Here is a 57,671-nt window from a genome sequence, read left to right as displayed (position 1 = left end):
TTTCATTTCAGGGGGCATGGGGCCAAACAGGTGCCCCAGGCGCTGCTGATGTTCAACATCCACATCAAAGTTGCCAACCATGACGATACTGCCATCGGCCCGAATGCTCTCCTTGCCTCGGCTGAACTCTCCCGATTCCATATAGCCTTTCATGATGTTCACGCCGTCTTTCTGGTCAAAAGAGATGCCGGATACCTCGTCAAAGCAGATCACATCATATTGGCAGACCAGCCCTCGCTGGCCATTTGCGTTATTGACAAACATTCGGGCGACCGTGGCCTTACCTCCAGAGATCAGGTGCGCATACGGAGAAACCTGTTGGAAGAGGTGGCTCTTGCCTGTGCCTCTGGGACCAAGCTCCACAAGGTTGTAGTTGCGCTCGACAAAGGGAACCATGCGCAGCATCAAGGCATCGCGTTGCCGCAGGGATAATCTGTCCGGCTCCATCCCTATAGAACGAAGCAGTAGGTCTTTCCATTCGTCGGTTGAGAAGGATTTGCGGGCCTCGGCCAGGATATCAAGCACATCACGCCTGGAGAGCTGGATTTCCCGGAGAGTGGCAATACCAAAAGGCCTTCCCTTGCTTTCCTGAGCGATAGCGGCATCATAATTCAGACTGATTTCTGCGTAAAAGCCTCCTGTCAGCATACGTTCATGTTTTTTCACTAATTCCGGTCTGATACGGACATCTGTCAGACGCAGGCCGGGCAACGTTGCAAGGTAGGAGTCGGTCCTGGCATCCAAGCGAGCAGTGATGAGATCGATGATTTTGACTTCGCCTTGCTCTCTGGCCCGAGCCTTGAAAAGTTCCTCTTCTCCGGCTTTGATCGTGCGTGAAGAAAGCTGACGCTGAACAATTTCGATACCTTCATCTATCTCATCATGCTCGGTACTGGCGCAGTAGCGGCCAAGCAGGAACTCGACCACATAGGTCGGCACAGGGAACTGACGACTGAATGTGCGGACGAGATCCTTTCGAACCAGATACCCCTCAAGCACGGCGGCTGCTTTTTTGTCGATCTGATCCATGTCAATCATCGGTCACCTCCACCAATCACAGTGGGATATTGCGCAAGCAGCATGCCCTGGGAATCAATCAAGACCACGGTTGCCTCCTGCCCTTCCAGCTCCTCATCCTCGACGACAACAGAGGCAGTGCCATTTTCCTTAAGAAGCTTGCTGCTGACGACTACACTGGACAGGGCATTACCGGCCTGGCTGCGAATATCAAGCGACAGACCTGCATGGTTGCCATCTACGGCAACGGTGCAGCGCAGCCCTTTCCATGCGACGTCGGTCAACTCGATAGCTGCGGCAGCGTGAACGGCTTCACTCGGCGTTACCGTCAAATGCAGGGTCAGACACTCTTGCAGACTTAGTCCGCCGTGGGTGTACTCCTCCCCCTTTCTAAAGCAGCTTACCCCGTCAGCAAGGGCAAAATACTGGCTGGAATTCCAGTACCATGGAAATAGTCGCTCTTCGGATATGGCCCCTGTTTTCAAGGCGGCACACCGGCCCCATCTGTTATCTGTCAGAGCTCCAGGGAGATCAGTTTTTGGCAGGCCGCCGGGAACCAGCAACCAGCCATGATCCGTCACAACGCGAACACGCTTCCAGCCTGCTGTCACAAGCTCCCGAATTCGCGCTGCAATCTCGGCAATCAGGGCATCAAGATGTTTTGCAAGTTTCCAGCCTCGATTGTGACCTTCGTGATCGATATCGCCACATTCGCACCAGGCTTTCCCCTGCCCATCGCCAACAGCAGAACGATCCAGAATGGACCACCCCGCGTCGTCCAGTAACTTCTTCAAGGGGTGGCCGCCCTTCAATGATTGTGCGGTATCTGCCACTGACGGTTCAAAATCCAGACTGCCTTCTCTTCCGCATATCCTGTCCCGTACCGGGGTGACTGCCGCCTTACCCGTTGCCGTTACACTGGGCAGGGCAGCCCAGAAGGGTTCCTCGGAGACTGTCAGCCCGACAGCCTCCAAGGCTCTGCGCAACCGTTTCCCGGCATCAAAACGAAGCCCGTCAACAAAGAAAACGCAGTCTCCCGAAGTGAAAGCTACGGCCTTTGCCGTCTCGCAGGTGCCGCCAGGATACGAGGCATTATCCACCAGTTGTTGAAGATATCGGGCCGATTCTTCCGCCCACGGCAGATACATGGCTCGAATCGCTGTCGTAACGGCATCAATATCAGCCGAATTTTCAACTTGCGCCAAGGACCGGAGCACGCTGTCATCCGCCTGCCATCCGTAGCTGCAATAGCCTGCTGTGAGGTCATCCACTGTTCCTGCGGCCAGGTTTTTCTGCGTTGTATCCGCAAGACAGGCCAGGTACTCCACGGCATACGCCAGAGGGGCGCTCCCCAGTTCGGCCCAGACCAGGGTTCGTCTGTTTTCGTGCTGTTTTTCCAGTTCCTTGATCCTGACTCTTGCCTCGTGTGCGGGCATGCAGGCAAGGGCCATCAAATCCTGACGAAGGCTCTTTTCCTGCTCGTCATTCCACTGAGGCCATCCTTCGAAAGAGCCGCCTTCCATATGCCAGAACATCGTATCGCTGGGGGGACGGCATTTTTCAATTTGTGCCGGAATATTGGGATATCGCCGGGGAGCCTCCCTATAACGCTCCCACACAGCACGCCACGGCCCTTCATGGTTGGCAAGGCGAATACTTCCGGCCAGAATCCCTTCATCCTGAGGATTGAAGGCCAGTTGAGACAGGCAAATCTCAACAAAGGCTTTCCACTCGTTCTCACTCCGCCTGTTTCGAAAACAATCCCCCTGATCGAGCCATTGCAGGAGATCGCGAATCGGGTCGCCCCCTGTCAACAGGGTATTGAAGTAATCTCTGTCCAGACGTTTGCCCTTGAGCAGAGAAGCCTCTTCATCAAGAAGTCGGTACAGCGCCAGCTGCATGGCGTGTCTGGTATCGTTATCCTGAGCGACATCCAGACCAAGACCGCCCTGATCAGATTTCAGATACGATCGAATTGTCCAGTCTTTTGCATTGACTTGTGACCAAAAGACACCCCGATATTGCAATTCAGCAAGCGGTTTCAAAAGCTCCGGGCAACTTTCAACAGCACGCAGTTCCTGACGGCTGACGCCCGGCAGGTAGAGAATCGGCGTCCGCTCTGCGGGCAGCGCAACATCTTCTATCTTGCCGGCAATGACGCACCGTAACCAGATGGCAGGCCCCGTATGCTTCTCTGGAACATAGTCGCCAAGGATCAGGAGTTCAGGCAGCGCCCCCTGCAAAGCAGGCATGACAGCTTCCCATTGACGATCGCGATCCGGCCACAAAATACAGGCGGGAGCAACCTGTACTTCCGGGTTAAAAACAGCGGCGCCACGAACCGCTTGCAGAAGATGATCAAGCACTCTCATACGCAAAACTTTATATTTTACTAACGTGCTGTAGGGTAATCAGATTTTATTATTGATGGAATCAACATGCCGAACCCGCTTTCTCATTGTATTGACTCCTGCATTTCTTGCTGCCATGCAAGCACAATTGCTTTATTTCCTTCGGAAGCTTCTTTAATAAGCACTTCCAGAGCTTCTGTTTCTGCTCTATGAGTTCCAATATACCCGGAACGAATTAACCCAATCATACTGTCTTCGCGAAGGTACATTCCATCCAAAGCATTGTAACTTATCCGAATACCGCCTTTCGGCCCTTTGGATTCAGGAGCGACAAGAAGCTGTTTGAGGTGCTCTAAAGAGACAATAAACGCATTATGTGTATTAGATTCAATTTTACGCTTTACAAATTTGAAGTAAAAAGGATTACTATCCAGCCTATAGTCGTGCGCTACGTCACGAAAGTCAGGGAGTTTCATACGGGCTACTTCATCGTACAGCTGCTGGTCTGGGCGAAACAGCCAATCCCGCCTTTCGCCATCCGGCTCGCATTCTTCAAGCATCTTGTATTGCAGCATAACAATGTTTCCTCTGGTTTCGTTGATGTAGATGAGATCAACACCCAGCATCTGCTCCAAAGGTAACTTGTTGGCCGTATAGATTACCAGTCGCTCGTTGCCTTTTTGAAATTCGGCTCTCCCTGTCACATCAGAGGAAATCAGATTAAAGCCGGGAAGCCGCGATGCGTCTGCATGCACCACATTATCCTCATAAAGGTAGGCTCCTCTAAAACTAAGGCCGGATGTTGCGCCACGTCTCAAGGCAACGCGAGTCGGTACGGCATTACCCCGAAGCCCAAAAGCATCCATTGCCGCTTGAATTGCATTTTCTTGACCCCAGTGAATATCTGTTACCTGCCGCAATCCAGGTAAAAGAGAAAACGCCGTTTCCAGTGCAGGTTGATTATCTGGATTTTCCGCTAGTATTTCAATGAGATGTGCGCTCAGCTGAGGAGAGAGGCGAGTAATGCTTCCCTCTTCTGGCAGGCGTTCTTCCAGCAGGCGTAGCATCCGGGCATCAGAAATCAGCGCTTTCATGTCCTGAAGAGAAGTAGGGAACACGATGCGCAGTTTCTCAATGGAAAGACGAGATTCAAATGTACTTACAGCTGTCTTTCGGGTGGCAGTGGCAAGATAACAACACGTCGTTGCATCGTCCTCGTACACTTCCAACAAACAAAGTGTGGGCAGGTTGATTGACTGAAAGACAGAATGACGCTTTGTAAGCGTAAGTCGTTCAAATCCCTGATACGAATTATGCAGTGACTGAGAATAGTCTTCATCAAAACGTATCAGGAGCAAGGGCTTTTTTTTAACCCAGCGTACAAGCTCATCAACCACGCTCATTCGGCATCCTCCCGAGCGGCTTGTTTTTCAGCTAGAGTCAAATGATGGTCGTTGATGCGGTCACCGTTAAAGAGCTGATACCAGGGGGACGCTTCCACGTCCTTGCCCCGATCTTTGTTCCAGCTGATATTGGGTTTGGCGCGCAGAATTCCGGCCCCCTTTGTGCCGACATCAGGTACGCTGAGGAAGGGGCGAATATTGAGGCGCACGCCGTCGTCAAGGTCCGGTTCCCAGCCAAGAGGCTGTTGATCCAGCGGCTTCCAGCGCACAAAAATATCATAAGGAGCTTCGCCTGCGAGAATAAGCTCCAGCCTTTTCTTGAGGACCTCGGCGGCGTCCAGGCGTTCCTGCGCGCCGTCAATACCAGAGTCAAGGTCCTGCTTCTGGCGCAAAATCCAGTCGCCAAGATAGGTGTAAATGAGCGTTTCCAGATTTTTGTGATCCAGTTTGTGATAATTGACCAGCGCGGCGAAACCGTCCCGCAGGCCATCCCAGATGTGCCAGATGAACGGGCGGTTCTGGAACAGTTTGCAATGCTGGGCAAAGAACTTTTCCCGCAGCCAGGTTTCCAGCGTCTTGCCCGCATGACCGGCGTCTGCGAGTAGCGCCGCCAGAATATCGTTGGACCAGGCGTCGCCATAGGCGGCGGCCAGCAGATTCAGCAGACGATCGCTTGCAGCGGCCTCCCCCCGGACAGGAGGCAGACAGACAATGCCGTCCGCATCGGCAAATGACAGCAGCGCATCGCACCGTTTCACCCAGTTCCGCTGCTCGTCGGCAAGCTCCATGCCGGAATCCAGTTCCGCAGGCCAGCGATAGCCCAGCAGCCGCGCCACCGCCACCTGCAAGACGCCGGCATCCTTGCGTATCGGGCCGTCAACCGTCCTCTTTGTGCTTTCATCCCAGATCACGGAACCGCAGGGGTGGCCGTGAAAAATCCATTGGGTAGGATCATCGCTGTACGGCCTGGGCAGCCCGTGGGGATAGTTTTCATCCGCCACCTTTTGCCAGCGTTCCAGATCAAAGGGGACTTTGACCAGAGTGGCATTGGTGACTTTCAAGCTTTGATCGATTTGCCGTACAGCTTCATTGTATTCTGGCGAAGAGCAGAAGCACCAGATAGCGGGTAGGTGCGCGGGGTTATGGCTTGTAATAACAGATGTATTATTATCAAAAGCCATCCCTGTATAGAGAGTTACAGGAAGTTTTTGCATTGCGCTAATAACAACACCTTTTTTATCCCATGCATTTGTTTCAAGATTTGTTGCTCCTTTTAATTCTTTTATTGCTCCAGAACAATTACACCATCTAAGTATTGTTTCTTTCCCACCGAAATGGATATTCTTTGCCACAGTTCCACAGTATTGAATCCAAATTTTTTTTAATCCTATCACCTCCCAGAAAAAAAAGCACATCCTTGGCCTATCCCCACATACAAGACCATGATGACTATGTGATAGGTTTTTTAATAAATTGATTGATAATTTTTCTTCCAATCCCACCCGCGCGTCTGGATTTTCCAATTGCTTTGTCTGCTCGATGCTTTGGAGAGATGCAACGCGCAAGGCGTCTGCCTTGGCCTGTGCTGTCGCGGCAGAGGCAACGTCCAGCCCGTGTAAAATATGCGCGGATTTGCTATTTCCCAATAAACCGCCGGAGGGACGGACCTCTCCACGAGAAATAGCCAATAAAATCGCTTTAACTACTTCTCCCGATATCGTTTCAAACGCGCCAGCCCCCAAGCGTGCCAGCAGATGCCAGGTATCCCGTTTGAGCAGCTTTTCCCGAAATTTCTTGTAGGTTGTCAGAAACAGCCAGTTCTGCGGCAGGACAATGGCGGCCGTGCCCCCCTTGGCGCACAGTTTCAGGCTGCGTTCCAGAAACACCGTGGCAAGGTCGTTTTTTGCTTCCGGGTAGTGGGTTTCGCAGAAGGCACGCAAGGTCTCCACCTGTTTGCTCCGTGCCAGATACGGCACATTGGTCATAACCAGAGTATACCTTTCTGCCAGCAGGGCGACAGCTCTGGCCAGCCCCTGGGCGATGACGGCTATCTCCAGTTGGGTGTCGTGCTGTTCCCCCTTTTCGGCAGCTAGGGCCTGCCGCAGGAGCGGCGTCATATCTCTGTGGGCAATATTGGCCGCCATACCTTCCGCAGGAGCCAGCAGACTCCCCAGCACCGGGGCGTTTTGAAATTCGTCGTACAACAGATCAAGAGCGTTGCGCAGCGCCGTATGCGGCTGGGCCAGCGCTGTCCACTGGGCCTTGTCCGCTGTCACCGGCAGGCCGGAGCAGGCCACATTGAGCTCCGGCAGCGGCGTATGGCCCAGAGGCCCGGCCGCAAAGGGGCCCTGCCCGAAGCCCACACCGCCGGAATTGGCAAATCCAAAGGTCGCTGTGGGATTGTCGGGCATGCGATATGTCCAAGCGGCAAAGGCCAGCGCAAAGGCCGCCAGCTTGATGCAGCGTTGATCCAGCTCCAGGCCGTGCAGGTTTTCCCGCAATACGGCATGAACTGCCTCCTTGGCTGACAGTCCATCGAGTACCATACGCATGGGCGCCAGCATATGCAGCGCGGCCACCAGAAAGTGACCGGATCCGCAACACGGATCCAGCAGTTTGAACCGGGACAACGTTTCGGGCCAGTCCTCAAATGTTCCCGCCGCCGGCGTCCATGCGCCGTCCTCCAGCCGGACAAAGCGCAGATAGGTCAGAGGCACGCCGGGAATGGCGGCCTTTTGCCGCAAGTCTTCCTCGCTTGCGGCATTACAGAGGTCATGCTCGGTGAGCCGTTTTGTCGCCCACCAGGCTCCCAGAGTATTGTCCAGAAGGAAGCTGACCATATACGGCTCGGTAAAGAGCTGGGTAACGGCGGGCAGTTCTCGCGCACCGATCTTACCCCCCGATTTGTTGATGCGTTCCTTGTTGTCCGCCTGCCAATATTGATATACCCAGCCCAGACTGTCCGATGTGTGAAACACCTCTTGCGGCAGACCGCTTACCAGATGCTCCAGCTTTTGCTGATGTTCAGGCGGCAGCACCAGTTGGAACACCGGCGAATCCGGGCGAAAAATCTGCGGCAGCATACGGGCGGCAAAGCGGGCGGCCAGCTCCCAACCGTTGGCCGCGCCCTCATCTGCGGCCAGCTCGTCACATTCTTCCAGTGTTATTGACACGGGCTCATCTGGATCGGGATACATAAGGAGGTTGTTTTCGGCCAGGAAGCGGGCAAAAAGCATCCTGTGCCAGTGCTCATAGGCCACTTCTTCGATCAACAGATCCAGCGCTTGCACCTTGTCGCTATGGAGTGGGTCTCCGAGCTGCCGTCCATGTGCCCGTAATTTACGACGCAAGACCCGTTCACCTTCGCTCAGATACTCGAAAGGCGCGGCTTCACCTACGCCCAGCTGCTCCAGAGCGGCGCGGGCAGCGGTCTCCGCTATACTGCGAGCCTTTTTGATGTCGCGTTCCAGCTGAGAACGAAGCGTTTTATCAAGTGTGGGCATTAGGACGGTCTCCTGTCATGCGAAGCAAGATGATGGTCAAGGGACCAGATATAGACGCGATGCCCTGGGTGCTGCGCACACATCCGTTCCCAGTCATGAACAATGGACAAATCCCCAAGCCCCTGTCCCCGCATCGCAACATCGGGGAATGCTGCAAGCCATTCCCGCATAGCGTCCTGCGTCGGGAAAGCTATGGGCGTAAAGGGCGACTTTCCATCCAGAGCAAGTTGAACCTGTTCCACAAAAACAGCAGCAACCTTTCTGCGCTGTTTTCCATCACCATTCTGGGCAATGTGGTTGCCGGTTTCCAGAATGGTTGCCATAGGAAGAAACAGGGATTCTCCGTCCTGAATCTTTTGCTCCAGCTCATCATAAATGGCTGTATGCTGTACATTCATATGGGGCACGTTCAAAATTTCGACAAACACCGAGGTGTCAAGCAAACAGATGCTCATGCCTCCGTCTCCCTGCTCAGTCGCTCCAGCCAGGAAAGTGCCGCCTGTTTGCGATCTTCCTCTGACGTTGTATCCTTCAGAAATTTTTCCAGCCTGTTGCTGGTCATCAGCTGCCCCAGAGAGCCCTGCGCCATCAACTCAGGAAAACGCTTCATGTCCGCCATGCGTACAATGCGGCTGTCCCCATCTTCTGGATTTCTATAGCAGCACAGCACGTCCCCCAGGGCCGTATCGGGGACAGCATCCAGCAAAGCTGGATTATGGGAGGAGATGAGCACACGCAAGCCACGGCGGGAAGCGATATTCTGAATCTGTTTTACCAGAAAATCGGCACGGCTCGGATGGATGCCGTTGTCCACTTCTTCAATAACGACCAGCGCCTTCTCCGGCGCACTGAGCAGCACAGCCCCCACAGAGAGGACTCGCAACGTTCCATCAGACAGCAAAGGCGCGTCTATTTTTTGCGCCTTACTGCCAAAAGATTCGTGCAAACGCACCATAACGTCGTTGCGTTCTGTTGTAATAAAGGAAATATCGGTAATGTCCTGCTCTGGCAAAGAACGGATAAAATCCAGTAAGGTTTGCTTCATCTGCGGCTGCTGACAGAGCTTTGCGAGAACGCTGGAAAGATTTGAGCCGTCTTCCTTCAGTTCGTTGTCCCCAGCAAAAGAATAGCCCCGCATGGTTGCCGGATTGGGATCGAGAAAAACAATATTGCGCAACTGTTCCCGAAAGCACTGGACTACTGCGGGAATCTCTTTTTGCGCACGCGTGTCCTTCTGGAAAAATCTTCCCGGAGTTTCCAGCTGGTAAAATATGGCCTGCTGATTGGTGCATGAAACATGAGGCTTATATTTACCGCGCTTAAAGTTATTGTACATGACGCTGAGCACATTGGTATGCTCTGATTGCAAACCCTCCACACGATAGAGGGGCAGGACTTCCGAAGAAGCGTTGATGGCTTCACCCGTCAGCACAAGCTGGGCATTCGACATCCCGATTTCCAGCTGCAGCTCATTCCAGCTGAGTTCAGGCTCGTCAAGACGGCAACCGATAGTCAACCCCGCAGTCGCATCCTTGAAAAGATCAGCCGCACGGCCACGGATATGGGCATCACCGTTCTGAATAGTGCGCTCGATATCATCCAGACGCATGCCCCTTGCCAGCCAGCTCAAAAGCCGAAAGGCCTCCAGAGCATTACTCTTGCCCGAAGCATTGGGCCCTATGAGAAATGTCATGGAAGCCAGAGGGATAACGGCTTCAACATAACTCTTGAAATTTTTAATGACCAATGACGAGAGCATGAAACCTTCACCCCGGAAATTTTCGGTTTAAAGCATTTTCTCAATGGCAAGGAACCCTAGAGCAATTTCAGTTTGAAATGCTTCGCATTTCCAACCATAAACCATACGGCCTGTCGTTTCGCGGAAAAAACGCGGTTTTTCCGCTCACTTTGGGCCGGGCGGCGCTGTGCCGCCGCCTCGCGTTTCACCTTTTTCAAAGTTGAAACGCTCTAATGAATCATTACAGGGCCGTTTTCCAGTGCTGTTTTAAGCCGCTGTTCAACCTCCTCAAGCCAGGCAGAAATATCTTCATCTGTTTTCAGCATGCGGCGAGGGATCTGAATAAACTGCGTCTGAGGTTCACACAGTTCAGCGGCTTCGCGGACGACGTTGTCAAAGCGGGCGGGCATGGCCGCCACGCGATCGGCAAACATCGAGAGATTGCAGCGGTCCAGCGTTGTCAGCACATCGCTGGCGGACTGCACCTCGACTTTCGGGCGGGCAGCATCATGCAAAGACTGCTCGGATAAAAGCTGATGACGTTGTTCAGGAGTCAGTTGTTGCCAGTTTGCATCACCCGACAGACGTTTCATCCCTTCTTCATGGCGCGCGGAATAGTCGTTTTGAAGCCGATTCAGTTCTTCGCGTAGCAGCTGTGTCAGACTGGCAAGCAAGGGAGCGACCGGGTCTGGTTCTTCAATCAGTAGACGCTGCTGTTTAATCGTCTCTACCTGTGCCTGTAGAGTTTCTGCGGATGAAAGGTTTGCGGCGTGAGCCATCAGGCATGTTACATCGTGCCAGCCGGGCCAGCGCTCGGCAATGCGCCGGCCAAGTGCGGTCCAGGTATCAATGTTGCTTCCCAGCTCTTCCCGCCGGTTGTAGAGGGCAAGTAGTTGTTCATTACCCGAGGCAAGACGAATATCGTCGAGGGAGGTAGTATCCGGTCGGGCCGGTTTTGGAGCCTCGCCGCCAGCCTTATCGGCAAGGTCCATCATGTGTTGCAGAAAGGGGGGCACACTTCCCAACTCTTCACCCTGCCTGGCTGCAATCTCGACCTTCTGCAACAATTTGCGGATCTGGATACGTTGCGCCGTTGAGACGGTCGCGGACTCCACTTTGAACAGCGTCTTGCCGATAGCTTTACGCTCCAGCTCCCTGGGGATTACGGCTTGTCCGCGCTCATCATGCGCTCTGAGCAGTCCGGCAACCAGCAGCACTTGCAAGCCGCCATCCACAGCGTCACGCGACCACCCATAAGGGGCAGATTCAAACTGCGCGCGGATGTCCCCCCCCTTTTTCCCGCCGGCAATAGAGCCAAGAATTGCTTTGCACACTGGGTTTTTCGCGGCCTCGCCGTCATCGCCCACAGCTTTGAGCGCATCGGGAGCGCCTTTCTGAGACTTTTCATAAACCTTGGACCACCCCGCATGATCAGCCATACGGAACTGAGGATAAAGCCGTTGCAGCGCGTTATTGGCGGCATCAAGCACCATATCCTGAAGATCGTTGCCGGGAATCTCATTGCCGCCTCCCTGAAACACACGGGCCCCGGAGAAGGCGTCTCCAAGCAGATCACGAATTTTGCCTTCCGCGTTCTGCTTAGTGGTTTCCATGGCTGCGCGGGCTTCGCTGCCTTCCGGGGTATTGGGCACGCCACGTTTATCCAGCGTCGCACTGGCGGCCTTGTACTCAATGAGGTAATGGCGAAGGTCATCGGCCGAACGCCGGGGGATGAACACAAAAACTGTTGGCGACTGATTGCCCGCCTGCCGCGCATCGGCCCGCACGGAGTTTTCATCAACACTCCAGCCATCGCGCACCCAGACGCAAATACGCCGCTCGGCGTCGGAGGGAAGCTGCGCGTCAAACACAAGGGAAATGTCGCGAGAGACCTTTGAGTCTCCCTGAATCAGTGAAAGCTTGTGCACCATCTCGCCAAAGCGTTTACGAATGCGGTCATCACGTTCGGCTTCAATACGATGAGCCTCGTTGGACAACGCCGCCTTCTGGCTCGCAAATTCGTCATTCCAGGCAGTACTTTCTTCTGTCTGAATGCGATATTCATCTCCCACCATCATCAGGAGAGAGCATTTGTCCAGCAGAGAGGGGAGCTTGCTCCGTAAATTACCACTGCCATGAGGCAGGTCCTCGATCAGCAGATCCGCCAGGGTATCAACAGTGGCGCGAATACCTATTTCATTGTTCTGGCTTTTGAGCTTATTGATAAGAAAGACCAGACCACAGGCGCGAGCCATAAGCTGCTCCTCTTCAGAGCCGTTATGCCAGCGCATGGTCATTTCGTAGACTTTGCGCGGCACCATTCTGGACTGGAGCAATTTGTCGGCGGAGTCAAAATAGAGATAGTCGGCCGCAACAACATGCCCAAGAGGTTCATTCAAATTTGTCTGAATGACCTTGTGGATCATGCTGAGCTGATTGCGGAGCTGACTGTCCGTGCCTGTCTGATCCAAAACCCGCAGCGTGTTTTCCCAAAAACGACGACGTACCGGCAGAATGGGATAATCCTGGGGAAAGTAGGATATGTCATCCTGTCGGTGTCCAATGGTTGTGCCCGCCAGATGCCGGGAAATTTCGCCCAGGTTGGATTGCATTATCTGTTCAATGGGCATTTTGGCTTCCGGCTTCTTGGCCAGAATAACCTGGCGAATAACAGCATCCACATCTGCATCGGAAAGTTCCACCCGGATAGTGAAACGTCCCTCAAGTTTCTTTAGATTACTGGTTCCGGTTACTGCTGTCTGGCCAGTGCCGATGAAAAGCAATTTGCCGCCAATATTCTTGCAGCAGGCCTCCACAGCCTCCTGAACAGCAATAGAGCGCTGACTATCTTCTCCGATATACTGTTGTACCTCATCGAGCACCACCAAGGTCAGCGGGAACTTCCCATCTTTTGTCAGGGCCTGCTGAATCGCCTTGAGCATATCATCGCTGGAAACATCCTCCACATAAGGATACAGATTATTCAACGTAGTGACACAGGATTCAGCAGAAGAAAATAGCTTGGGCTTGGTCTGAACAAGTGCTCTATGAAGACTCTCCGCCACATAAAAATTGTCCAGTTCTTCATCCCAGTCACAACCATTCTGCTCCACAGAAGAACGAACCTGGTCATAAATGCCCTCGCGTTTGAGCCACATAACAAAGCGGGCAACCGGATATTGCTCTGGCAGTCCCGCAGATTTGAAAATAATACCTAAAAGTGCCAATCGGACGCTGCCGCTTGCGCCGGCTCCCAATGTGCCGGACGCGGCGTGAAGCCCGCCGTGCCGTTTGGCCTGCGTACTCAGCTCTTTAAGACTATCCCGGATGCCTTGTGGCAAGTTGGCAATGCCACGCGCCGTAGCACCGTCCGCAAAAACCGTATCAACCCAAAGGGCACGCAGCATCTTGACAAGATGAGATTTACCGGAACCATAAAATCCGCTTACCCAGACTGCGGGCTGTTGTGCCTGGTCGATATTTTTGAGGTATGTCTCAAGGATATGTGACATACCTTTTTCATATTGCCCATCGCATACAAAGGTTTCCAGTTCATAGCGAAGGACGTTCAATGCCTGATCGCTGGTATCGTCGTTGACGTTCGCCACCCCCTCATTGACCAGTTTACGGGTGGCCGGGTCCTTCTGGTAAATATCGCGATTCGTCATCATAGCGTCCTCGTTCAATAATCCTTATCCGCAGAGATCGGCACGGCGAGATAGTTCCATCCATCATAGCCATCCAGGAGCCGATAGTTGTTATTTTCATAGCTGCCGGGGAAAAAGACCAGCAGTCGCCCTGTGACCAGCGGGGCCAGTTTGTCAACGACTTCTTTCACCTTCAAAAATCCAAAAATCGAACCGACGCCATTCATTGCCACAACGCTATTAGGAGAGCTGTCAGTTTCCTGAAGAAATATTTCGAACTGCTGAGAAAGAAATACAAGGTATTTCGGCAGGAGCGAGCGGAGCAAGTGCGGCTGCTGGAAATAGCTCTTAGCATATCTTTGCGAGGTGAGCCAGGTTGCAAAAGTATCCGTCAAATCAAAAAGAGCCCAGTCGTGCCCCGCTTGTCGTGTAACAAGTTCAAATTCATCGAGCTTGGCTCTCAAACTGCGTTCTTCGTTTTCTTTATAGATACAGAAGATTACACGCTGCGCCGCCGCGACATCATCGCGCCAGGGGACAGAAATATATTTGTTATAGGATTGTAACAACCGTTTAATTCTGCTCACAAAGCCTCTCCATTTCTTCTTGCTTGATAAGATTTGGAAAAAGCACCTCAATAACATCGCCAACACGCTTAACGCTAATCCACCCCTTGCAGGAGGCTTCTTCGGCAAGTTCTACAGCTTTCATGCAGGAACAATCAAGAATTTTGATATACTCTGTTTGAAAAAGCAAATTTCCACGTACCCCGGTAAGGTAACCAAGGAACAACGCATAAGCGACACTTCCGGCGGTTGCACGTGCGCAAGATCGTACCTTTTTCGAACGTCCCTGAAGGTGTCCCGATTTGGTCCATGTTGAATTTATATTTTGCGCTGTTGATTTCAACGTGGCATTGCTAAATCGTCCAGGCTCCTGAGCGTCGATATAGTCTTCAAGAGATTCTCGTTGAATAACTGCACCTTCTGGACATTTCAAAATAAACTGTGCGGAAGATCGAAATATGGTATCACGAGCATATACACAAAGCATTGCTAATAATGGTTGACCATCAACATCGCGATGCCAAAAATAGAGAAGTGTCCGAAAAAGAACATTGTTTTTATCAAGCGAGTAGAGTTCGACAAGATGCCGATATGTGAGCATACGGGTTTTAGCAGAACGCTTACCAAGACAGTTCTCATCCATAATTGCTTGAAGGTAGGAATCCTTTTCAGCATCAGACCGTTCAACATGAGACAGTAAAACTCTTAAGTCCTCAAGCATCATTGTGCGGGACGTATGAGCGCCTCCGCGTTCAAAGCTGAATCCGAATCGAGATAAATATTTATTCTTTTCCGTCAAATCCATCAAAAAACTCTTTTATTGCTCTTTTGAAGGGCTTTTTAGTCTCGCCTTTGATTTATTAACTATATACTTTTGCCGTCAACCCCGCAATCCGTTCCGCCTGTTTGCGGTGCATCCAGAGCGAAAGCGGACGGTGCAAATCGCCTGAACAGGAACTTTTCATAAAAGGCAACAGTCCGTTCTCCTTTGGCGTCCACCAGAAAGATTGCCCAGGTCAGCTCGTTGCAGCAGCTGCGACGCAGGGCAGCCAGGACAAGCAGGCTCCCCATATGCTGACCTTGAAAGGCGGAAGCCACGGCAAGGCGTCCAAGGCGTATGGCCGGAACAGCAGGATAACGCGGCATGCGGCGAGCCTCGGCTTCCGGTATATTCGTCAGAAGCACCGAGGCCGCCGCCAGTGTGTAAAAGCCGATGACCTTGTCGGGAGTCTGCGTGTCGCTGGCAATAACAACAGTCGCAAAGCCCCGCTTTTGATCCTGTCCGGCCTGCATTCGCCAATAGACATCCAGATTCTTGTTTCCGCAGCTAAAGCCGTCGCGCGACAGCCCCACAGGCAGCAGACGAAAAAGCAGATTCAGCGGCTTTCCACCCGCTACGCGTATTCGGATGACAGCTTTTCAAGCAAGGACGACGGGGCTTCCGTTTCTTCCGACAGCAGCGCGGCGGCAAGGGTACGCTGATCTTCAGAGCGCAAGGCGCACAAGCGACTGCTCCGCAATGACCTGCCCCGCCTTTTCCAGCGCCGCCGCAATCAGAAAATCGGTGCGGGTGCGCCCCTGCATGGCGGCGGCACGGTCTATGGTCTCGCGTACAGACAAGGGGATCCAGGCATCAATACGCGACATGGGAATATCTGTAGTCAAAGACATGGCTTTCCTCCTTACTGATTGAATACGGAATTTATCCGTACAAGGCAAGCATCCTTGAGTGGGCTGTATATCCGTGTCCCCCGCTTCTCCGTCCGTCACACCCGCAAAAGTGCCGAAAGCGGGAAGGCGGTCAAGGCTTCCCCTGCGGGCCGCTGCGCGGGCCTTGACCGCCTTCCCTTGCTTCCGGCAATAAATACTCGCGGGCGACGGACGAGGAAGCCTCCGGCGGGGGCTCTGTCAAAGGAATCTGGCGACTGATTGCCACCAGACAGCGAGAATCTGACGCAGTAGGAATTGACGGCAGAAACGCCTGCTCATGGGAAATAGCAGGCTTTTCTGAGCGTCCAGAGATGTGCAAAAAAATATTTTCAGATTTTTTACCGTATTGAGGTATCTGGAGAGGTATTGCAGTTGAAAACTTAATAAAAACTTATAAAAATCAGTGTATTATATTGACAGGGCTTATCCCCTTGGGGACGCCAACAAGAAGGAAATAAGGCACTTGCAGCAATGCAGGTGCCTTTTTCGTTGTGGGGCAAATCTGCCCCACTATCCGCCCCGCAAGAAAAATTTTTTTTACGATATTCCAAAAATTTTGTATTCGATGAAGACGCTTCAACGTCATTCCTTCCCTGTCTGATTTTCTTTTGCATCTTTTGTCAAACAGGTCGATGATGGCGGCACATCTTTTTCTTCCTGATGGCAATATTCGCAATGTTCTTCATGCGATTCCTCGACTCGCAACATGCGATAGCCTACCCCGACATGCGTCTTGATATAGCAGCATTGCCCCGAAGTCTTTTCCAGCTTTTTGCGCAGCGTTGCCATGAACACTCGCAGGGATGGGAGGTTCTGATCCAGCGAACTTCCCCACACGGATTTCAGGATATATTTGTATGTCAGGACTTTGCCGACATTGCGGGCCAAGAGACACAACAGTTTGTATTCCATGGGGGCCAGATGAATTTCCGTTCCTGCCACAGTAACGCTGCCGGCGGCGTAATCCAGGGACAGGACTCCGTTGACAAAGGTGCTTTTGTCTTCTTCCGACCGGCTTCGCGTATAGCGCACCCGGCGCAGGGCCGCACGCACGCGGGCCAGCAGCTCGTCCACGCTGAAGGGCTTGGTCAGGTAGTCGTCGGCACCGGCATCCAGAGCCGCAATCTTGTCATCCTCCTCGCTGCGTGCACTGACCACGATGATGAACATCATGCTCCAGCGGCGTACCGTCCTGATGAGCTCCACCCCGTCCATATCCGGCAGCCCCAGATCCAGTAAAACAACATCTGGACTATTGCGGGTGATTTCCGCGATGGCCGCCCGTCCCGTGGAAACCGTGACATGCTCCAGTTGCTGCTGTTCCAGAGTGGTGGATACCAGCGAGCGAATTGCCTTGTCGTCTTCCACTATCAATATCCGTTCCTGCGGGGTCTCGGCTCCATCTTCATAGGGGGCTGTCATGCCTGCTCCTTCCTGAGAACCTGCGAAGACTCTCCAAGTTCTCGTCGCAAGTTAAAAAAGAAGACCGTACCATGCGGCCTGTTTTCCCGAATGCCGATCTCACCGCCCATGGCCCGGACGATGCTGCGGCAAAGGGCCAGACCGATGCCCATACCTCTTCTGCCGTCCGCCTTGCCGGCACTGGTCGTATAGAACATTTCGAACACATGCTCCCGCTCTGCCGGAGGAATGCCGCAGCCCTCATCGGCCACTTCCAGCACCACATCGTCCCCGCGGGCAAAGCTCCTGACCGTGATGGATGTTTCAGGATCGGAATGCTGGATGGCGTTATTCAGCAGATTGACGAGCACCTGGACGGTCAGACGTACATCCATATGCGCCAGCAGCAGCTCCTCCGGAAATTCCGTCCGCAGCGTCCGTCTGCCTGCGCGTTGGCGTACAGCCTGCAGGGCCTCCTGCACCACATCCTCCACCACCTCCGCTTCCATGCGCAACGCAAACTTGTTCTGCTCCAACCGTGTCAGGGAAAGGATGTTCTCCACCATGGAAACGAGGTAGCGGGCATCCTCACCAATGGCCTCGGCCAGTTCCCGGCGATTTTCCGCAGGCAGATAATCAGCGTTGGCTGCCAGCATTCCCGCATTGCCGCAAATGGAAGTCAGGGGAGTACGCAAATCATGCGAAATCGTCCGCAGAACGTCTGCCCGCAACTTTTCCTGGCGAGCATTGGCCCGGATCTCTTCATTGGCGTGCAACAACCGAGTCTTTTCAATGGCCAGGGCGCATTCGCCGCTCAGCGCGCTTACCAGATTATTGTCGATAATGTCATTGAGCTTTTCCTGCCCCGCAGATACAAAGCCCAGCACGGCAAAAACCCCGCTCTGGCCGCTGATCGGGATATAGCGGCAGCGGGCCCCGGAAAGCGTATCGGTTCCGTTCCCGGCACTCTTGTTGTTTTTGGCCACCCAGCGGGCCACGCTTTTTTCTTCCGAAGCCCCCGTAAGGGTCGCCACGGAACCGCGGACATCCCGACCGCCAGACGGGACGCAATAGATCTCTGCCGGTTGCAGCTCCCCTTTGCGAACCGGATAGCAGATAACATGACAGCCCAGTATGGAGCGCAACTGTCCGGCAAGCTCGGTCAGCATGGCATCTTCGCTGGAAGCCTGCTGCAACTTGCGGCTGCCTGTCAGCAAAAGCTCGTTGTACAGGGCCCTGCGCTGGCTCTGCCTGGCATGGCTGTGAGCCCGGCTCGTCAGGGTGCTGGCCGAAAACACCGCCAGGAACATGAAGGCAAACGTGACCAGATAGCTGATGTCATAGACAGTGAAGCTGTAGAACGGCGGCACGAAGAACCAGTCGAACAGCAGCACGCTGATGGCGGATGCCGCCACGCCATACCAGGGGCCCACAGTCAAGGCCGCCGTCAGCAGTACGCCGAACATGTACACGCTTGTCAGACCGATGTCATGTACGCCGCCAACGCGCAGCAGCCAGCTCAGGAAGGTGCAGCCTGCCAGGATAAGTGCCGTGATCCCCCATTGGCGGCCTGAAGCCGGCGCTGTGCCGAACAGGCTGACCAAGAGGTTTTTATGAATGCTGCGAGCCTGCCGCAGCCGCTTGAGCGTTCGCGCGTCGGGGATGATATAGGTATCTATCTCCGGTGCCAGCTCGGCAAGCCGTTCCACCAGGGTCGGTTTGCTGTGGAACAGGCCCTTGCTCGCGGGCGAGCGGCCTATCACGATCTTGCTGACGCCATTGAGCCGGGCGTATTCGGCGATGAGCCCGGGGATGTCCCGCCCCAAGGATCTGACGACGGTGGCGCCAAGCTGTTCCGCCAGTTTGGCATTGCCCAGCAGCGCGGAATCCGTGCCGGCCCGCGCTTCCTCGGTACGGATGTGGAGCGCGGTAAAATCGGCATGGAAGGCCTCGGCCATGCGGGCCGCCGTTCGGATGACGCGGGCGTTGCTGGGTGCGCCGGAAAGACAGATGAGGATATGTTCTTTGACGACCCGCCGTTTCTGGCCCAATTGAGAGCTTTCTTCACGCGCCAGATGGTTGACCCGGTCGGCCATGCGACGCAAGGCGATCTCGCGCAGGCCGGTCAGGTTGCCGGGGAGAAAAAAGTTCTCCAGCGCCCGGACGGCCTGTTTTTCGCGATAAATTTTCCCTTCCTTGAGGCGCAGGACGAGTTCCTGGGGCTCGATGTCCACCAGTTCCACCTGGTCGGCCCTGTCGAACACGCCATCAGGCAGACGCTCGCGCACGACAACGCCTGTGATGGACGCCACCAGATCATTGAGGCTCTCCAGATGCTGGACATTGACCGTCGTCCAGACCGAGATCCCTGCCTGCAGGACTTCCTCCACATCCTGATACCGCTTCAGGTTGCGGCTGCCGGCGGCATTCGTATGGGCCAGCTCGTCAACCAGCAGGACATCAGGCTTGCGGGCCAGGGCCGCATCCACATCCAGTTCATGAAGCTCCACGCTCCGGTAGGTTATCTTGAGCAGCGGCAACCGCTCCAGGCCTCTCACCAAAGCAGCCGTCTCGGGCCGGGGATGTGGCTCGATATAACCGGCTACGACATCCACGCCCTGCTTTTGGGCCGCATGCGCGGCCTCCAGCATGGCATATGTCTTGCCGACGCCGGCCGCATAGCCGAAAAATATCTTTAATTGTCCCCGGGAAGGCCGGGGATGGATGCTTTCCAGGGACATTGTGCACCTTTCACTTTATGCAGGTAAAAAACAACAGGGCATGGCGCGGCAGCTTGCTGTCCGGCATTCCCTCCTGCATGTTAAAAATAAGGCAAGAGTCGCGTCCCGGCATTGTTACCGGGACGCGACTACCGCCCTCGTGCGGCAGCAGAGGTATGCCGCACGGGATCTTCCTACTGCCTGCCGGCAAGCAAGCCGAGTTCCTTGGCGATATCCAGATTGACCAGCAGGACGTTGACGGTCTCGCCACCGAAAACACCGAGGAATTTGCCCTGTGTGTGCTTTTTGACGATATCTTTCAGATGATTTTCTGACAAGTTCGTCGCTTTGACCAGAGCAGGGATCTGGACAGCAGCGGACGCAGGGCTGATGTACGGCTCAAGACCGGAACCCGGCGCAGTCAGCAGATCTGTAGGAATGTCTTCTTTTTTGACATCAGGGTTGGCTTCCAGGAAAGCCGCCATGTCTTTTTTCACACGTTCGACCAGCGCGGGATTGGTAGCCGCAAGGTTCTGGGAACCGGAAGCCACACCGGCATAGCTGCCGCTGTCTTTATCGGCCTGGGTGTAGGTATTGTAACTGACAGCCGAAGGACGGCATTTCATGAAACGGGGGTCCGTGAAATCCTGGCCTACCAGACGGGAGCCCACAGCCTGTCCGTTGACGGTTACCAGACTGCCGGCAGCCTGATGCGGGAAAAAAGCCTGGCCGAGACCCGTCATGAGTAGCGGATAGGCCAGGCCGCAGATCAGCATCAGTACGAGAGTCAGCATGAGGGGTTTGTATATTGCGCGCAGCAGAGAAAACATTTTGGTCTCCTGTTCCGCACAGGGGCGGAGGAACGTTGAAAGCGTAATCGCCGTTGGCGGCCGCTCCCCCGGGATCGGCCGCAGGTACCATGTTACATGCCGAGACCGGCCAGGAAGGGGCTGATGGCAAGGTCGATGAGCTTGATGCCCGCGAAGGGAACGGCCACGCCGCCAAGGCCGTAAACCAGCATGTTGCGGGTCAGCATCTTTTCAGCCCGCATGGGCTTGTAGGGGACGCCGCGCATGGCCAGAGGGATCAGGCAGGGGATGATGACGGCATTGAAAACGAGGGCCGACAGGATGGCGCTGAGCGGAGTGGCCAGCCCCATGACGTTCAGGACGCTCATCTGCGGGAAGACCACCATGAACATGGCCGGGATGATGGCAAAGTATTTGGCGATGTCGTTGGCGATGCTGAAGGTCGTCAGCGAACCGCGGGTGATGAGGAGCTGCTTGCCGATCTCCACCACATCCAGCATCTTGGTCGGATCGGAATCCAGGTCCACCATATTGGCGGCTTCCTTGGCGGCCTGCGTGCCGCTATTCATGGCGATGCCCACATTGGCCTGAGCCAGGGCGGGAGCGTCATTGGTGCCGTCGCCGGTCATGGCGACGATCTTGCCGGCGGCCTGCTCGGACTTGATGGCGCGGATCTTGTCCTCGGGCTTGCATTCGGCGATGAAGCTATCCACGCCGGCTTCCTGGGCGATGGTGGCGGCTGTCAGGGGGTTGTCGCCGGTGCACATGATGGTCTTGATGCCGATGGCCCGCAGGCGGGCAAAGCGTTCCACCAGACCGGCCTTGATGGTGTCCTTGAGGTAGATGACGCCAAGGATGCGGTTATTGACGGAAACGACCAGAGGCGTGCCGCCCTTTTCAGCCACAAAGTTGACGCTGGTTTCCAGCTCGAAGGGCACCCGACCGCCCTGCCCGCTCACAAAGGCCCGGATGGCGTCGGCGGCCCCCTTGCGGATACGGGTGCCGTCGGGCAGATCCGTACCGCTCATGCGGGTCTGGGCGGTGAAGGGCATGAAGTTCAGCTCGCCGTCCGGGGCTTTGCACTTGCCGATCAGTTTCTCGCCCAGCTCAACGATGGACTTGCCTTCAGGCGTATCGTCTTCCAGCGAACACAATACGGCATAGCGGACAAGTTCGTTCCTGTCCGTCCCGTCCACGGGCAGGAAGTCGGAAGCCATGCGATTGCCGTAGGTGATGGTGCCGGTCTTGTCCAGGATCATGGTGTCCACATCGCCGCAAACTTCCACGGCCTTGCCGGACAGGGCAATGACGTTGAAGCGGGCCACACGGTCCATGCCGGCGATACCGATGGCGGAAAGCAGGCCGCCGATGGTGGTGGGGATCAGGCAGACGGTCAGGGCCACCAGCGTGGAGATGGGCAGGGTCACGCCGCTGTAGCGGGCCATGGGGTACAGACTGACCACCACGATGAGGAAGATGATGGTCAGGCTGACCAACAGGGTGTTCAGGGCAATCTCGTTTGGCGTTTTTTGGCGGGAAGCGCCTTCCACCAGGGAGATCATCTTGTCCAGAAATGATTCGCCGGGGTTGGACGTGATCCGGATTTTTAGCCAGTCGCTGACCACGGTGGTGCCGCCGGTCACGGAGCAGAAATCGCCGCCGCTTTCCTTGAAGACGGGCGCGGATTCACCGGTGATGGCGGATTCGTCCACCGAAGCCACGCCTTCCACCACGTCGCCGTCGTTGGGGATCAATTCGCCGGCGTTGACCAGCACCAGATCGCCCTTTTTCAGTTCGCCGGCGTTGACGAGCTTTTCGGAGCCGTCTTCGCACAGCAGACGGGCCTGCATATCGCGCCGGGTCTTCTTCAGGCTCTGGGCCTGGGCCTTGCCGCGTCCTTCGGCCACGGCTTCGGCGAAGTTGGCGAACAGCAGGGTCACCAGCAGGATGGCCGAAACGATGATGTTGTACGTCCGCAGGTGTTCGCCGCCTTCGCCGCCAAAGAGATGGGGGGAGAAACACAGCAGCAGGGTCACGAAAAAGCCGACTTCCACCACGAACATGACAGGGTTGCGCATCATGTACAGCGGGTTCAGCTTGATAAAGGCGTTCACAAGGGAGGACGTGAGGATATCCGCAGTGATGAAAGCGGTTTTTCTTTTATTGCTCATGGGTTGAATCCTCCTAGCCCCACAGGATCATATGTTCCGCGACAGGGCCCAGGATAAGCGCGGGAAAGAAGGTCAGCGCGGCGATGATCATCACGACCATGAACAGGGAGATCGTGAAGGTGCCGCTGTCGGTGCAGAGCGTACCGGCGGATTCGCTGACCGCCTGCTTGGCCATGAGCGATCCCGCGATGGCCAGCGCCAGGACGATGGACAGGTAGCGGCCAAAGAACATGGCCAGACCGGCGGTGACATTCCAGAAGACCGAGTTGTCGGCCAGGCCTTCAAAACCGGAACCGTTGTTGGCTGCCGAGGAGGCGTACTCGTACAGCACCTGGCTCAAACCATGAGGGCCGGGATTGGTGATGCCGGCCAGACCGTCAGGCACGGACACCGCCAGGGCGGAGAAGCCCAGAATCAGCAGAGGGTGGATGATGATGCACAGGGCCGTCAGTTTCATCTCCCGACCTTCGACCTTCTTGGCCAGATATTCGGGAGTGCGCCCCACCATCAGGCCGCAGATGAAGACCGTCAGGATCACATAGAGCAGCATGTTGACCAGCCCCACGCCTTCGCCGCCGAAGACGAGGTTGAGCATCATGTTGAACAGGGGCACCATGCCGCCAAGGGGGGTCAGGGTGTCGTGCATGTTGTTGACCGTCCCCGTGGTGAATGAGGTCGTCACCGTGGTGAACAGGGACGACTGGGCGATGCCGAAACGCAGTTCCTTGCCTTCCATGCTGCCCATGTCCTGGCTCAGGCCGGCCTGTTCCAGCCGGGGGTTGCCGGCCAATTCGGACAGGTAGCAGACAGAAAGCCCGATAAGGAAGATGGCGAACATGACCGCGAACACGGGACGGGCCTCACTGCCCATACTCCAGCTTCTTGTCTCTCCGCTCTTTTTGCGGCGGTCACGCACCATCAGGCCGAACATCACGACAAAGGCGCCGGGAAGCAGCATCATGGAAAGCATTTCCAGCATGCTGGTAAACACGGTGGGGTTTTCCAGCGGAGTCGTGGAATTGGCCCCCAGGAAACCGCCCCCGTTGGTGCCCAGGTGCTTGATGCTGACCAGGGAGGCTATGGGCCCCATGGCGATATCCTGATATTTGCCTTCGATGGTCTGCACGGTCACATTGGCAGAGAAGTTTTGGGGGCAGCCCTGCCACACCAGCACGAGGGCAACGACGATGGACAGCGGGAGCAGCACACGGGTAATGTTGCGTACCAGATCCCGGTAGAAGTTGCCCAGGCCCACCCCCTGATCGGCCAGGCCGCGCACAAAGGCCATGACCACTGCGCCACCCGTGGCGGCAGAGGTGAACATCATGTAAATGATGACCACCATCTGGCTCAGGTAGGACAGGCCGGACTCACCGGAATAATGCTGGAGGTTGGTGTTTGTCATGAAGCTGATGATGGTGTTGAACGACAAACTGGCTTCCATGCCCCCAATGCCGTTGGGATTGAAGAAGGGGATGAACTGGATGCGCAGGATCAGATAGCCGACAAAGATCATCGCCGCGTTGGTCGCCAGCAGGGCCAGCACATATTGCTTCCAGTTCATGTCACAGTCATCTATACCGCAGATGCGGTAGATGATGCCGTCAAACCTGTCGAACACAGGGTCACAAAACGTCTTTTGATTGGTGGCGATGTGATAAAGATATTTCCCCACCGGAAAAATCACGGCCACAAAGACAGCCAAAAACAGTGCGAACTCAAGCATCGTTCTTGTCCTCTCGGCGTTAAAATTTTTCCGGATTGGCCAGTGCATACGTCAGGTACAGCGCCAGGGCCAGAATCAGGATTCCAAGCAACAACATGATACGCTCCTATTCCTTGTCCCCTTGGGCGTCGCACCAGGCAGCCAGCGCTACGACAAGAAGAAAACAGACGATCAGTGTTCCCGTCATGACAAAATCCATTTCAACCGCTCCTTTGTACATTGCAGCATATCTGCAACCTGTCTGTCCGACGAACGCGTTCATGGCAGACACAGGGAACGGGTAGCAAGACAGAGATAAAAATAGTGTAAAAAAATGGGATCAGATATTAAAAATATATAAAAATGATCCTCAGCCCATCTGAAAAACTCGGGATGCGACTTGCGGGCATCAGGTGATGCCCACTCGCAAATAAAAGATGTCAGACTGCCCCTCCCGGCATGGCAGTAGCTGGAGCTATTCGAGCGTGCTACCTTTGAAAAAGGTAAGGGGCTGTCCTAGCTAAGGGGAATTAGCCAGGACAGCCCCTACTTTTTTGGCCGGCCCATCCGCTGACACCCCGCAGCGGCAGGCAGGCAGTGCCTCCAGACGTGTCGTGACCTCTGCGGAGGACGGACAGGATACCTTGAGCCGCTGAGGCAGATGGCCGCCACCCTTCATGGCGGGCCCTTTTGGCCGCGCATCATGCCTTTGTAAAATCCCCGTCCCGGGTTTACCATCAGAGCGCACCTATCCGGCGGCACAGGGCCTGCTGCCAGCCCCACCCCCGTCACCACAACCGTCATCCCCATGCCGCAGACAGCCGCCCAGCACACCCCCCTCGTCATCTCCGCCAGCCGCGCCACGGATATCCCCGCCTTCCACGGGGACTGGTTCATGGCCCGGCTGCGGGCGGGCTTCTGCCGCCGGCGCAATCCCTTCAACAGCCGGCAGGAAAGCATCATCTCCTTTGCGCGCACCCGCGTCTTCGTCTTCTGGAGCAAGCATCCCGCGCCCTTCGTGCCGCATCTGGCGGAGATCGCGGCCACGGGGCGGCAGTTCTACTTCCAGCATACCCTCAATGATTACGAGGCCGAGGGCCTGGAGCCCGGTCTGCCCTCCCTGCAGCGCCGTCTGGACGGTTTCAAACGACTGGCGGACACGCTCGGCCCGCAGCGCGTCGTCTGGCGTTGCGATCCCCTCATCCTGGGCGGCGGCCTGGGCGTGGAACGCCTGCTGGAGCGCCTGGACCGGCTGGGGCGGGAGCTTGCCCCGTACACGGAAAAGCTCGTCTTCAGTTTCGTGGACATGTACCGCAAGACCGCCACGGCCCTGCGCAGGCTCGATCCCGGCTACCGCGCGCCCACGGCGGACGAGATGCGGGAGCTGGCCCGGGGCATCGCCGCCCTGAACCGGGGCTGGCCGCACCGGCTGGAACTGGCCACCTGCGCCGAAGGCCTGGACCTGAGCGCCTTGGGCATCCGCAAGAACAGATGCATCGACGCTGCCCTTATCCGTCGCCTTTGCCCGCAGGATGAACTGGTGCAGGCCGAACTGGCCCCCCGGCGGCAGCTTTCCCTCCTGCCCGGCTTGGAAGCGGCCCCGTCCGTCCCCCGGGACACGGGCCAGCGGCCGGACTGCGGCTGCATGCCCAGCAAGGACATCGGCGCCTACGATACCTGCCCGCATTTCTGCGTCTACTGCTATGCCAACCGCTCGGAACGGGCGGTGCGTGCCAACCTGCAACGCTGCCGCCGGCATCCCGGAGAGCGGGAGAGCCTGCTGCCCTAGCTCCCGTAGCCTTGCGGACCGGGCTTCTGGCGCACGCCCTGCCCTTCGGCATGCCGGGCCGTGGGCAAGGACGCGGGCCGCTGCCGCCCGCAGCCTGCCGGCGTCCCTGTTTGCGGTTTGCGCCATTTCCGTCCACGCTTTGCCGCCCCCTGCCCGCCCCCTTGCGCAACAGGGCGATTTTCTGCATCCTTGTGGCCTCGTTCCCGGTCGTCATCTCTGTTTTTTCGGCAGGATATTTTTATGGAGACAATCCGCTGGCACATGAGCCCCGCCGCCATCGAGCAGGAGAGCTTCCGCCGCATCGAGGCGGAATGCGATCTGCACCGCACCCTGCCCGCTCCCTACTGGCGTGTGGCACGCCGCCTCATCCACACCACGGCGGACATCAGCATCGCGGACACACTGGTCTTCCGTCACGATCCGGTAACGGCCGGTCTGGCGGCCCTGCGCCGCAAGGCGCCCGTCTTTTGCGATTCACAGATGCTGCGTTCCGGCATTTCCCTGCCCAGGCTGCGCGGCCTCCATCCGGCTTACGGTCCGGAAGACCTGCACTGCCACATCGCGGACCCCGACGTGGTGGAGCGCGCCCGCGCCCTGGGCCAGACCCGTGCCCTGTGCAGCGCGGAAAAGGCCCGCCCCCTGCTGGACGGCGGCATCGTGCTCATCGGCAACGCGCCGCTGGCCCTGGCCCGCATCGCCCGCTACATCCTTGAGGACGGTATCCGCCCGGCGCTGGTGGTGGGCATGCCCGTGGGCTTCGTGAACGTGGTGGAATCCAAGCAGCTGCTGGCCCGCTGCCCTGTGCCCCAGATCGTGCTGGAGGGCCGTCGCGGCGGCAGCGCCCTGGCCGTCACCACCCTGCACGCCATCATGGAGAGCGCCTAGACCGTCATGGCCCGCAAAGATCGCACCTCGCTGCGCTGGGGCTATTCCACCGGCGCCTGCGCCGCCGCGCTGGCCGTGGCCTGCTGGCAGGCCCTGCGCACGGGCCGCGCCCCGGCCCAGGTGGACATCCTGTTCGGCGACGGACGGGAGCGCCTGCTGCCCCTGAGGCCGCCCGCTCCGGGACGCATGGCCGAAATGGTCAAGGACGGCGGCGACGACCCCGACTGCACGCACGGCGCGGTCCTGTTCGCCCGGCTGGCCGCCTGCGCGCCGGACGCGGCCCGGCCCGAGGACATCCGCCTGCCTGTGGGCGCGGCCACGCTCATCCTGCGCGCCGTGGAGGGCATCGGCCTGTGCACGCGGCCGGGACTGGACTGCCTGCCCGGTCGCTGGGCCGTCAGCGGCGGGCCCCGGCGCATGCTGGCGGAAAACCTGCGCCGCGCGGGCATGGCCTCCGGCTGCTGGCTGCTGGAACTGGGGGTGGAGAACGGCGCGGCACTGGCCCGCCACACCCTCAACCCGCGGCTGGGCGTGGAAGGCGGCATCTCCATCCTGGGCAGCACCGGCCTGGTGCGGCCTTACAGCCACGCCGCATATGTGGAGACCGTGCGCCTGTGCGTGCAGGCCCGGCAGCGCGCGGGCGGCCGCGGGATGGTCTTCTGCACCGGCGGCCGTACCCGGGCGGGGGCCCGCCGGCAGCTGCCCCAGTGGCCGGAAAGCGCGTTCGTCTGCATCGGGGATTTCATCGCCCACTGCCTGGGCATCGCCGCCCGCCACCAGATGCAGGAGGTGGCCGTGGCCTGCATGGCGGGCAAGCTCTGCAAGTATGCCGCAGGCTTCGCCAATACCCACGCCCATCAGGTGGAACAGGACATGGACCTGCTGCGCCGCCAGGTGCGGGCCTGCCTGCCCGGCGAAGACGCCCTGCACACGTCCCTGCGCCGGAGCGCCTCGGTGCGCGAGGCCCTGCTGGCCCTGCCCGCGGCAGCGCGTCTGCCCGTTTTGCGCGCCCTGGCCCGGGCGGCGCTGGAGCAGTTCGCCCGCCGGGTCCCCGGCATCCCGGTCCTGCGGCTGCTGGTCTTCGATTTTGACGGCCGCTTCCTGTTCCGGGAAGAACGGCTCGCGGCGCCGGGCGCGGCTGACGATCCGGCGGCAGGCAGCCCGGACGCCACAGGCGCCCAGGATGCCCCGGACGGTACGAATGCCCCGGACGACCCCGACGCCACGGACGCCGAAGCCCTCCCGGACATCGGCCCCCGTTATTTCATCGACAGGCCCTGAACGCTCCGCGTCAGCAGGCCGCACTGCCCTTTTGCGAGTTTGCCCATGAACATGCCCTGTGTGGAAATCGTCGGCGCCGGTCCCGGCGCGGAAGACCTCATCACCCTGCGCGGCCTGCGGGCCCTGCAGGAAGCCGATCTGGTGGTCTATGCCGGTTCGCTGGTCAATCCCGCCCTGCTGCGCCACTGCCGCCCCGGCTGCCGCTGCCGGGACAGCGCCTCCATGACGCTGGCGGAACAGGTGGCCGTCATGAGCGAAGCCGCCCTGGCCGGGCAGCGGGTGGTGCGCCTGCACACTGGCGATCCCGCGCTCTACGGGGCCGTGGACGAACAGATCCGGGAGCTGGCCGGCAAGGGAATCACCGTGCGCATCACGCCCGGCGTGAGCAGCGTGTTCGGCGCGGCCGCCGCCCTGGGCTGCGAACTGACCAGCCCGGGAACGGCCCAGAGCGTGGTCCTGACCCGTACCCCCGGCCGCACGCCCATGCCCGGGGGCGAAAGCGCCGCCGCCTTCGCCCGCACCGGGGCCACCCTGGTCTTCTTCCTCAGCACGGGCAGGCTGGCCGCGCTGCTGAAGGATCTGCAGGAAGCGGGCGGCCTGGCCCCGGAGACGCCCGCCGCCGCCGTCTACCGCGCCACCTGGCCCGACGAGCAGGTGGTGCGCGGTACGCTGGCCGATCTGGCCCGCAAGGTGGAGGAGGCCGGTTTCCGGCGGCAGGCCCTGATCCTGGTGGGGCGCGCACTGGCCGCCCCGGCGGCGGCCTCCCGCCTCTATGACGGGGATTTTTCCCACGGCTACCGCAACAGCCTGCCCGACGAGACCTTCCACGGCTCCTGCGCCCTGTACGCCACGAGCCCCGCGGGACTGGCACAGGCCCGTACCCTGGCCGCCGCGCTGGCGCAGGAAGGGACGCCCCCACCCGTCATCTTCAGCACCTGCCCTGACGCTGCCGCGGGCGATGGTCACACGCCCGCCCCGGTGCGCGTCGCGGACGCGGCCGCTGCTCTGGCCGGCGCCCTGCCCCGCTTCGACGCCCATATCATCCTGGGCACGCCCCGCCAGGCCCTGCCCCTGCTGCCGTCCCCGTCCGGCATCCCGGCCACGGCGGCCGTCATCTGCTGCGCCGGGAGCGGCCGCCATGCCGTCTGCCTGCTGGATGGCCCGCATCAGGCCGGGGACCGCCTGGCCCGGCGCGTGGCCCGCATCACCGGCGGTCTGGCCGTCACCGGCCCGGCAAACGGCGATGAGGACCCTGTCGCGTCCACCGCGCCCGCCCCTGCCACGGCCTCCCCTGCGGCGTCCGCTCCGGGCCCTTCCCCCACGCTTCTCGACGCCGCGCATCCCAACGCCGCGCCGTCCGCGCAATGCGGCGAGCTGCTGGTGCTGGGCCTGGGCTCCGGCGATCCCGGGCAGCTCACGCCCGAAGCGGACGCCGCCCTGCGCCGCTGTGACGTGGTGGCCGGTTACAGCAAATATCTGGACCTCATCCGGCCGCGCCTCCGCGGCAAAGACTGTATCGAGACCGGCATGAAGGGCGAGGTGGAGCGCTGCCGCCGGGCCCTGGCCGCCGCCGCTGCCGGGGCCACGGTCTGCATGGTCTGCTCCGGCGATCCGGGCATCCTGGCCATGGCCGGGCTGCTGTTCGAGCTGCGCGCCCGCGAAACGGCCTTCCGCGCCCTGCCCATCCGCGTGCTGCCCGGCATCACGGCCGCCAGCACGGCCGCCGCCGCTCTGGGCGCGCCCCTGCAGAACGGTTTTTGCCTGGTCAGCCTCTCCGACCTGCTGGTGCCCGCCGACGAAGTGCGCCAGAACCTGCACGCCGTGGCCGGCTCGGCCCTGCCCGTGACCCTTTACAATCCTGCGGGCCGCAAACGGCGGCAGCTGCTGGGAGAGGCGCTGGCGATCTTCCGTGAGGCGCGCGGCGACGACATCCTCTGCGCCTGCGTGCGCCATGCCGGCCGTGCGCAGGAAGAACGCTGGACCGGCCGTCTGGCCGACCTGCCCGCCGATGACGTGGACATGTCCACTCTGGTGCTCATCGGCAGCCGCCGCACGGTCATGGATCAGGGCGCGCTCTTCGAGGCGCGCGGCTATGCGGAAAAATATCTGGACAGGGACGCGCCCGCGTCCCCGGCGGACGGTCGCTGATGTCCGCCTTCCACGCCTTTTGTCTGGCCGCGGCCCGCTCCGGCGAGGGCAAGACCGCCGTGGCCGTGGCCCTGATGCGGGCCCTCACGCGCCGGGGCCTTGCGGTGCAGGGCTGCAAATGCGGGCCGGACTATATCGACCCCACCTTCCATGCCCTGGCCACGGGCCGCCCGGCCTGCAATCTGGATACCTGGATGATGGGGGAAGACGGCGTGCGCGCCCAATGGCGGGCCTGTGCGGCGGATGCGGACGCCGCCGTCTGCGAGGGCGTCATGGGCCTGCTGGACGGCCGCGCCCCGGACGACCTTTCCGGCAGCACCCTGGACTGCGCCCGCGTGCTGGGCCTGCCCGTGCTGCTGGTGGTCGATACGCGGGGCATGGCGGCCTCGCTGGCGGCCCTGGTGGACGGCTTCCGGCGGCAGGCGGCGCGCCACGGCGTACGGCTGGCGGGCGTCATCGCCAACCGTACCGGCAGCGCCCGTCACACGGCCCTGCTGCGTGCGGCCCTGGACCGGGACGGCCTGCCCCCCCTGCTCGGCGCTCTGCCCCGACACGAGGCCTGCCGCATCCCCAAGCGCCAGCTGGGCCTGCTGCCCGCCGCCGAGACCGCCTGCGACGCCGCCTGGACGGACCGTCTGGCCGCGCTGGCCGAAGATCATCTGGATATGGAACGCCTGCTGGCCCTGACGCGGCAGCCCCGCCCGCTGCCGCCGCCCAGGCCCGCCGCGGCCGGTTGTCGCCGCCGTCTGGCCGTGGCCCGGGACGAGGCATTCTGTTTCTATTACCACGCCAATGAGGAGGCCCTGCGCGCCCGCGGCTGGGAGCTGGTCCCCTTCTCGCCCCTGCGTGATACGGCCCTGCCGGAAGGGGCGGCGGCCCTCTATCTGGGCGGCGGCTACCCGGAAGCCTTTGCCGCCCGGCTGGCGGCCAACACGGCCATGCGTGCCGCCATCCGGGACTTTGCCGCCAGCGGCGGCGAGATCTATGCCGAATGCGGCGGCTACATGTACCTTTGCACGGAGCTGGAGGCCGCCACCGACGGCCACGGTCTGGAGGGCGAACGGCGGCGCTGGCCCATGTGCGGCGTGCTGGAGGCCACAGCCCGCATGGAAGGCAGTCTGCGCTCCCTGGGCTATCGCGAGGCCCGCTTCACGGACAGCGCTCCCCTGGGCCTGCCCCTGCGCTCCTGTCGGGGCCATGAGTTCCACTGGTCGCACATCGAGCTGCACCGCGCCTACGCCCCCCTGTACACGGTCACGGAGCGTACAGGGCCACGACCGGAAGGCGTGCGCGACGGCAATGTGCGGGCAGGCTATGTGCATCTCTACTGGGGCGGGCTGGCCGACAGCAGCGGCACGGCCTGCGGCGCATCCGTATCCGCCCCCCCGTCCTGCCCGGTATCCGGGGGGCGGGTCATCCTGCTCAACGGCCCGTCCAGCGCGGGCAAAAGCACGCTGGCCCGGGCCCTGCAAGAGCGGCTGCTGGCCCGGCAGGGCCGCCACAGCATCATCCTGTCCATGGACGACCTGCTGCGCGCCTGTCCCGGCCGCCCCGGCTCCCTGCTGCGGGGCATGGCCGCCACGGGCCTGCCTCTGACGGCCATCCTGCATGCCGCCGCGGCCGAGGCCGCGCGCTCCGGCGCTCTGGTCATCCTGGACCATGTGCTGGGCGAGCGCCCGGACTGGGTGGCCGACCTCTGGCGACGCCTGGACGGCATCCCCATCCTGCCCGTGCAGGTACGCTGCGCGCTGGACGAACTGGAACGGCGCGAAAAAAGCCGTACCGACCGCACACCGGACTGGCCCCATGCCGCCCGGCAGGCGCGGGACATCCACGCTCCCCTGCCCGGGGAGCTGACGGTGGATACCGGCCGCGCCAGCCCCGGGGCCTGCGCGGCCCGCATCCTCGATGTCCTATCCTTTGCCGGCGCGGACAGCCTTGCGCCCACACGGGAGGAGAGCCATGAAGCCTGATACCCACGGCGGCGACCTGCTGCGCATGGCCGCCCTGGCCGGACGCACGCCCGACAGCCTGCTGGATTTCAGCGTCAATATCCGCCCCGAGGGGCCGCCGGAATTCCTGCGCCTGGCCCTGTGCCGTGCTCTGGACCAGGTCACGGCCTACCCTTCTCCCCATGCCGAAGAAGCCATGGAGGCCGCCGCCCTGGCCCACGGCCTGCCCGCGGACCATTTCGTCTTCGGCAACGGCAGCAATGAGCTCATCCATCTGCTGGCCCGCGTGCTGCGCGCGGAGGGCCGTCCCTGCGCGGCCGTGATCGAACCGGCCTTCAGCGAATACGCCCTGGCCTGCGACCGGGCCGGGCTTGAGGTGCGCCACCTGGCCTGCGGCGTGCGCCATGAGGGGGACAGCGACGAGGCCGTGACCGCCCGGCTGCTGGCCCTGCTGGCGGACGTGCCCCCGCAGGCGGCGGTCTGGCTGGCCAATCCGGGCAACCCTTCGGGCTCCTTTTTGCCGCCCGACGCCTGCCGGCGCCTGCTGGCGGCCCGGCCCGACCTGCTCTGGATCATCGACGAGGCTTTCATCGCCTATGTCGGCCCGGACGGCACAGCCTCCCTCATCCCGCGGCTGCCGGACAATGCCGTGATCCTGCGTTCCCTGACCAAGTTCCACGCCCTGCCCGGCGTGCGCCTGGGCTATCTGGTGACCGGGGCCCCACGGGCGCGACGATTGCGGCAGGGCCTGCCCGCCTGGAGCGTCAATGCCTTTGCCCTGGCCGCCGCGCGGGCCGTGTTCGCGGACCGTTCGGATTTTGCCGACCGCACCCGGGCCGAGAACAGCCGCCGCCGCGAACAGCTTTGCGCCTGCCTGCGCGACGTGCCCGGCATCACGGTCTTCCCTTCCCTGGCCAATTATGTGCTCTTCCGTTGCACCCAGGCCCCGGCAGATCTCTATGCCCGCCTGCTGCGCGTCTACGGCATCGCCGTGCGCGACTGTTCCAATTACGCCGGCATGGAAGGCGGCGGCTGGTTCCGCGCCGCCGTGCGTCTAGAGGAGGAGCACCGGCGGTTGGCGGAGGCCCTGCACGGCCTCCTGCATCCGGCGGCTCCCGCCGCAGGAGCGCGTCCGCGATCCCGCCGCCCGGCCCTCATGCTGCAGGGCACATCCTCCGATGCGGGCAAAAGCATCCTGGCCGCGGCCTTCTGCCGCATCCTGCGGCAGGACGGTTACGACGTGGCCCCCTTCAAGGCCCAGAACATGTCCCTCAATTCCGGGGTGACGGCCCTCGGCGAAGAGATGGGCCGCGCCCAGATCGTGCAGGCCCGGGCGGCCCGAGTGGATCCCGAGGCCCTCATGAACCCCGTGCTGCTCAAGCCGCATTCTGAGACCGGTTCGCAGGTCATCGTGCTGGGCAGGCCCGTGGGCCACATGCAGGCCCGCGAATATTTCCGGCACAAGGCCCGGCTCTGGCAGACCGTGACCGGGGCCTATGACCGGCTGGCCGCCCGCCACGAAGTCATGGTGCTGGAAGGTGCGGGCAGCCCCGGCGAGGTGAACCTCAAAGGACACGATATCGTCAACATGCGCATGGCCGCCCACGCGGAGGCCTCGGTGCTGCTGGTGGGCGACATCGACCGCGGCGGCGTCTATGCCTCCCTGCTGGGCACCTGGATGACCCTCGACAGGCAGGAACGCGCCCTGCTGACGGGCTATGTGGTCAACAAGTTCCGGGGCGACGCCTCCTTTCTGGAACCGGCGCACGCCTACCTGCACCAGGCCACCGGCGTTCCCGTGCTGGGCGTGATCCCCTGGCTGCGCGAACTCAACATCCCGGACGAGGACATGGCCGGTTTTTCCTGGTCGCAGACGGCCGATACCACGCCGCCCCCGCCCGGCATCCTCGACATCGCCGTGGTCATGCCCCGGCATGTGTCCAATTTCACGGACATGAGCCCCCTGGCCGCCGAGCCGGACGTGCGCCTGCGCGCCGTGCGCCGCCCCGGGGACTGGGGGCGGCCCCATGTGGTCATCCTGCCCGGGACAAAGAGCGTGGCCGCCGATCTGACGGCCCTGCGCGCGGACGGCCTTGCCGGGCTCATCTGCCGCCATGCCGCGCAGGACGGCTGGCTGCTGGGCATCTGCGGCGGCCTGCAGATGCTGGGCCGCACCATCCTCGATCCGCTGGGGCTGGAATCCGCCGCGCCCTCCGTGGCCGGGCTCGGGCTCATGGATCTGGAATCCTCCTTCGCCGCGGACAAGACCCTCATCAACGTGCTCCGCGCCGCCACGCCGCTGCCGGTCATGAGCGGCGGTTACGAGATCCACCACGGCCGGACCAGCCACGGGCCTTCGGCCCTGCCCCTTTTCGTGCGCGAAGGGGACGGCCCCCTGGAAGAACGGGTCTGCGGCTATGTGAGCGGCCGCCGCTGGGCCACCTATCTGCACGGCCTGTTCGACGATGACGCCTTCCGCCGCGCCTGGCTGGACCATGTGCGCCAGGACGTGGGCCTTGCGCCGCAGGGGCGGCAGCTGGTACGGCACGATCTGGAAAAGGCCCTGGACCGCCTGGCCGACACGGTGCGGCAACATGTGGACATGCGGGCCGTCTACCGCAGCCTGGGCCTGTAGCACAGGCCGTCGTGCGCGATGGAGCCAGCCGACTGGCATATGGCGCTGCGCCAAGGTCCATCGGCCCCGCAGCACGGACGCCGGCCTGCGCCGGTCCCCGGCGGGAACGACTGCCACCACGACCGCCGCACGCGCCCCGGCCGTTCCTCTCCCGGCCCGTACTGACGGGGAGGCCCCACCGCATCCCGTTCAGCTTGCAGGCGGACGCCCCAAGCCCGCACCGGCGGGATGTCCCCGGCCGTGCCCGCAGGCCCGTCACAGACCGCCATAACAAGCCATCATGACAGGACGTCACGGCGACAAAAAAGCCGCCCTCGCGGGCGGCTTTCCTTCACATCCTAAGCGGGCAGGATGCTGGCGAATTGCTCCATGGGCATGGGCGGACTGAACAGGTAGCCTTGGGCAAGAGGACAATCCAGCCTGCGCAGGATATCCAGCTGACCTTCCGTCTCCACGCCCTCGGCGATGGCCCTGATGCCCATATCGGCCGCCGCCTCGATGGCAAGGCGCAGGAGGCGCTGGATCTTGTCGCTGTCGCAAAGATCATCCATCAGGCTTTTGTCCAGTTTGAGCTCGTCGAACTCCACATGGGCCAGGGTCAGAAGATTGGCATAGGCCACGCCGAAGTCGTCGATGGCCACCTGGAAGCCCTTGTTCCGGATACTGCCCACGGCTTCCTGAAAAGCATCGGCATCCTCGGCGCTGGCCGTTTCCGTGACTTCCACGCGCAACAACTCGGCCGGAACGGCAAACTTTTGCCGGATCTCCTCCAGCCTGTCGGCCACTTCGGGGAAGATCAGCGTGGTGCGGGAAAAGTTCACGGCCATGGGCACTACCAACTGTCCCGCATCCAGCCAGCGGCGCAGGCAGGCGCAGACCTCGCCGAAGACGTGCAGGTCCACCTGCGGCATGGCGTAGATGGATTCCAGCACGGGGATGAACTGGGACGGCGGGATGACCTTGTCGTCGGCGACCAGCCGCAGCAGGACCTCGCCGCCGGCGATGGTCCCGTCCGTCACCCGGAACTGGGGCTGGCAGTACAGGATGAAACTGCCTGATGCCAGCAGTTCGTCCAGACGGCCGGGCCGGGTCAGATCCAGGACGTCATCCAGCCTGCTCCGGTAGCGTCCGCTCTGGGGCAGGCTCCTGTAAAAATCCCGTTTCGCGGCGAACATGCGCGCGTCGGCGGCGATCAGGCCCTTGTCCAGATCGTCTTCCCGGCGGACCCAGGCGCAGCCCACGGAGGCACTGAAGCCCAGCGACCCGGAAAACATGATCCGCAGGCGCTCCACATCCTGCCGGAACTTGTGTTCGTCGGTTCCCTGCCACAGGAGGACGAATTCGTCGTCCCCCATGCGGTAGAGCGGGACATCGGGCAGGATCTCCCCCACGGAACGGCTCACGGAGGTGAGGACGGCGTCGCCCACGCTGTAGCCTTCGCCGTCGTTGATGTCCTTCAGCCCGTTGATATCTAGAAATATGATGCCCATGTCGGCATCCCGCTGCTGCACGTCCCGCTGGAAGGCGTTGCGGTTGAAAACGCCCGTCAGCTGGTCATGATAGCTGAGGAAGTGCAGCTCGTTCAGCGAATCGCGCCGCCACAGGGCGGAGCTGAGAAAAAATTTCATGGAAGACAACAACACCCGGGTCGAGTCCATCCGCGCGGGCTCCAGATTGTCCACCCCCACGAACCCGGCCAGGGTCTTGCCGTTCCAGAGCGGGAAGACCAGCAGGGAATGGATGTCCTGCTGTTTGAGCACGGCGTATTCCTCGGGGCTGGTCGTGCGCAGGCTTTCCAGATCCGTGATCAGGATGGGCTGATGGGCATAAAAATTGGGCATCCAGCGGGAAATGGTCCTGACAGGGACCCGTGTCAGGCAGCGTTTTTGCGGTACGACGCCCTTGCGGCACCATTCGAAGGTATTGCGGACCACGTCGTCACAGAACTCAAAGATATACGCCCGGTCCGCCTGCAGATAGTCGCCGATGGCAGCCAGCACGTCATCGATCAGGAAGGAGATGTCGGCGTCCTGGCGGTACAATTTGCGGGCACAGTGGTTGATGAAGTTCTGCAGGGAAAGGTTCCTGTCCAGCTGATCCTGCAGGTGCATGTATTCCGTGATGTCCGTGGCGATCTCCGTCCTGACGCGCCTGTTGTCGCACTCGCAGACGCTGTCGCTCAGGATGAAATGGCGCCCGATATGCTGGTTGTGGAATTTCCAGACATAGCAGCCATCTTCGGAGATACGGTCATTGGTACAGAAGGGACAGGGCGCCTGGCGGCCCTGCAGGATCTCATAGCATGTGCCCCGCAACCTCTGGGGGATGTGGAAGGCATCCGCCAGGGCCTTGTTGTAATAGAGCAGCTCATAGGTCTCCATATCGGCGATGTAGACCAGCTCCTGCAGGTTATCCAATATTTTTTCATACATATTCATGGCTGTTCCCGGAAAGGGCTGCATGCCTGTAAACAGTATCGGCCCCAATTTTATACCATGGCCTAGATTTTATACCAACAGCCAAAATTTTATACCACTGTGTTCTTCTAGCACGGGAAGCCGGAAGGGTAAAGGAAGAAAAGCGCGATCAGGACGTTTTCCAAAAACTTTCACCTGGATGTCCGTTATACGGCATGCTTGAGCAATGCCCGCAAGTCGGCTACAACCCTTCCGTTAGCGCCGGCCATGACGACAGGCCGGCCGTTCGCCCTTTTTGCCCCTTGCTTGCCCCGTATGCCGAAAGTCATCATCATCACCACCGGCGGCACCATCGCCATGCAGCATGACCGCGTGACCGGCGCGGCCGTGCCCGCTGTCAGCGGTGCGGACCTCGTGCGGGCCATCCCCGGCCTGGGCAGCGTCTGCGATCTGGAAGTCCACGAGTTCGACAACCTGCCCAGCCCCGCCATCACGCCCGGGCACATGTTCCGTCTGGCCGCCATGACGCGCCGCCAGCTGGCCAGGGACGACGTCCTCGGCGTCGTCATCACCCACGGGACGGACAGCCTGGAAGAGAGCGCCTATTTCCTCGACCTGTCGCTGGACAGCCGCAAGCCCGTCTGCTTCACGGCGGCCATGCGTTCCGGCGACGAACTCAGCCCCGACGGCCCGCGCAATATCCTGGCGGCCGTGCGCGTGGCGGCCTCGCTTCCGGCGCGGGCCATGGGCAGCCTTGTGGTCATGAACGAGCAGATCCATGCCGCGCGCGAAGTCACCAAGACCCACGCCGCCAACGTGGCCACCTTCCAGTCCCCCTGGTGGGGCCCCCTGGGCGTGGTGGACGGCGACAGGGTCATCTTCCGCCGGGCCCAGCTGGGCCGTCAGACCTTCCTGCCCGCGAGCCTGTGCAAGAAGGTGGACCTCATCAAACTGGTCACCGGCTCCGATGCCGCCTATCTGGATTTTGCCGTGTCGCGCGGCGTGGACGGCATCGTTGTGGAAAGTTTCGGCCGCGGCAACGTGCCGCCCGGCGTCATCCCCGGCATCGCGCGCGCTCTGGAAAAGGGCGTCATCGTGGTCAACGCCACCCGTACAGGCGGCCGCGTCCTGGATGAATACGGCTATGACGGCGGCATGCTCCAGCAGCACCGGATGGGCGTCATCATGGCCGGGGAGCTGAGCGCCGCCAAGGCGCGCCTCAAGCTGATGCTCATCCTCAGCCAGTACGGCCCCCAGGGCCGTCCCGATCCGGCCGCCGTGGCCCGCGCTTTCGAACACAGCATGTGACGCCGCAGGCGGTCCGTACACCGCAGCATGGCGGCAAGCCCGAAATCCCCTTGCATCCGCGCGGCGCGGGCGCCATACTGCCGTCTGCCCGACGCCCGCGTATTGTCGCCCCGCCTCACGGCACGTCCCGCCGTCCTGCGGGGGAGCATCGCCCCACCGCCATCTTTTCTGGAGGAATCCATGCACGACCTGCTGACTGCGACCCTGTGCGCCGCCCTGCTCACCTGCGGCGGACAGGCCGCTTTCGCGGCTCAGGCCGCCGGCGCTCCTGCCGACAGGAGCCGGCCCGCCACGGAGCATACCCGCGCCGCCAACGCGGCCATGAGCAAAGAACTCGATTTCGCCGACCTGCAGGATTTCCAGGACGCCCAGCGCGGCTTCCTGGCCCCCCTGCCGGACCGGGGCCGTATCCTGGATGCCCGGGGACGCGAGACCTGGAACCTGGCCCCCTACGATTTCCTGGCCCCGGCCATGAGCCGGGACTTCCCGCCCTCGGTCATCATGCCCACGCCCGCGCCGGATACGGTCAACCCCTCCCTGTGGCGGCAGAGCCAGCTGGTGCTGCGCGACGGCCTCTACAAGGTCGTTGAGCGCATCTATCAGGTGCGCAATGCCGACATTTCCAATATGACTATCATCGAGGGCGATAGCGGCATCATCGTGGTCGATCCGCTCGTCTCCGAGGAGAACGCGGCCGCCGCCCTCCGCCTCTACTACGCCCACCGGCCGCACAAGCCGGTGGTGGCCGTCATCTATTCGCACAGCCATGTGGACCATTACGGCGGCGTGCGCGGCGTGGTGGACGAAAAGGACGTGGCCGCCGGCACGGTGCAAATCATCGCGCCCGAAGGCTTCATGGAAGCGGCCGTGGCCGAGAACGTGCTGGCCGGCAATGCCATGGGCCGCCGCGCCCAGTACATGTACGGTTCCCTGCTGCCGCCCTCGCCGCGCGGCCATGTGGGGGCCGGTCTGGGTCTGACCACCTCCTGTGGTACCTCGGGCCTGCTGGAGCCCACCCGCCTGATCCGCAAGGACGGCGAGCAGCTGTGGCTGGACGGCCTGACCTTCATCTTCCAGCTGGCGCCCAATACGGAAGCTCCGGCGGAGATGCACTGGTACATCCCCGAGCTCAAGGCCCTGACCGCCGCCGAGAACTGCACCCACACCATGCACAACCTCTACACCCTGCGCGGCGCCAAGGCCCGCGACCCCCTGTGCTGGAGCCGGGCCCTGGACGAGAGCCTGCAACGCTGGGGCGGCGAGGCGGAAGTCCTGTACAGCATGCACCACTGGCCGGTCTGGGGCGTGGAGCGCGTGCGTGCCGAGCTGGGCCTGATGCGCGACCTGTACCGCTACCTCAACGACCAGACCCTGCACCTGGCCAACAAGGGCCAGACCATGCTGGAGATCGCCGAGAACCTGCGCCTGCCTCCCGGGCTGCGGCGGGCCTTCAGTCTGCGCGGCTATTACGGCAGCCTCAACCACAATGCCAAGGCCGTGTACAATTATTACCTGGGCTGGTTCGACGGCAATCCGGCCCATCTGCACATGCTGACGCCGGTGGAATCGGCCAGGAAATATGTGGAATACATGGGCGGCGCCGAGGCCGTGCTGCAACGCGCGCGCAAGGACTACGCGGCGGGCCAGTACCGCTGGGTGGCCCAGGTGCTGGACCATGTGATCTTCGCCGATCCGGGCAATACGGCCGCCCGCGAGCTGGCCGCCGATGCGCTGGAACAGCTGGGCTATCAGGCCGAGAGCGGCCCCTGGCGCAATTTCTACCTGAGCGGGGCCCGCGACCTGCGCGGCCTGCCGCCCGCCGTATCCGCCCGGGCCGCCACGCACAGCAGCACGCAGGCCCTGTCCATGCCGGCGGCCCTGTATTTCGATTATCTGGGCGTGCGCCTGGACGGCATGCGGGCACAGGGCAAGGAGCTGGACCTGCGCATCAGCCTGACGGACACGCAGGAAGTCTGGCATTTGCAGCTGGGCAACAGCGTGCTCACGGCCCACAGGGCCGACCGGGACCGCCGCGCCCCCCTGCTGACCTGCACCCGCCTGCAGATGATGGCCCTGTTCGAGGGCCGCATGACGCCGGAACAGGCCGTGCAGCAGGGCCTGCTCAAGGATGCCGCGCCTTTCAGGGAACTCCTGCCCCTGCTGGACAGCTTCAGGCCGGACTTCCCGCTGGTGCTGCCCTGATCCCGCCCGTGTGCCTGCCCCGGGCCCGCGCACAGGATACGAGACATTCGGGACGCCCCGCGAGGGGCGTCCTTTTTTTGCGGCGTCCCTTGTTGCGCTGACAGCATCAGCATCCACCAAAGAAGGCTGCCGCTGCGCGATGGGCACTGCCGCGCGCCCGCTGCCATGAGGGACAGTTCCCAGGCGGAAAGATGTGGTTGAGGGCGCGGCTGATACACAGGAGAAGGCGCTGCATGTACCTGCGTCCATACGCTTGCCGGCATATGCCTGCTGCCGGGCAGCCGGTCCCGGATTCCGCCCTGACCGGCCGGACCGGGCCTGATGGCGGCCCGGACACGCGCTGTCCCTGTCTCCTGCCCCAGACCCCTTATATGGCTAGGCGTTGCACGGCAAGGTGTTGTCGTGCCCGTCTCCTGCCCCAGCCCATTCCAGGAGTTACGGGAGGAAGGCGCGCGGCAGCGTTACGGGTTTCCCGCCGCGCCACATGGCCGGGCAGCGTCAGGTCCGCGCACAGGTCCCGCCCTGGCGGCAGTGCCGGTTGCGCTGCAGCCGCCAGGGCGAAAGGCGGGCCGTGGCCGCAGCCCCGCGGGCGGGCCCCGCACAGGACAGCATCCTGCGCAAGCAAGCCAGCAGCAACGGCAGTACCGCTCAGGCCCCGCAAGGCGCCCTGCTTCAGACCCGTCCCAGAAAGAGAAAAAGCGTATGCAGGACGCTCAGGGACAGGATCAGCCCCTGTTCCGCCCAGGGCCCCGTCCACCCGCAGCAGCTCACCTCCAGCGCCCCGTGGCGGCAGACGGGAAGACAGTCCCGGCAGAGCACGCAGCGCCAGTCCGGTCCCGTGACGCCCGTCCCGTCCTCCAGACGCAGCGCACCGTAGCGGCAGATCCGCGCGCAGGCCCCGCACTGGCGGCAGTGCCGGTTACGCCGCAGCCGCCAGGGTGAAAGGCGCGCCAACACATTCCCGGCCATCCCCAGCGGGCAGATAGCGCAGCAGTAGACCGGCAGCCCCAGGCGCCGGCTCAGCCAGAGGGCGCAGGGCAGCACAGCCAGTCCCAGAGCCAGGGCCAGGACCAGCGCCCAGGGCCAGGGCAGCCCGGCAAGGCGCAGGCCCAGGGGCAGCAGCAGGCTCAGGATCAGCAGGATCAGGCGCGTCGTGCGCCAGACGCGGGGCAGCCCCCTGCCCGTACGCGGCCCGGCATCCGCCGCCAGGGCATCCCAGACACCCAGATAGCAAAGATGGCTGCACCAGGCGCTGCCTGCCAGCACCAGCGAGACGGCGAACAGCAGCGGCATGAAGAACGGGCCTTCCCCCCTGTACAGCGGCCCGGACAGGACCAGCCCGGGAACGGGCAGATGCGGCACTCCCTGCAGGAGGAAAAGGCTGTGCAGGAAAAGACCCGCCAGCAGCTGGGCAAAAAAGACGCAGGAAAACAGCAGCCAGATGCGCCGCCGCCACACAGGGGCCCGCTTCCTGTCCGCCAGCCAGCCATAGACGAGCCCGGCCCAAAGACCGGCCAGCAGGGCCTCCAGCGCTCCCCAGCCCGGCCACAGGCGATGCAGCAGCAGAAGGTCGGGCTGCCGCCCGTCCAGCAGCAGGAGCAGCACCGTGACCAGCACACAGGCCGCGGCCTGGGCCCGAGGCCCCTCCTGTTCGCGACCGCGGCAGGCCCGGCAGCGCAGGGCCAGGGCCGCCAGCACGGTCAGCAGGAGCACAGCGCCCAGGATGCAGGCCAGACGCAGCCAGTCCTGCCCCAGATGCCGGCGCAGACGGATGAGGAACAGCGTCACGCCGCCCCATTCCACGGCCAGGGCCAGCAGCAGGCAGGCCGCACTGCGCCGCAGCCAGGCCGCAGGACGCCAGAGCAGGCCCGCCCAGACCAGACAGCACAGGGAAAGCGCCTGCTGCCCGCTGCGGAAGAAATGGGCCGCTCCCAACAGGAAGGCCAGCGAGGCCCCCACCGGCGCCATACGTCCGCACCAGCACCCGGAGCGGCTTTCGGGCCGGGAGACCGGGGGGGAGAGCGGTGCCTCCCGCGTGAGCTGATCCATAGCATCCTCCTGTGCGCTTGTTGCCGTCCGGCAGGGACGGCTGCCCCATGCTGTCACGATCCGCCTCGCAGGGCTGTGTCCGCCGCCACAAAATATGGCACGATATGGCACGGCGGGAACGATGTCCCGCTTTCGCACCGCCGGACCATAAAACATCGTACGACTGCGGCAAGGGCGCCCCCTGGGAGCAGACCGTGGCCGGGACGTACGGATCTGCCTGCCCCAGCCTGACGGCAAAACTGCCTGTCCGGCCGGGGAGGATAGCCGGACAGTTGCCTGTCCGCCACCGCCGGGCAGCGCCGGCCGGGACCGACCTGTTCGGGACGGGCCGTCAGCGGCCATCCGCAGCGATGCTGCCCGGCCCGTATGCCGGTACGGCTTTACACGTCCCGCAAAGCCCGCCATAGTGGGCGGATGTGGCGGCCGATATCGCACAAGGAGGACTTATGGCTGGAACCATGCATGCCCTGGTCTATCACGGTACCAACGATCTGCGCCTGGAGGAACGTCCCCTGCCGCAACTGCGGGACCCGCGCGACGCCATCGTCAAAGTGGAGCTTTCCAGCATCTGCGCCAGCGACCTGCACATCCGCAACGGTGCGGTGCCGCGCGCCCTGCCCGGTACGGTACTGGGCCATGAGTTCGTGGGCGAAGTGGTGGAGACCGGCAGCGAGGTGCGCAAGGTGCGCCCGGGCCAGCGCGTGGCCGCCAATGTGGAGACCTTCTGCGGCAGCTGCTGGTTCTGCCGTCAGGGCCATGTCAACAACTGCCGCCACGGCGGCTGGGAGCTGGGCTGCCGCATCGACGGCTGCCAGACGGAATATGTGCGCGTGCCCTTTGCGGACAACGGCCTCGACCCCATCCCCGACAGTCTGTCCTATCAGGATGTTTTGCTGGTGGGCGACGTGCTGGCCAGCGGCTATTTCGGTGCGGAGCTGGCCGCCATCCGGCCCGGCGATACCGTGGCCGTGCTGGGGGCCGGGCCCGTGGGCCTGTGCGCCATGCAGTGCGCGCGCCTGTTCGGTCCGGCGCGCATCATCGCCGTGGACATCCTGGAAAGTCGCCTGCGTCTGGCGCGGGAACGCGGCTATGCCGATCTGGCTATCGATGCCGCCCGGGAGGACACGGTGGGGCGCGTCGCGGAGCTCACCGGCGGTCTGGGGGCCGATGCCGTCATCGAGTGCGCGGGCGGCCGCGATACCTTCCAGACGGCCTGGAAGATCGCCCGGCCCAATGCCAGCGTGGCCCTGGTGGCCATGTACGAGGAGGCCCAGAGCCTGCCCCTGCATCTGATGTACGGCAAGAACCTGACCTTCCGCACCGGCGGCGTGGACGCCGTGCACAGCGCGGAGCTGATCCGCCTCATCGAGAACGGCCGCATCGACACCAATCCGCTCATCACGCACAGCCTGCCCCTGAACAAGATCATGGAAGGCTACCGCATCTTCGAGCAGCGCCAGGACGATTGCATCAAGTGCGCCATCACGCCCTGGAAGCGCTGAACGCACGGTGACGCCCCGGCGCACGGCCGGGACACGAGGCGGAGGATGCGGGACCTTTTGCCGGCCGGCGATGACCGATGCCCGACATCATACGGCGGCAACGGCCCTCTCCGGCCCCGCGCCGCCGGCATGCGTCCGTCCTGCCTCCCCGGGAAGGCACGCCCCGGGCCCGGCGCGCCTTCCCGAACGTGCCGGGGCACCAGCCCCTGCCCTGCGGCCTGTCCCCGTCTTCGCGGGCACGGGCATCTGTTCGCCCGGCTCCTGCGCCCGTTGGCGCGGGCGGCTGCGGCGCGCGTAACGGCCCTGCCTACGGGGAAGCGACACGCGCTCCGCTCGCCTCCTGTGATCCCTGACCACCGGCCTGCACTGCCCGGCGCGGACTGTGTGGCACTGGCGGGCGGCTGCCCCCTGTGGGCCTGCCTGTCCGCACAGTCCATACGGCCCGCCGGGCCTGTGCCCCGTACCGTGGCGGCCGCCACGAACTTCCAAGCCAGAAAGCCTGCGAAAAGCGCTTGCCTAGGGACGGCAATTCTGTCTAGTCTGCCGCCAGACAGGAGGACGCGCCTGCATGCGCCCTCACAGACTGTAATCGGAGTTGTTCTATGGAGCTGTTTTCCGTTCTGGGACTGGCGGACGCCGCGGTACTGCTGGCCGTGCTTTCCCTGCTGGGCGCGCTGGTGCTTTCCCTGTTCAACCTGATCCGTCAGGGGAGGGGGCATTAGATGCTGGTCGACATCCTCATCTGGGGCGGCTACATCGCCCTGTTCATCTGGCTGTCCCGCAAGGGCAGCGGACACGACGTCATGGTTTCCGGGCGCGTGGGCTTCGGCATCCAGGCCTTTGCCTATGTGGCCACCTATATCTCCGCCGTGGCCCTGGTGGGCTTTGGCGGGCTGGCCTACACCTACGGCATGCAGATGCTGCTGGTGGCCGCTGGCAACGTCTGGCTGGGGACCTGGATCGTTTACCGTTATCTGGCCTGGCCCACCCGCCTCTGCCAGCGCAACCTGCAGGCCCGCACCCCGGTGCAGCTGCTGTCCAACGGGCACCGCAGCCCCCTGCTGGGGCGCTGCCTGGCCCTGATCTTCGCCGTGTTCCTGGGCGTCTATGCCTCGGCCGTCATCAAGGGGGCGGCCCTGCTGCTGGCCCAGATCATGCCCGTGCCCGTCTGGCTGCTGGTCTGGATCGTGGCCCTGCTGGTGGCGGCGGCCATCTATATGGGCGGCCTGCGCGGCGTGCTCTATACCGAAGCCATGCAGGGTTTCGTGATGCTGATGGGCATCTGCATGCTGACCGTGGCCGTGTTCGACAAGGTGGGCGGCCCGGTGCAGGGCATGGCCCGGCTGGCGGAGCTGGCCCCCACCGCAGCCGCCAATACCGGCTTCGTCTCGCTGGCCGACGGCGGGCAGGGCTGGTTCATCATCTCGCTGGTCATCGTGACCTCCGTGGCGGTCTGGGCCCAGCCCCAGATGATCCAGCGCCACTTCGCCCTCAATTCCGCCCGGCAGGTCAACCGCATCACGCCCCTGGCCATGCTGGTGCTGACCGTGCTGGTGGGCGGCGCTTACTATGTGGCCTGTCTGGCCCGCCTGTTCATGCCCGAAGTGGCCTCGCCCGACGACGTCATGCCCGCTCTGGTCAAAATGCTGCTGCCCGACATCGGCCTGCAGCTCTTCGTGCTGGCCATCGTCTCCGCCTCGCTGTCCACGGCCACGGCCATCTTCCATATCGCCGTGGCGGCCATCGCCGAGGACCTGCCCGGCCGCAAGACATCACGCGGCATGTGGATCGCGGGCATCGCCTTCTGCGTGCTGCTCAGCGGCGGCTGCGCCCAGATCAAGGGCCAGATCATCGCCATGCTCTGCACCACCAGCTGGAGCATCGTGGGCTCCACGGTGCTGGTGGCCTATGTGGCCCTGGTGCGCTTCGGCAAGCGCAGCAGCCTGGCCGCCTGGTGCAGCTGCGGCGCGGGCTTTGTCAGCTGTATGCTCTGGTATCTCATGACCCACCCGCAGTTCGCCATCCTGCCCATGCCGTGGCCCGAACTGGCCGCGGTGCCGCCCTTCTTCGTGGGCTTCGGCTTTTCTCTGGCCGGCTGGCTGGCGGGCTGGAGCCTGGACAGTGAAGGCCGCAAGAATTCCTCCTTCTGGCCTGCGGGCATGAAGCCCGGCATGTAACGAATACCGAACGCGGACCGGCGGCCCTGCATCGCGCAAGGCCGCCGTTTTTTGTCCGTCCGCCCGGTCGGGAACGCGTCACGCTCCATCCCGTCGGGGCCCGCAATTCCCGCCGCCGCAGCGGGCCCCGGTATCCACGATCCGCGAAGGACCGTCCCGCTCCCGGCCGCGTCAGCCCCTGCCGGAAACAGCTTCCGGCTGCCTGCTCCTGTGCCGGAGCTGGCCTCATACCACAAAAGAGACCTCCCGGCAGGAGTGTGCTTTCTGCCGGGAGGGCTTCTGTTTTGTGTGATCCGGCACCGCGCCCGGGGCAGGCGCAGGCCAGGTGATGCGTTTTTCGTCGCGCCGCACGGAACAGACGGCGTGAGGCCGATGGCCGTGCCCCGGCTCTCCTGCCGCCCTGCCGCGCGGGAAAGCGCCCAGGGCAGGAGCGGGACAGCCCCCGGGGCAGCGGCCTTCCCGGTCTAGAACAGGCCGGTCACCTGACCGGCTTCCAGATCCACGTCCACGTTGCGGAAGGCCGGACGGGAACCGGTGCCGGGCATGAGGCTGATGTCCCCGGCCACCGGCACCACCAGGCCCGCGCCGCCGTAGAATAGGCAGTCGCGCACATGCAGGCGCCAGCCCGTGGGCGCGCCCTTGAGGGCCGGATCGTCGGACAGGGAGTACTGGGTCTTGACCATGCAGATGCCCAGTTCCCCGGCGTCGGGACGGGCCTGCAGTTCCTTGATGCGCTGTTTGGCCAGCGGGGCGAAATCCACGCCGTCGGCGCCGTAGACTTCCCTGGCGATGGTCTCGATACGCTGCTCGAAGGGCATGGACCAGTCGTAGAGCGGCGCGAACTTGTTGGTCTCGTTGCAGGCATCCATGACGGCATCGGCCAGTTCCAGCGCGCCGTCGCCGCCCTTGAGCCAGTGTTCGGACAGGGCCACGCGCGCGCCGGCATCCTCGCAGATGCGGCGGATGGCGGCGATCTCGTTCTTGCTGTCCGTGGCGAAGGCATTGATGCAGACCACCGGGGCCACGCCGGAACGGCGCACGATGCCGATATGGCGCAGCAGGTTGACGCAACCGGCTTCCACCAGGCCCACGTCTTCGCGGGTGTAGGGTTCGGGCAGCGGACGACCGGGCATGGGCGGCTGCGCGCCGCCGTGGTTCTTGAGGGCGCGCACCGTGGCCACGATGACGGCGGCGTCAGGCTTGAGGCCGCTCATGTGGCACTTGACGTTCCAGAACTTTTCGTAGCCGATCTCGGAACCGAAGCCGGATTCCGTCACATGGATGTCGCTCAGCTTGAGAGCCACGCGGTCGGCGATGATGGAGCTCTGTCCCAGGGCGATGTTGCCGAAGGGGCCGGCGTGCACCAGCACGGGCTGGCCTTCGATGGTCTGGATCAGGTTGGGTTTGCTGGCTTCCAGCAGCCAGGCCATCATGGCGCCGTCCACTTCCAGATCGGCGGTGGTCACGGGATTGCCGGCACGGTCAAAGGCCAGCACCACGCGCGACAGGCGCTTGCGCAGATCGGGCAGGTCGCGGGCCAGGGAGATGATGGACATGATCTCCGAAGCGGCCGTGATGTCGAAACGCGAACGCATCATGAAGCCGTCGTTGCGGCGGCCGTCGCCTTCGATGCCGATGATGACGTTGCGCAGGGCCTGGCAGCAGAAGTCCATGGCCCAGCCCATGCCTACGCGGGTGGGGTCGATGTTGAGGCGGCGCATGCCGGACAGGCGTTCCAGCTTTTCGTCATCGTAGTTGCGTTCGTGCTGCATGCGCGAGGTCAGGGCCACCATAGCCAGGTTGTGGGCCGAGGTGATGGCGTGGATATCGCCAGTGAAATTCAGGGAATACGGGGTCAGCGGGATGCACTGGGCCAGACCGCCGCCCGCGGCGGAGCCCTTCATGCCCATGGTGGGACCGCCGGAAGGCTGGCGGATGGCGGCGGTGGTCTTCACGCCGCGCTTGGAGAGGCCCTGCACCAGACCGATGGTGGTGGTGGACTTGCCTTCGCCCAGGGGGGTCGGCGTTATGGCGGTCACGTCCACATACTTGCCGTCAGGCCGGTCAGCCAGACGACGCAGCACGGCCTGCTGCTCGATCTTGCCCATATAGTGTCCGTAGGGGGACAGCTCATCTTTCTCGAGCCCCAGCTCCGCAGCCAGGGTTTCCACAGTTTTCATAGATTTTTCAGCATCCTGGGCAATCTGCCAGTCAGGATGCCGGGTAGGATCAAGAGCCATGTCTTCTCCTTGGATTTTGTTTGCCTGTTACTTACTTGCTCCGGGGCAGTGGGTCAAGCGTACGGCGGCCCGCGGCTTGCCTTTGCGCGCCATCTGCCGCATGCTTCGGAGATGGACAAGAATCCGAGCTTTCGTCTGCGCTGCGTACGCGGCAGGCTGTTCCTGGAGCTGCGTCTGCTGCCGGCCGGGGATGACTGGCAGCTGCTGCTGACCGGCGGCGCTGCCCATATCGGCGCCGTGGTCCTGGCCGAGCCCGCCCGGGAAGGAAGCGGGACAGCCCCCCGCCCTCCGGCCGGAGTGCGCCTGCATGTGCTGCGCCGCACGGGCCATCGCGACGACGAGGCCGCGCTGCCGCTGGCCCGGGACTACTGCCGGGCCCTGGGGGCGACGGTCTGCGTCAGCGCGGGCATCCATTTTGACGATATCAGCCGTGAGGAGATCGACACGATCCTGGACATGGCCCGCACGCTGGGGGCCCGCGGTCTGCGCCGCCTTCGGCGGCAAGAGGAGAGCATGCATGCTGACAGTGAAGGATCTTGAGGAATTCGAAACCTATATGCGCTCCGGCGAACTGGAGGCCGATTTCAGGGACGGTTGCGAACACGATCGCTACTATCTGCTGGAACTGCTGGAAAAATTCATGGACGTGGCGGAACTGGCCGATGCGACGGCCACCAAGGTCATCTTCCGGGGCCAGATCGGCCTGCTGGCGGGCGCGAAGCCGCAGCAGGACGGGAAGGAGCCGGAGGGGCACGGAGGGAAGCTGGAGAGGTAACATCCCCGTCGCATCTCCCCGGAAAACCCGCCCTTTGGCCAGTGCCTCACGGTTTTCCTCCCGGGCCCTCCTGCCCCTCCTGCAACTGCCCTCCCCGCAAGCAGGGCCCGCGCTGCACCGTTGCGTATCAAAGCGCACCGGGAGGGAGGAAGGGCAAAGGACGGAGGGAGCCCAGCCGCTCCGGCGCGGAAGGCGACAGGCTTTTCGGGCATGGCCGCGGGCCTGCCTGTCCGCACGGGGACGTCGCGGGCAGGAACAACGCCCAGGAGAGCCTTGCCCCACCACCTGTTCCCGTCTCTTTTTACGCCAGCATGCCGGGCAGGGTCAGGACGTCGCGCATGGCCGCGCACAGGCGCTCCACGTCCTCGCGCGGGCTGACATAGGGCGGCATGACATAGACGAGGCGGTTGAAGGGGCGTATCCACACGCCCCGCTCCACGAAGAAGTCCTGCATGGCGGCCATGACCACCGGCCGGGTGGTCTCCACCACGCCGATACCGCCCAGCACGCGCACGTCGGCCACCTGCGGCAGTTCCCGGCAGGGGGCAAGGCCCGCTGCCAGGCTTGCTTCCAGCATGGCCACCTGTCCCTGCCAATGGCCTTCCGACAGGATGTCCAGACTGGCGCAGGCCACGGCACAGGCCAGGGCATTGCCCATGAAGGTGGGCCCGTGCATGAAGACCATGCCATCACGGCAAATGCCCTGCGCCACCTCCTCGGTGCAGGCCGTGGCGGCCAGCGTCATGACGCCGCCGGTCAGGGCCTTGCCGCAGCAGAGGATGTCCGGGCAGAGGCCGGCCCGTTCCGCGGCGAACAGGGTCCCGGTGCGGCCGAAGCCCGTGGCGATCTCGTCGAAGACCAGCAGGGCCCCGTGTTCCCGGCACAGGCGCGCCATGCCGCGCAGATAGTCGGGGTGGTAGAACCACATGCCGCCCGCGCCCTGCACCAGCGGTTCGAGGATGACGGCGGCGATGCGCTCGCCCTGCTCCGCGAAGATGCGCCGGGCATCGTCCAGACTGGCCGGATCGAAGGGGCGGTCGAAACGGCAGGAGGGCCGCTCCATGAAGATCTGGCGCGGCAGCATGTCCGTGAACAGGCAGTGCATGCCGGTCACGGGATCGCAGACCGACATGGCGCCGGTGGTGTCCCCGTGATAGCCGCCCCGGGGCGTCAGGAAGCAGGTGCGCTGCTTCTGCCCCACGCCCTGCTGGTATTGCAGGGCCATCTTGAGGGCCACTTCCACCGAGACGGAACCGGAATCCGCCAGAAAGACGCGCGCGAGCCCCCGGGGCAGCATGGCCAGCAGGCGCTCGCCCAGCTCCACGGCCGGGGCGTGGGTCAGACCGCCGAACATCACATGCGGCATCCGCCCGGCCTGCCGCTGGGCCGCCGCCACCAGGCGCGGATGGTTGTAGCCGTGGACGGCCGTCCACCACGAGGACATGCCGTCCACCAGTTCCCGGCCGTCGGCCAGGACGATGCGATTGTGGTGGCTGCGCGCCGCCGCGAAGACCGGCAGGGGATCCACGGCCGAGGTGTAGGGATGCCAGAGGATGCGCCTGTCGCGTTCGGGCAGGGGCTCCCGCGTTCGCGCCTGCGGCGCTTCGCCCCCGACGGCCGGAACATGCCGGGCCAGCGCGGGCAGCAGCCCGGCACAGGCGTCGGCCAGTTCCTGCCAGCCCGCCGCATCCAGACGGGGCACGCGCGGCAGCACCAACACCGGGGCATCCTCGCCCCAGGCGGCCAGACGACGGCGCAAAAATTGGGGATTGTCCTCCAGCACGCGCTCCCGTTCACGCCGGGCTTCCCCATCCAGACCTTCAGGCTCTTCCGGCGACATCAGGACCACCGCCGCCGGACGCAGGCCTTTCTGGCGCAGGGCCTGCAGGGAGAGCAGCACATGGTTGAGCGCGCCCAGACAGTTGCTGCCCACCAGCAGCACCGGCAGGTCCAGGGCAGCCATGAAGTCCAGCGTGTCTTCCTCCTCGTTGACGGGCACCGCCATGCCGCCAGCGCCTTCCACCAGCAGCAGGGAGGCCGCCGTACGCTGCCAGTGGGCCCGCACATCGGCCGCCAGCCCGTCGGCCGTCAGCCGCCGCCCTTCCTCCCCGGCCGCCAGATGCGGCGAGGCGGGCAGGCAGAAACAGTGCAGGGTGGCCGCCGCCTCCAGCGGCGAGGCGGGCAGGCAGAAACAGTGCAGGGTGGCCGCCGCCTCCAGCGGCGAGGCGGGCAGGCCGGCCACGGCACGGCCATAGATCACGCCGTCGGCCAGGGCCGAGGTCGCCAGCAGCTCCGGCCGCACGCCGGTCTGTACGGGCTTGACGGCCTGGGTCGCCACTCCGCTGCCGCGCAGGGCGCGCAGCAGGGCCGCCGTGAAGACGGTCTTGCCCACATCCGTGCCGGTACCGGTCACAAAAAAGCCCTGCAGGGCCCCCCGCCCTTCCCTTTCCGTGCCATGCATCACCTGTGCGCTCATGGCCGTGCCACCTCCAGTCCCGCGGCTTCGATCATGCGGATATCGTCTTCCACGCCCATGCCCTGCGTGGTCAGGTAATCGCCCGTCATCAGGGCATCGGCCCCGGCCCGGAAGATGTCGCCCTGACGCTCGCGCAGGGTCTCGGGCCGGCCACCGCAGATGCGCAGGCTGGCGTCGGGCAGGATGTGACGGAACAGGGCGATGATGCGCAGGGCCGCCTCCGGCTCCAGCAGGGGCTGGCCGGCCAGCGGCGTCTGCGGATGCGGGTGCAGGAAATTCAGGGGCACATGGCGCACGCCCAGGTCGCGCAGGCTGAAGGCGAAGGCTATCCGGTCCTCCCAGCTCTCGCCCAGGCCAAAGAGCCCCCCGGCGCAGAGCGAAAGGCCCGCCCCCTGCGCCCGGATGACGGTATCCCGCCGCTGGTCCCAGAGCTGGGTGGTGCAGATGCGGGGATAAAAGTCGCGCGATGTCTCCAGATTATGGTGATAGCGGCGGACACCGGCCGCGGCCAGCTCGCGCAGATGGGCCTCCGGCAGCCGCCCCAGCGAAGTACAGACCCGGCGGCGCACGTCCTCCGGCAGATCGCGCACCACCTGCAGCAGGCAGTGCAGCTCATGCTCTTCAAGGGCGCCGCCGCTGGTCACGATACCGATACGGCGTACGGGCCAGGCCGCCAGACGCAGGATGCGCTCCCGCAGGGCCCCGGCCTCCAGAAAAGGGAAGTGGGCGATGGGCGTCCGGTTGTGCCGGCTCTGGGAACAGAAACGGCAGTCCATGCCGCAGTTGCCGCTGCGGGCATTGATGATGGCGCACAGGCTGACGCTGCGGCCATGACGGCGCTCGCGCAGGGCATCGGCGCTGTCCAGCAGCCTTTCCAGCGGCGCGTCCAGCAGCGGGGCCGCCCCGGCAGGCGTGGCAGGTACGGGACAAAGAGGATGGCTCATAGGGATTCGGTCCTTGTGGGATGGTTGGCGGCGCGAGCGGGCCGGGAGCCTGCTCCGCCCCGTGGCCGGGGACGCCCGGCGCCTGTCTGACGGCATTTTTTCCCGCAGCAGGCGTCCGGCGCACGGCGGAAAAGAAAAACCCGCCGGGCGGCGGGTGTTTGTGCTATTGGGCCTTGCGACGCTTTTCCCACAGCTTCATGTCTTTCATCTTGCGACGGCGTTCGCGCTGCAGTGCCTTGCACACCAGGGGCGTGTCCTTCTTGAAGCCCCACTTTTCGCGGTAGGCAGCGGCATCCATACCATGCATGGCCAGGTGGCGCTTGGTCAGGATCTTGAAGGTCTTGCCGCATTCAAGACACGTGACGGACTTTTCCTTGATGGACTTGCGCGCATCCTGCTGCATGTCGGCGGAATCCAGTTCCACAGGCAGTTCGCCCTCGGCGACGGTACGGATACCGGCAGCCACTTTCTGGATAAACGACGTGATCTCTTCTTCCGACATGACGCGCACGCTGGCCTGCGCCCTGGCGATCTCCAGTGCTTCCTTCAGATAATCATCCATAGTGTACCTCATGCGTGATTCTTGCAGCAGCGATATTCCATCGCTCTGTGCTGCACTCTTTTCAAGAACTTTTTTACTGGGTACAATAGTCAACAGGCTTCGTCAATAATGAAGGAACGTGAAACCGCATATTTTTCGCAAGGATGGATCAACGCCAGTCCATACGGTCATAGGGAGAGACCGTTCCCCAGAAGATCTCGTCCAGATAACGCCACTGCAACGCGCCGAGACTGTTCGCCCGCGTCATGCCGGAAGCCGGTATGCTGACGGGTCCCGCAGCAAACGCTTCCCGCGCCCGCTGCTCAAAAGCGGCAATATAATCCGCACGGCCTAGAGGCAGTGCCGTTATGGACGTAATATCATCCGGCAGGGGTTCGCGGTATTCCAGCACGATCTTGTCATTGTCGAAATTGAAGCGGTTGGCGAACATGCGCGCCAGCCAGCGGCGGGGCGGGGTCCCGTCCTGGGCGAGGATGCGCGCGCCTTCGGGGTCTTCCAGGGGCAGGAAGGCGTCACGCTTGGCACTGACCACATAGGTGCAGGCCTGGAAACCAAGATCGCCGATGGTCTCCACGCCTTCGTCGATGCTGAAGGGCTGGCGCATGATGCCGTCCCAGTACCAGCCGTTGGGCACTTCGCCATGGGCCACGATGGCCAGCGGCGATGCGCCGTCGCCCTTGCCGTAAACAGTGATCCAGCTGTCGATGGGCAGCCCGCCCAGGGCACCGGAACTGGTCAGGCGCGACGTGCCGGCCACACTGCCCATCAGGGGCAGGTCGCGGGCCTTGAGGGCCACGGCGGGCTGGGAGGACGAGACATAGGTATCGCCCACCAGACCGCGCTGCTGTCCGGCCGTGCACGCGGCCAGCATGACGAGCAGACAAAGGATACTTGCCATACGCATGTTCATAAAGGACCTCCTCCTGTCCGCGAGGACAGGCAAACCTGCGGGTGCCCCGCAGTCCGAAAAGCCGCCGGCCGTGCCGGCTACAGGCCTTTTTTCTTCAGTTTTTCGATAAGGGTCGTACGCTTGATGCCCAGCAGCTCGGCCGCCTGGTTCTTGACGCCGTCCGTCCGTCGCAGGGCCTCCCCGATGAGGCGCATCTCCACGGCATCCAGAAATTCTTTCAGGCCCATGCGCTGCGCCTCCAGGGTCTGGAGATCGGGCCAGGCGAAGGCGGCGGGCATGGCGGCAGCACCTGTCCCGGCCTGGGCTCCGCCGGCCGGAGCGGCCTGCGACATGGGGGCATAGTCTTCCACTTCCGGCAAAGAAGCAATATCCCCCACACTCTGGAGCAGGCGCGCGGGCAGATCGTCCAGTGCGACCAGATGCCCGTCCACGAGCACGCTCAGGCGCTCCATGATGTTTTCCAGTTCGCGCACGTTGCCCGGCCAGGCATAGGCCAGCAGCACCCGCTGCACGGCGGGAGCGAGCTCCAGCGGCGGGCGTTCCTTCTTGCGGCAGAAGCGGTCCAGAAAATGCCGGGCCAGCAGGAGCACGTCCTGCCCCCGCTCGCGCAGGGGCGGCAGATGGATGGGGATGACGTTGAGACGGTAGAACAGATCCTCGCGGAAGGTCCCGGCGGCCACGGCCGCTTCCAGATCACGGTTGGTGGCGGCCACGATGCGCACGTCCACCTTGCGGCAGCCCGTGCCGCCCACGCGCTCTATCTCCTTTTCCTGCAGCACGCGCAGGATCTTGACCTGCAGGCCGGGCTCCATCTCGCCGATCTCGTCCAGGAAGATGGTACCGCCGTCGGCCAGTTCGAAACGGCCGGGACGCGAACGCAGGGCATGCGTGAAGGCCCCCTTCTCGTGGCCGAAGAGCTCGCTTTCCAGCAGGTCGTGCGGGATGGCGCCGCAGTTGACGGGCACGAAGGGCTTGTCGGCCCTGGGGCTGGCGGCGTGCAGGGCGCGCACCAGCAGCTCCTTGCCTGTTCCCGATTCCCCGGTTACAAGCACGGTGCTGTCCGTGGGCGCGACCTTGCCCAGGATCTTGAACACACCGGCAAGGCTGGCGCTTTGCCCGATGATTCCGTTGCTATTGAGCTCCATGGACACTCTCCACGTTCAGGCCTTTAGACTGTCAATACACTGACACGTCACCAATTTCCAGCAAAAAAACAGGGATGCAACCGCCTCCCCCAGTACGCCCCATGAAAACGTCCCCTGCCGCCGCCCTGCCCCGTCCCTGTCCCGATCTCCCCCCCGTGCCGGTGGATGCCGTGCGCATCGCGCTGGACAAGGCCCTGGAAATAAAGGGCAGCGCCGTCCTGAGCGCCCCTCCCGGGGCCGGCAAGAGCAGCCGCGTGCCCCTGTGGCTGCTGGCAGCGCCGTGGCTGGCGGGCAAAAAGATCCTGCTGCTGGAGCCGCGCCGCGTGGCCGCCCGTGCCCTGGCCCGCTATGCCGCCCGCCTGCTGGGCGAGGATGTGGGACAGACCGTGGGCTACCGCATGCGGCAGGAAAGCGCGATCTCGGCCCGGACCCGGCTGGAGATCATCACCGAAGGCGTCCTGACCCGCCGACTGCTGGCCGATCCCGAGCTGCCGGACGTGGGCTGCGTCATCTTCGACGAATTCCACGAGCGTTCCCTGCAGGCCGACATGGGACTGGCCCTGTGTCTGGAGAGCCGGGCCGTGCTGCGGCCCGACCTGCGCCTGCTGGTCATGTCCGCCACCCTGGACGGCCGGCAGGTGGCCGGACTTTTGGGAGACGCACCCGTCATCGCCTGCGAGGGACGGCAGTTCCCCGTGGAGGAATGCTACCTGCCCCTGCCTGCCGCCGCCGCGCACAGCGGTCCCCAGGCCCTGTGGCCGCATATGGCCGACGTCATCGCCGCCCTCATGCGTCAGGAATCCGGCAGTCTGCTGGCCTTCCTGCCCGGCGCGGGCGAGATCCGCCGTGTGGCCGGGCTGCTGGAGGGCCGTCTGCCCGCGGACACCAGCCTGCACTCCCTGTACGGCATGCTCTCCCCGCAGGAACAGGACGCGGCCATCGCGCCGGCGGCACCGGGCAGGCGCAAGGTGGTGCTGGCCACGGCCATCGCCGAGACATCCCTGACCATCGAAGGCATCCGTCTGGTGGTGGATGCCGGCCTGTCCCGCGAGAGCCGTTTCGACCCGGCCAGCGGCCTGTCCCGTCTGGAGACCGTGCGCGTCTCGCTGGCCGGTGCCCGGCAGAGGGCCGGGCGCGCCGGACGACTGGAGCCGGGCATCTGCTGCCGCCTGTGGCAGCAGGCCGAAGAACACGGTTTCCGGCCCCGGCAGCGGCCGGAGATCCTGGACGCCGATCTGGCGTCCTTCTGTCTGCAGCTGGCCGTCTGGGGCGCACGCAGGCCCGGGGAGCTGTCCTGGCTGGACCTGCCGCCCCAGGCCCATCTGGCCGTGGCCCGGGAACAGCTGGCCGGACTGGGAGCCATCGAGGCGGGAACGGACGAACTGCGCCCCACGGCGCTGGGGCGACGGCTGGCGGCGCTGCCCCTGGCCCCGCGCCTGGCCTGCCTGCTGCTGCGCGCTGGCGAACGGGGCTACGGCCCGCTGGCCGCCTGTCTGGCCGCCCTGCTGGACGATCGCGATCCCCTGCCTCTGG

The 57,671-nt window shown here is 62.7% G+C and carries 39 protein-coding genes (2 of these 39 cut by a window edge); 14 read left to right on the top strand and 25 right to left on the bottom strand.

What is annotated here, in order from left to right; translation table 11 throughout:
• The 10 genes from brxL to Q1X76_RS10085 all read right to left on the bottom strand — a co-directional run.
• Positions 1 to 1,029: the 5' portion of a protease Lon-related BREX system protein BrxL gene (gene brxL / locus Q1X76_RS02245; protein ID WP_300717802.1), read on the bottom strand. 1,008 nt of this gene lie to the left of the window's left edge; only the first 1,029 of its 2,037 coding nucleotides appear in the window; it begins with the start codon at positions 1,027 to 1,029; its stop codon lies beyond the left edge, outside the window.
• Between the two features lie 5 nt (positions 1,030 to 1,034).
• Positions 1,035 to 3,389 (bottom strand): BREX-1 system phosphatase PglZ type B, encoded by a 2,355-nt coding sequence (gene pglZ, locus Q1X76_RS02240; RefSeq protein ID WP_300717801.1) that lies wholly within the window; start codon positions 3,387 to 3,389, stop codon positions 1,035 to 1,037.
• An 83-nt stretch (positions 3,390 to 3,472) separates the two neighbouring features.
• Complete coding sequence (locus Q1X76_RS02235; RefSeq protein ID WP_300717799.1) at positions 3,473 to 4,771, bottom strand: hypothetical protein; 1,299 nt, start codon at positions 4,769 to 4,771, stop codon at positions 3,473 to 3,475.
• The gene (locus tag Q1X76_RS02230) at positions 4,768 to 8,274 is read right to left on the bottom strand and encodes an N-6 DNA methylase (RefSeq protein ID WP_300717798.1); all 3,507 of its coding nucleotides are present in this window, start codon (positions 8,272 to 8,274) and stop codon (positions 4,768 to 4,770) included. Before Q1X76_RS02230 ends, Q1X76_RS02235 begins: the two co-directional genes overlap by 4 nt.
• Positions 8,274 to 8,729: a PIN domain-containing protein gene (locus tag Q1X76_RS02225; RefSeq protein ID WP_300717796.1), complete on the bottom strand. Its 456-nt coding sequence runs from the start codon at positions 8,727 to 8,729 to the stop codon at positions 8,274 to 8,276. Before Q1X76_RS02225 ends, Q1X76_RS02230 begins: the two co-directional genes overlap by 1 nt.
• Positions 8,726 to 10,033, bottom strand: a complete 1,308-nt coding sequence (locus tag Q1X76_RS02220; RefSeq protein WP_300717794.1) for an ATP-binding protein — start codon at positions 10,031 to 10,033, stop codon at positions 8,726 to 8,728. The genes Q1X76_RS02225 and Q1X76_RS02220 overlap by 4 nt, the downstream gene beginning before the upstream one ends.
• 209 nt (positions 10,034 to 10,242) lie before the next feature.
• The gene (gene brxC / locus Q1X76_RS02215) at positions 10,243 to 13,683 is read right to left on the bottom strand and encodes a BREX system P-loop protein BrxC (RefSeq protein ID WP_300717793.1); all 3,441 of its coding nucleotides are present in this window, start codon (positions 13,681 to 13,683) and stop codon (positions 10,243 to 10,245) included.
• A gap of 11 nt (positions 13,684 to 13,694) precedes the next feature.
• Entirely contained in the window at positions 13,695 to 14,246 is a 552-nt protein-coding gene (locus Q1X76_RS02210; RefSeq protein ID WP_300717791.1) for a BREX protein BrxB domain-containing protein, read from the bottom strand.
• Positions 14,233 to 15,030 (bottom strand): hypothetical protein, encoded by a 798-nt coding sequence (locus Q1X76_RS02205; protein ID WP_300717790.1) that lies wholly within the window; start codon positions 15,028 to 15,030, stop codon positions 14,233 to 14,235. Before Q1X76_RS02205 ends, Q1X76_RS02210 begins: the two co-directional genes overlap by 14 nt.
• 59 nt (positions 15,031 to 15,089) lie before the next feature.
• The gene (locus Q1X76_RS10085; RefSeq protein ID WP_366140961.1) at positions 15,090 to 15,410 is read right to left on the bottom strand and encodes a GNAT family N-acetyltransferase; all 321 of its coding nucleotides are present in this window, start codon (positions 15,408 to 15,410) and stop codon (positions 15,090 to 15,092) included.
• Between Q1X76_RS10085 and Q1X76_RS02200 the strand changes: the two genes are divergently transcribed.
• Positions 15,297 to 15,707, top strand: a complete 411-nt coding sequence (locus Q1X76_RS02200) for a hypothetical protein (RefSeq protein WP_300717788.1) — start codon at positions 15,297 to 15,299, stop codon at positions 15,705 to 15,707. The genes Q1X76_RS10085 and Q1X76_RS02200 overlap by 114 nt on opposite strands.
• A gap of 3 nt (positions 15,708 to 15,710) precedes the next feature.
• On the opposite strand, the gene Q1X76_RS02195 is transcribed toward Q1X76_RS02200, so the two are convergent.
• The 7 genes from Q1X76_RS02195 to kdpF form a co-directional block, all read right to left on the bottom strand.
• On the bottom strand, positions 15,711 to 15,896 hold the full coding sequence (locus tag Q1X76_RS02195) for a DUF1778 domain-containing protein (RefSeq protein WP_300717787.1): 186 nt from the start codon (positions 15,894 to 15,896) through the stop codon (positions 15,711 to 15,713).
• 621 nt (positions 15,897 to 16,517) lie between these two features.
• Positions 16,518 to 17,357, bottom strand: coding sequence for a response regulator transcription factor (locus Q1X76_RS02190; RefSeq protein WP_300717785.1), 840 nt, complete (start codon positions 17,355 to 17,357; stop codon positions 16,518 to 16,520).
• Positions 17,354 to 20,077 carry a sensor histidine kinase KdpD gene (locus Q1X76_RS02185; RefSeq protein WP_300717784.1) on the bottom strand — a complete coding sequence of 908 codons (2,724 nt, stop codon included), beginning with the start codon at positions 20,075 to 20,077 and terminating at the stop codon, positions 17,354 to 17,356. The genes Q1X76_RS02190 and Q1X76_RS02185 overlap by 4 nt, the downstream gene beginning before the upstream one ends.
• A gap of 173 nt (positions 20,078 to 20,250) precedes the next feature.
• On the bottom strand, positions 20,251 to 20,886 hold the full coding sequence (locus tag Q1X76_RS02180; RefSeq protein WP_300717782.1) for a K(+)-transporting ATPase subunit C: 636 nt from the start codon (positions 20,884 to 20,886) through the stop codon (positions 20,251 to 20,253).
• Between the two features lie 92 nt (positions 20,887 to 20,978).
• On the bottom strand, positions 20,979 to 23,036 hold the full coding sequence (gene kdpB / locus Q1X76_RS02175) for a potassium-transporting ATPase subunit KdpB (RefSeq protein WP_300717780.1): 2,058 nt from the start codon (positions 23,034 to 23,036) through the stop codon (positions 20,979 to 20,981).
• Between the two features lie 13 nt (positions 23,037 to 23,049).
• The gene (kdpA, locus tag Q1X76_RS02170; RefSeq protein ID WP_300717778.1) at positions 23,050 to 24,762 is read right to left on the bottom strand and encodes a potassium-transporting ATPase subunit KdpA; all 1,713 of its coding nucleotides are present in this window, start codon (positions 24,760 to 24,762) and stop codon (positions 23,050 to 23,052) included.
• Between the two features lie 19 nt (positions 24,763 to 24,781).
• Positions 24,782 to 24,859 (bottom strand): K(+)-transporting ATPase subunit F, encoded by a 78-nt coding sequence (gene kdpF, locus Q1X76_RS10080; RefSeq protein ID WP_366140960.1) that lies wholly within the window; start codon positions 24,857 to 24,859, stop codon positions 24,782 to 24,784.
• A gap of 690 nt (positions 24,860 to 25,549) precedes the next feature.
• On the opposite strand from kdpF, the gene Q1X76_RS02165 reads away from it, so the two are divergent.
• From Q1X76_RS02165 to Q1X76_RS02140, 6 genes are all read left to right on the top strand, one after another.
• On the top strand, positions 25,550 to 26,530 hold the full coding sequence (locus tag Q1X76_RS02165; protein WP_300717776.1) for a DUF1848 domain-containing protein: 981 nt from the start codon (positions 25,550 to 25,552) through the stop codon (positions 26,528 to 26,530).
• 240 nt (positions 26,531 to 26,770) lie between these two features.
• A complete protein-coding gene (locus tag Q1X76_RS02160; protein ID WP_300717774.1) occupies positions 26,771 to 27,415 on the top strand; it encodes a precorrin-8X methylmutase in 645 nt (214 codons plus the stop codon).
• A gap of 6 nt (positions 27,416 to 27,421) precedes the next feature.
• Positions 27,422 to 28,696 (top strand): cobalt-precorrin-5B (C(1))-methyltransferase CbiD, encoded by a 1,275-nt coding sequence (gene cbiD / locus Q1X76_RS02155; RefSeq protein WP_300717773.1) that lies wholly within the window; start codon positions 27,422 to 27,424, stop codon positions 28,694 to 28,696.
• A 45-nt stretch (positions 28,697 to 28,741) separates the two neighbouring features.
• The gene (gene cobM / locus Q1X76_RS02150) at positions 28,742 to 30,844 is read left to right on the top strand and encodes a precorrin-4 C(11)-methyltransferase (RefSeq protein ID WP_300717772.1); all 2,103 of its coding nucleotides are present in this window, start codon (positions 28,742 to 28,744) and stop codon (positions 30,842 to 30,844) included.
• Positions 30,844 to 32,817, top strand: coding sequence for a cobyrinate a,c-diamide synthase (locus tag Q1X76_RS02145; protein WP_300717770.1), 1,974 nt, complete (start codon positions 30,844 to 30,846; stop codon positions 32,815 to 32,817). The genes cobM and Q1X76_RS02145 overlap by 1 nt, the downstream gene beginning before the upstream one ends.
• The gene (locus tag Q1X76_RS02140; RefSeq protein ID WP_300717768.1) at positions 32,807 to 35,431 is read left to right on the top strand and encodes a cobyric acid synthase; all 2,625 of its coding nucleotides are present in this window, start codon (positions 32,807 to 32,809) and stop codon (positions 35,429 to 35,431) included. Before Q1X76_RS02145 ends, Q1X76_RS02140 begins: the two co-directional genes overlap by 11 nt.
• Positions 35,432 to 35,769: 338 nt before the next feature.
• On the opposite strand, the gene Q1X76_RS02135 is transcribed toward Q1X76_RS02140, so the two are convergent.
• Positions 35,770 to 37,869 carry a sensor domain-containing phosphodiesterase gene (locus Q1X76_RS02135; protein WP_300717766.1) on the bottom strand — a complete coding sequence of 700 codons (2,100 nt, stop codon included), beginning with the start codon at positions 37,867 to 37,869 and terminating at the stop codon, positions 35,770 to 35,772.
• 294 nt (positions 37,870 to 38,163) lie between these two features.
• Between Q1X76_RS02135 and Q1X76_RS02130 the strand changes: the two genes are divergently transcribed.
• Both Q1X76_RS02130 and Q1X76_RS02125 read left to right on the top strand, forming a co-directional pair.
• Entirely contained in the window at positions 38,164 to 39,156 is a 993-nt protein-coding gene (locus tag Q1X76_RS02130; protein ID WP_300717764.1) for an asparaginase, read from the top strand.
• Positions 39,157 to 39,336: 180 nt separating this feature from the next.
• Positions 39,337 to 41,358, top strand: coding sequence for an alkyl sulfatase dimerization domain-containing protein (locus Q1X76_RS02125; RefSeq protein WP_300717762.1), 2,022 nt, complete (start codon positions 39,337 to 39,339; stop codon positions 41,356 to 41,358).
• 672 nt (positions 41,359 to 42,030) lie between these two features.
• Here the strand turns inward: Q1X76_RS02125 and Q1X76_RS02120 are convergent.
• Positions 42,031 to 43,407 (bottom strand): 4Fe-4S dicluster domain-containing protein, encoded by a 1,377-nt coding sequence (locus Q1X76_RS02120; RefSeq protein WP_300717761.1) that lies wholly within the window; start codon positions 43,405 to 43,407, stop codon positions 42,031 to 42,033.
• A gap of 446 nt (positions 43,408 to 43,853) precedes the next feature.
• On the opposite strand from Q1X76_RS02120, the gene Q1X76_RS02115 reads away from it, so the two are divergent.
• Both Q1X76_RS02115 and Q1X76_RS02110 read left to right on the top strand, forming a co-directional pair.
• Positions 43,854 to 44,909: an alcohol dehydrogenase gene (locus Q1X76_RS02115; protein WP_300717759.1), complete on the top strand. Its 1,056-nt coding sequence runs from the start codon at positions 43,854 to 43,856 to the stop codon at positions 44,907 to 44,909.
• A gap of 722 nt (positions 44,910 to 45,631) precedes the next feature.
• Positions 45,632 to 47,086 carry a sodium:solute symporter family protein gene (locus Q1X76_RS02110; protein ID WP_300717758.1) on the top strand — a complete coding sequence of 485 codons (1,455 nt, stop codon included), beginning with the start codon at positions 45,632 to 45,634 and terminating at the stop codon, positions 47,084 to 47,086.
• 464 nt (positions 47,087 to 47,550) lie between these two features.
• On the opposite strand, the gene Q1X76_RS02105 is transcribed toward Q1X76_RS02110, so the two are convergent.
• Positions 47,551 to 49,326 carry a formate--tetrahydrofolate ligase gene (locus tag Q1X76_RS02105; protein ID WP_300717757.1) on the bottom strand — a complete coding sequence of 592 codons (1,776 nt, stop codon included), beginning with the start codon at positions 49,324 to 49,326 and terminating at the stop codon, positions 47,551 to 47,553.
• Between the two features lie 111 nt (positions 49,327 to 49,437).
• On the opposite strand from Q1X76_RS02105, the gene Q1X76_RS02100 reads away from it, so the two are divergent.
• Together Q1X76_RS02100 and Q1X76_RS02095 are read left to right on the top strand one after the other, a co-directional pair.
• Positions 49,438 to 49,866 carry a hypothetical protein gene (locus Q1X76_RS02100; RefSeq protein WP_300717755.1) on the top strand — a complete coding sequence of 143 codons (429 nt, stop codon included), beginning with the start codon at positions 49,438 to 49,440 and terminating at the stop codon, positions 49,864 to 49,866.
• Entirely contained in the window at positions 49,844 to 50,101 is a 258-nt protein-coding gene (locus Q1X76_RS02095) for a hypothetical protein (RefSeq protein WP_300717753.1), read from the top strand. Before Q1X76_RS02100 ends, Q1X76_RS02095 begins: the two co-directional genes overlap by 23 nt.
• Positions 50,102 to 50,402: 301 nt before the next feature.
• On the opposite strand, the gene bioA is transcribed toward Q1X76_RS02095, so the two are convergent.
• The 5 genes from bioA to Q1X76_RS02070 form a co-directional block, all read right to left on the bottom strand.
• Positions 50,403 to 52,577: an adenosylmethionine--8-amino-7-oxononanoate transaminase gene (gene bioA, locus Q1X76_RS02090; RefSeq protein ID WP_300717752.1), complete on the bottom strand. Its 2,175-nt coding sequence runs from the start codon at positions 52,575 to 52,577 to the stop codon at positions 50,403 to 50,405.
• The gene (bioB, locus tag Q1X76_RS02085; protein WP_300717750.1) at positions 52,574 to 53,521 is read right to left on the bottom strand and encodes a biotin synthase BioB; all 948 of its coding nucleotides are present in this window, start codon (positions 53,519 to 53,521) and stop codon (positions 52,574 to 52,576) included. The genes bioA and bioB overlap by 4 nt, the downstream gene beginning before the upstream one ends.
• 163 nt (positions 53,522 to 53,684) lie before the next feature.
• Positions 53,685 to 54,083: a MucR family transcriptional regulator gene (locus tag Q1X76_RS02080; RefSeq protein WP_300717749.1), complete on the bottom strand. Its 399-nt coding sequence runs from the start codon at positions 54,081 to 54,083 to the stop codon at positions 53,685 to 53,687.
• Positions 54,084 to 54,231: 148 nt separating this feature from the next.
• Entirely contained in the window at positions 54,232 to 54,993 is a 762-nt protein-coding gene (locus Q1X76_RS02075) for a DUF4851 domain-containing protein (RefSeq protein ID WP_300717746.1), read from the bottom strand.
• Between the two features lie 77 nt (positions 54,994 to 55,070).
• Positions 55,071 to 56,138, bottom strand: coding sequence for a sigma 54-interacting transcriptional regulator (locus Q1X76_RS02070; RefSeq protein WP_300717744.1), 1,068 nt, complete (start codon positions 56,136 to 56,138; stop codon positions 55,071 to 55,073).
• Between the two features lie 101 nt (positions 56,139 to 56,239).
• Between Q1X76_RS02070 and hrpB the strand changes: the two genes are divergently transcribed.
• On the top strand, positions 56,240 to 57,671 hold the 5' portion of the coding sequence (gene hrpB / locus Q1X76_RS02065) for an ATP-dependent helicase HrpB (RefSeq protein WP_300717742.1). 1,166 nt of this gene lie beyond the right edge of the window; 1,432 of the gene's 2,598 nt are visible here — the first part of the coding sequence; it begins with the start codon at positions 56,240 to 56,242; its stop codon lies beyond the right edge, outside the window.

It is taken from the genome of uncultured Desulfovibrio sp. (assembly GCF_949282365.1).
Taxonomy (GTDB): domain Bacteria; phylum Desulfobacterota; class Desulfovibrionia; order Desulfovibrionales; family Desulfovibrionaceae; genus Desulfovibrio.
This window is presented reverse-complemented; position numbering and strand designations above follow the sequence as displayed.

Coding starts and splice junctions, on each gene's coding strand:
- pglZ (WP_300717801.1), bottom strand. CDS start 3,389: ATGAGAGTGCTTGATCATCTTCTGCAAGCGGTTCGTGGCGCCGCTGTT.
- Q1X76_RS02235 (WP_300717799.1), bottom strand. CDS start 4,771: ATGAGCGTGGTTGATGAGCTTGTACGCTGGGTTAAAAAAAAGCCCTTG.
- Q1X76_RS02230 (WP_300717798.1), bottom strand. CDS start 8,274: ATGCCCACACTTGATAAAACGCTTCGTTCTCAGCTGGAACGCGACATC.
- Q1X76_RS02225 (WP_300717796.1), bottom strand. CDS start 8,729: ATGAGCATCTGTTTGCTTGACACCTCGGTGTTTGTCGAAATTTTGAAC.
- Q1X76_RS02220 (WP_300717794.1), bottom strand. CDS start 10,033: ATGCTCTCGTCATTGGTCATTAAAAATTTCAAGAGTTATGTTGAAGCC.
- brxC (WP_300717793.1), bottom strand. CDS start 13,683: ATGATGACGAATCGCGATATTTACCAGAAGGACCCGGCCACCCGTAAA.
- Q1X76_RS02205 (WP_300717790.1), bottom strand. CDS start 15,030: ATGGATTTGACGGAAAAGAATAAATATTTATCTCGATTCGGATTCAGC.
- Q1X76_RS02200 (WP_300717788.1), top strand. CDS start 15,297: ATGCTGACCTTGAAAGGCGGAAGCCACGGCAAGGCGTCCAAGGCGTAT.
- Q1X76_RS02195 (WP_300717787.1), bottom strand. CDS start 15,896: ATGTCTTTGACTACAGATATTCCCATGTCGCGTATTGATGCCTGGATC.
- Q1X76_RS02190 (WP_300717785.1), bottom strand. CDS start 17,357: ATGACAGCCCCCTATGAAGATGGAGCCGAGACCCCGCAGGAACGGATA.
- Q1X76_RS02185 (WP_300717784.1), bottom strand. CDS start 20,077: ATGTCCCTGGAAAGCATCCATCCCCGGCCTTCCCGGGGACAATTAAAG.
- Q1X76_RS02180 (WP_300717782.1), bottom strand. CDS start 20,886: ATGTTTTCTCTGCTGCGCGCAATATACAAACCCCTCATGCTGACTCTC.
- kdpB (WP_300717780.1), bottom strand. CDS start 23,036: ATGAGCAATAAAAGAAAAACCGCTTTCATCACTGCGGATATCCTCACG.
- kdpA (WP_300717778.1), bottom strand. CDS start 24,762: ATGCTTGAGTTCGCACTGTTTTTGGCTGTCTTTGTGGCCGTGATTTTT.
- kdpF (WP_366140960.1), bottom strand. CDS start 24,859: ATGTTGTTGCTTGGAATCCTGATTCTGGCCCTGGCGCTGTACCTGACG.
- Q1X76_RS02165 (WP_300717776.1), top strand. CDS start 25,550: ATGCCGCAGACAGCCGCCCAGCACACCCCCCTCGTCATCTCCGCCAGC.
- Q1X76_RS02160 (WP_300717774.1), top strand. CDS start 26,771: ATGGAGACAATCCGCTGGCACATGAGCCCCGCCGCCATCGAGCAGGAG.
- cbiD (WP_300717773.1), top strand. CDS start 27,422: ATGGCCCGCAAAGATCGCACCTCGCTGCGCTGGGGCTATTCCACCGGC.
- cobM (WP_300717772.1), top strand. CDS start 28,742: ATGAACATGCCCTGTGTGGAAATCGTCGGCGCCGGTCCCGGCGCGGAA.
- Q1X76_RS02145 (WP_300717770.1), top strand. CDS start 30,844: ATGTCCGCCTTCCACGCCTTTTGTCTGGCCGCGGCCCGCTCCGGCGAG.
- Q1X76_RS02140 (WP_300717768.1), top strand. CDS start 32,807: ATGAAGCCTGATACCCACGGCGGCGACCTGCTGCGCATGGCCGCCCTG.
- Q1X76_RS02135 (WP_300717766.1), bottom strand. CDS start 37,869: ATGAATATGTATGAAAAAATATTGGATAACCTGCAGGAGCTGGTCTAC.
- Q1X76_RS02130 (WP_300717764.1), top strand. CDS start 38,164: ATGCCGAAAGTCATCATCATCACCACCGGCGGCACCATCGCCATGCAG.
- Q1X76_RS02125 (WP_300717762.1), top strand. CDS start 39,337: ATGCACGACCTGCTGACTGCGACCCTGTGCGCCGCCCTGCTCACCTGC.
- Q1X76_RS02120 (WP_300717761.1), bottom strand. CDS start 43,407: ATGGATCAGCTCACGCGGGAGGCACCGCTCTCCCCCCCGGTCTCCCGG.
- Q1X76_RS02115 (WP_300717759.1), top strand. CDS start 43,854: ATGGCTGGAACCATGCATGCCCTGGTCTATCACGGTACCAACGATCTG.
- Q1X76_RS02110 (WP_300717758.1), top strand. CDS start 45,632: ATGCTGGTCGACATCCTCATCTGGGGCGGCTACATCGCCCTGTTCATC.
- Q1X76_RS02105 (WP_300717757.1), bottom strand. CDS start 49,326: ATGGCTCTTGATCCTACCCGGCATCCTGACTGGCAGATTGCCCAGGAT.
- Q1X76_RS02100 (WP_300717755.1), top strand. CDS start 49,438: ATGGACAAGAATCCGAGCTTTCGTCTGCGCTGCGTACGCGGCAGGCTG.
- Q1X76_RS02095 (WP_300717753.1), top strand. CDS start 49,844: ATGCTGACAGTGAAGGATCTTGAGGAATTCGAAACCTATATGCGCTCC.
- bioA (WP_300717752.1), bottom strand. CDS start 52,577: ATGAGCGCACAGGTGATGCATGGCACGGAAAGGGAAGGGCGGGGGGCC.
- bioB (WP_300717750.1), bottom strand. CDS start 53,521: ATGAGCCATCCTCTTTGTCCCGTACCTGCCACGCCTGCCGGGGCGGCC.
- Q1X76_RS02080 (WP_300717749.1), bottom strand. CDS start 54,083: ATGGATGATTATCTGAAGGAAGCACTGGAGATCGCCAGGGCGCAGGCC.
- Q1X76_RS02075 (WP_300717746.1), bottom strand. CDS start 54,993: ATGAACATGCGTATGGCAAGTATCCTTTGTCTGCTCGTCATGCTGGCC.
- Q1X76_RS02070 (WP_300717744.1), bottom strand. CDS start 56,138: ATGGAGCTCAATAGCAACGGAATCATCGGGCAAAGCGCCAGCCTTGCC.